At 70.8% G+C, this 56,738-nt stretch carries 51 protein-coding genes and 1 pseudogene (2 of these 52 only partly in view); 28 read left to right on the top strand and 24 right to left on the bottom strand.

The genetic code is table 11. The annotated features are described in order from the left end of the window. Positions 1-90: the start of a MarR family transcriptional regulator gene (locus tag QT196_RS01070; protein WP_168476502.1), read on the bottom strand. It extends 420 nt beyond the left edge of the window; only the first 90 of its 510 coding nucleotides appear in the window; it begins with the start codon at positions 88-90; its stop codon lies off the left edge, out of view. A gap of 288 nt (positions 91-378) precedes the next feature. Here QT196_RS01070 and QT196_RS01065 point away from each other — a divergent pair, with 288 nt between their 5' ends. Then, complete coding sequence (locus QT196_RS01065; protein ID WP_168476501.1) at positions 379-1,086, top strand: alpha/beta hydrolase; 708 nt, start codon at positions 379-381, stop codon at positions 1,084-1,086. A gap of 84 nt (positions 1,087-1,170) precedes the next feature. Here the strand turns inward: QT196_RS01065 and QT196_RS01060 are convergent, their stop codons facing one another. Then, positions 1,171-2,085 (bottom strand): CAP domain-containing protein, encoded by a 915-nt coding sequence (locus QT196_RS01060; protein ID WP_168476500.1) that lies wholly within the window; start codon positions 2,083-2,085, stop codon positions 1,171-1,173. 317 nt (positions 2,086-2,402) lie between these two features. Between QT196_RS01060 and QT196_RS01055 the strand changes: the two genes are divergently transcribed. Beyond that, entirely contained in the window at positions 2,403-3,923 is a 1,521-nt protein-coding gene (locus QT196_RS01055) for a sigma-70 family RNA polymerase sigma factor (RefSeq protein ID WP_290354131.1), read from the top strand. 165 nt (positions 3,924-4,088) lie between these two features. Then, positions 4,089-5,096, top strand: coding sequence for an NADP-dependent oxidoreductase (locus QT196_RS01050; protein ID WP_290354130.1), 1,008 nt, complete (start codon positions 4,089-4,091; stop codon positions 5,094-5,096). 229 nt (positions 5,097-5,325) lie between these two features. On the opposite strand, the gene QT196_RS01045 is transcribed toward QT196_RS01050, so the two are convergent. Beyond that, on the bottom strand, positions 5,326-6,627 hold the full coding sequence (locus QT196_RS01045; protein ID WP_290354129.1) for a M64 family metallopeptidase: 1,302 nt from the start codon (positions 6,625-6,627) through the stop codon (positions 5,326-5,328). Between the two features lie 548 nt (positions 6,628-7,175). On the opposite strand from QT196_RS01045, the gene QT196_RS01040 reads away from it, so the two are divergent. Next, the gene (locus tag QT196_RS01040; RefSeq protein ID WP_290354128.1) at positions 7,176-7,649 is read left to right on the top strand and encodes a lamin tail domain-containing protein; all 474 of its coding nucleotides are present in this window, start codon (positions 7,176-7,178) and stop codon (positions 7,647-7,649) included. Between the two features lie 139 nt (positions 7,650-7,788). On the opposite strand, the gene QT196_RS01035 is transcribed toward QT196_RS01040, so the two are convergent. From QT196_RS01035 to QT196_RS01025, 3 genes are all read right to left on the bottom strand, one after another. Further along, positions 7,789-8,883: an amino acid permease gene (locus QT196_RS01035; RefSeq protein ID WP_290356593.1), complete on the bottom strand. Its 1,095-nt coding sequence runs from the start codon at positions 8,881-8,883 to the stop codon at positions 7,789-7,791. Between the two features lie 81 nt (positions 8,884-8,964). After that, complete coding sequence (gene alr, locus QT196_RS01030) at positions 8,965-10,242, bottom strand: alanine racemase (protein WP_290354127.1); 1,278 nt, start codon at positions 10,240-10,242, stop codon at positions 8,965-8,967. Between the two features lie 259 nt (positions 10,243-10,501). After that, complete coding sequence (locus QT196_RS01025; RefSeq protein WP_168476496.1) at positions 10,502-12,124, bottom strand: helix-turn-helix domain-containing protein; 1,623 nt, start codon at positions 12,122-12,124, stop codon at positions 10,502-10,504. A 174-nt stretch (positions 12,125-12,298) separates the two neighbouring features. On the opposite strand from QT196_RS01025, the gene QT196_RS01020 reads away from it, so the two are divergent. Further along, entirely contained in the window at positions 12,299-12,637 is a 339-nt protein-coding gene (locus QT196_RS01020) for a hypothetical protein (RefSeq protein WP_168476495.1), read from the top strand. A 165-nt stretch (positions 12,638-12,802) separates the two neighbouring features. On the opposite strand, the gene QT196_RS01015 is transcribed toward QT196_RS01020, so the two are convergent. Continuing rightward, positions 12,803-13,630: a MarR family transcriptional regulator gene (locus QT196_RS01015; protein WP_290354126.1), complete on the bottom strand. Its 828-nt coding sequence runs from the start codon at positions 13,628-13,630 to the stop codon at positions 12,803-12,805. A 248-nt stretch (positions 13,631-13,878) separates the two neighbouring features. Here QT196_RS01015 and QT196_RS01010 point away from each other — a divergent pair, with 248 nt between their 5' ends. Both QT196_RS01010 and QT196_RS01005 read left to right on the top strand, forming a co-directional pair. Then, the gene (locus QT196_RS01010) at positions 13,879-15,363 is read left to right on the top strand and encodes a cytochrome ubiquinol oxidase subunit I (RefSeq protein WP_266738826.1); all 1,485 of its coding nucleotides are present in this window, start codon (positions 13,879-13,881) and stop codon (positions 15,361-15,363) included. Further along, on the top strand, positions 15,360-16,412 hold the full coding sequence (locus QT196_RS01005) for a cytochrome d ubiquinol oxidase subunit II (protein ID WP_290354125.1): 1,053 nt from the start codon (positions 15,360-15,362) through the stop codon (positions 16,410-16,412). Before QT196_RS01010 ends, QT196_RS01005 begins: the two co-directional genes overlap by 4 nt. 83 nt (positions 16,413-16,495) lie before the next feature. Here QT196_RS01005 and QT196_RS01000 read toward each other — a convergent pair whose 3' ends face one another. The 3 genes from QT196_RS01000 to QT196_RS00990 form a co-directional block, all read right to left on the bottom strand. Next, on the bottom strand, positions 16,496-17,344 hold the full coding sequence (locus tag QT196_RS01000; RefSeq protein ID WP_266738824.1) for an endo alpha-1,4 polygalactosaminidase: 849 nt from the start codon (positions 17,342-17,344) through the stop codon (positions 16,496-16,498). 174 nt (positions 17,345-17,518) lie between these two features. Beyond that, positions 17,519-18,193, bottom strand: a complete 675-nt coding sequence (locus QT196_RS00995) for a hypothetical protein (protein ID WP_168476491.1) — start codon at positions 18,191-18,193, stop codon at positions 17,519-17,521. A gap of 167 nt (positions 18,194-18,360) precedes the next feature. Continuing rightward, a complete protein-coding gene (locus QT196_RS00990; RefSeq protein WP_168476490.1) occupies positions 18,361-18,951 on the bottom strand; it encodes a TetR/AcrR family transcriptional regulator in 591 nt (196 codons plus the stop codon). Between the two features lie 62 nt (positions 18,952-19,013). Here QT196_RS00990 and QT196_RS00985 point away from each other — a divergent pair, with 62 nt between their 5' ends. The 3 genes from QT196_RS00985 to QT196_RS00975 all read left to right on the top strand — a co-directional run bounded on the left by QT196_RS00985 (position 19,014) and on the right by QT196_RS00975 (position 21,413). Further along, entirely contained in the window at positions 19,014-19,769 is a 756-nt protein-coding gene (locus QT196_RS00985; RefSeq protein WP_290354124.1) for an alpha/beta fold hydrolase, read from the top strand. Further along, a complete protein-coding gene (locus QT196_RS00980) occupies positions 19,766-20,236 on the top strand; it encodes an SRPBCC family protein (protein ID WP_168476488.1) in 471 nt (156 codons plus the stop codon). Before QT196_RS00985 ends, QT196_RS00980 begins: the two co-directional genes overlap by 4 nt. Before the next feature lie 262 nt (positions 20,237-20,498). Beyond that, positions 20,499-21,413 carry an MBL fold metallo-hydrolase gene (locus tag QT196_RS00975; protein WP_290354123.1) on the top strand — a complete coding sequence of 305 codons (915 nt, stop codon included), beginning with the start codon at positions 20,499-20,501 and terminating at the stop codon, positions 21,411-21,413. A gap of 91 nt (positions 21,414-21,504) precedes the next feature. On the opposite strand, the gene QT196_RS00970 is transcribed toward QT196_RS00975, so the two are convergent. Continuing rightward, entirely contained in the window at positions 21,505-22,233 is a 729-nt protein-coding gene (locus tag QT196_RS00970) for a class I SAM-dependent methyltransferase (RefSeq protein ID WP_168476486.1), read from the bottom strand. 439 nt (positions 22,234-22,672) lie between these two features. On the opposite strand from QT196_RS00970, the pseudogene rho reads away from it, so the two are divergent. After that, positions 22,673-23,779: pseudogene (gene rho, locus QT196_RS00965) on the top strand (transcription termination factor Rho); the annotation flags it as partial. A 133-nt stretch (positions 23,780-23,912) separates the two neighbouring features. Here the strand turns inward: rho and QT196_RS00960 are convergent. Then, the gene (locus QT196_RS00960; protein WP_168476484.1) at positions 23,913-24,143 is read right to left on the bottom strand and encodes a chaplin; all 231 of its coding nucleotides are present in this window, start codon (positions 24,141-24,143) and stop codon (positions 23,913-23,915) included. 204 nt (positions 24,144-24,347) lie between these two features. Next, positions 24,348-26,069, bottom strand: coding sequence for an allantoin permease (locus QT196_RS00955; protein WP_248000924.1), 1,722 nt, complete (start codon positions 26,067-26,069; stop codon positions 24,348-24,350). A 210-nt stretch (positions 26,070-26,279) separates the two neighbouring features. Between QT196_RS00955 and QT196_RS00950 the strand changes: the two genes are divergently transcribed. Together QT196_RS00950 and QT196_RS00945 are read left to right on the top strand one after the other, a co-directional pair. Next, a complete protein-coding gene (locus QT196_RS00950; RefSeq protein WP_290354122.1) occupies positions 26,280-27,674 on the top strand; it encodes a tetratricopeptide repeat protein in 1,395 nt (464 codons plus the stop codon). Between the two features lie 161 nt (positions 27,675-27,835). After that, positions 27,836-29,197 (top strand): vanadium-dependent haloperoxidase, encoded by a 1,362-nt coding sequence (locus QT196_RS00945; RefSeq protein ID WP_290354121.1) that lies wholly within the window; start codon positions 27,836-27,838, stop codon positions 29,195-29,197. 96 nt (positions 29,198-29,293) lie between these two features. On the opposite strand, the gene QT196_RS00940 is transcribed toward QT196_RS00945, so the two are convergent. Beyond that, positions 29,294-30,094: an MFS transporter gene (locus QT196_RS00940; protein ID WP_290354120.1), complete on the bottom strand. Its 801-nt coding sequence runs from the start codon at positions 30,092-30,094 to the stop codon at positions 29,294-29,296. Positions 30,095-30,332: 238 nt separating this feature from the next. On the opposite strand from QT196_RS00940, the gene QT196_RS00935 reads away from it, so the two are divergent. From QT196_RS00935 to QT196_RS00920, 4 genes are all read left to right on the top strand, one after another. Then, positions 30,333-31,373 carry an NAD(P)-dependent alcohol dehydrogenase gene (locus tag QT196_RS00935; protein WP_266738817.1) on the top strand — a complete coding sequence of 347 codons (1,041 nt, stop codon included), beginning with the start codon at positions 30,333-30,335 and terminating at the stop codon, positions 31,371-31,373. 36 nt (positions 31,374-31,409) lie between these two features. Continuing rightward, on the top strand, positions 31,410-32,198 hold the full coding sequence (locus tag QT196_RS00930) for a DeoR/GlpR family DNA-binding transcription regulator (protein WP_290354118.1): 789 nt from the start codon (positions 31,410-31,412) through the stop codon (positions 32,196-32,198). A gap of 235 nt (positions 32,199-32,433) precedes the next feature. Next, complete coding sequence (locus QT196_RS00925) at positions 32,434-33,009, top strand: hypothetical protein (RefSeq protein WP_290354117.1); 576 nt, start codon at positions 32,434-32,436, stop codon at positions 33,007-33,009. Positions 33,010-33,226: 217 nt separating this feature from the next. After that, complete coding sequence (locus QT196_RS00920; RefSeq protein WP_266738815.1) at positions 33,227-35,488, top strand: DNA/RNA helicase domain-containing protein; 2,262 nt, start codon at positions 33,227-33,229, stop codon at positions 35,486-35,488. Positions 35,489-35,508: 20 nt separating this feature from the next. On the opposite strand, the gene QT196_RS00915 is transcribed toward QT196_RS00920, so the two are convergent. The 6 genes from QT196_RS00915 to QT196_RS00890 all read right to left on the bottom strand — a co-directional run bounded on the left by QT196_RS00915 (position 35,509) and on the right by QT196_RS00890 (position 43,190). Beyond that, on the bottom strand, positions 35,509-36,063 hold the full coding sequence (locus QT196_RS00915) for a GNAT family N-acetyltransferase (RefSeq protein WP_290354116.1): 555 nt from the start codon (positions 36,061-36,063) through the stop codon (positions 35,509-35,511). A 208-nt stretch (positions 36,064-36,271) separates the two neighbouring features. Beyond that, a complete protein-coding gene (locus QT196_RS00910; protein ID WP_248000922.1) occupies positions 36,272-37,153 on the bottom strand; it encodes a carbohydrate ABC transporter permease in 882 nt (293 codons plus the stop codon). Beyond that, entirely contained in the window at positions 37,150-38,553 is a 1,404-nt protein-coding gene (locus QT196_RS00905; RefSeq protein WP_290354115.1) for an ABC transporter permease subunit, read from the bottom strand. Before QT196_RS00905 ends, QT196_RS00910 begins: the two co-directional genes overlap by 4 nt. A gap of 19 nt (positions 38,554-38,572) precedes the next feature. After that, positions 38,573-39,907: an ABC transporter substrate-binding protein gene (locus tag QT196_RS00900; protein ID WP_290354114.1), complete on the bottom strand. Its 1,335-nt coding sequence runs from the start codon at positions 39,905-39,907 to the stop codon at positions 38,573-38,575. Between the two features lie 66 nt (positions 39,908-39,973). Beyond that, positions 39,974-41,713: a glycoside hydrolase family 13 protein gene (locus QT196_RS00895; protein WP_290354113.1), complete on the bottom strand. Its 1,740-nt coding sequence runs from the start codon at positions 41,711-41,713 to the stop codon at positions 39,974-39,976. Between the two features lie 205 nt (positions 41,714-41,918). Then, positions 41,919-43,190 carry an ABC transporter substrate-binding protein gene (locus tag QT196_RS00890; protein WP_290354112.1) on the bottom strand — a complete coding sequence of 424 codons (1,272 nt, stop codon included), beginning with the start codon at positions 43,188-43,190 and terminating at the stop codon, positions 41,919-41,921. A gap of 195 nt (positions 43,191-43,385) precedes the next feature. On the opposite strand from QT196_RS00890, the gene QT196_RS00885 reads away from it, so the two are divergent. The 3 genes from QT196_RS00885 to QT196_RS00875 are packed head-to-tail and all read left to right on the top strand — an operon-like array spanning position 43,386 to position 47,005. Beyond that, positions 43,386-43,892 carry a PadR family transcriptional regulator gene (locus QT196_RS00885; protein ID WP_042153336.1) on the top strand — a complete coding sequence of 169 codons (507 nt, stop codon included), beginning with the start codon at positions 43,386-43,388 and terminating at the stop codon, positions 43,890-43,892. Continuing rightward, on the top strand, positions 43,889-44,650 hold the full coding sequence (locus QT196_RS00880) for an ABC transporter ATP-binding protein (protein WP_168476472.1): 762 nt from the start codon (positions 43,889-43,891) through the stop codon (positions 44,648-44,650). Before QT196_RS00885 ends, QT196_RS00880 begins: the two co-directional genes overlap by 4 nt. Positions 44,651-44,653: 3 nt before the next feature. Then, positions 44,654-47,005, top strand: coding sequence for an FtsX-like permease family protein (locus QT196_RS00875; protein WP_168476471.1), 2,352 nt, complete (start codon positions 44,654-44,656; stop codon positions 47,003-47,005). A 108-nt stretch (positions 47,006-47,113) separates the two neighbouring features. Here the strand turns inward: QT196_RS00875 and QT196_RS00870 are convergent, their stop codons facing one another. After that, entirely contained in the window at positions 47,114-47,749 is a 636-nt protein-coding gene (locus QT196_RS00870; RefSeq protein ID WP_266738809.1) for a CAP domain-containing protein, read from the bottom strand. Positions 47,750-48,268: 519 nt separating this feature from the next. Here QT196_RS00870 and QT196_RS00865 point away from each other — a divergent pair. From QT196_RS00865 to QT196_RS00850, 4 genes are all read left to right on the top strand, one after another. Then, positions 48,269-48,892, top strand: coding sequence for a histidine phosphatase family protein (locus QT196_RS00865; protein WP_290354111.1), 624 nt, complete (start codon positions 48,269-48,271; stop codon positions 48,890-48,892). Between the two features lie 198 nt (positions 48,893-49,090). After that, entirely contained in the window at positions 49,091-49,333 is a 243-nt protein-coding gene (locus QT196_RS00860; RefSeq protein WP_085924193.1) for a hypothetical protein, read from the top strand. A 275-nt stretch (positions 49,334-49,608) separates the two neighbouring features. Next, complete coding sequence (locus QT196_RS00855; protein WP_085924112.1) at positions 49,609-49,812, top strand: DUF2180 family protein; 204 nt, start codon at positions 49,609-49,611, stop codon at positions 49,810-49,812. Between the two features lie 167 nt (positions 49,813-49,979). After that, a complete protein-coding gene (locus QT196_RS00850) occupies positions 49,980-50,291 on the top strand; it encodes an alpha/beta fold hydrolase (RefSeq protein ID WP_290354109.1) in 312 nt (103 codons plus the stop codon). Positions 50,292-50,410: 119 nt separating this feature from the next. On the opposite strand, the gene QT196_RS00845 is transcribed toward QT196_RS00850, so the two are convergent. After that, the gene (locus tag QT196_RS00845) at positions 50,411-51,079 is read right to left on the bottom strand and encodes a hypothetical protein (RefSeq protein ID WP_248000921.1); all 669 of its coding nucleotides are present in this window, start codon (positions 51,077-51,079) and stop codon (positions 50,411-50,413) included. Positions 51,080-51,329: 250 nt separating this feature from the next. Here QT196_RS00845 and QT196_RS00840 point away from each other — a divergent pair, with 250 nt between their 5' ends. Further along, complete coding sequence (locus tag QT196_RS00840; RefSeq protein ID WP_290354108.1) at positions 51,330-52,595, top strand: MFS transporter; 1,266 nt, start codon at positions 51,330-51,332, stop codon at positions 52,593-52,595. Positions 52,596-53,150: 555 nt separating this feature from the next. Beyond that, positions 53,151-53,792: a DUF2238 domain-containing protein gene (locus QT196_RS00835; RefSeq protein WP_290354107.1), complete on the top strand. Its 642-nt coding sequence runs from the start codon at positions 53,151-53,153 to the stop codon at positions 53,790-53,792. 151 nt (positions 53,793-53,943) lie between these two features. On the opposite strand, the gene gntA is transcribed toward QT196_RS00835, so the two are convergent. Beyond that, entirely contained in the window at positions 53,944-54,603 is a 660-nt protein-coding gene (gene gntA, locus QT196_RS00830) for a guanitoxin biosynthesis heme-dependent pre-guanitoxin N-hydroxylase GntA (RefSeq protein ID WP_168476464.1), read from the bottom strand. 481 nt (positions 54,604-55,084) lie between these two features. Beyond that, positions 55,085-55,690: a hypothetical protein gene (locus QT196_RS00825; RefSeq protein WP_266738805.1), complete on the bottom strand. Its 606-nt coding sequence runs from the start codon at positions 55,688-55,690 to the stop codon at positions 55,085-55,087. Between the two features lie 654 nt (positions 55,691-56,344). On the opposite strand from QT196_RS00825, the gene QT196_RS00820 reads away from it, so the two are divergent. Together QT196_RS00820 and QT196_RS00815 are read left to right on the top strand one after the other, a co-directional pair. Next, positions 56,345-56,554 carry a ferredoxin gene (locus QT196_RS00820; protein ID WP_168476462.1) on the top strand — a complete coding sequence of 70 codons (210 nt, stop codon included), beginning with the start codon at positions 56,345-56,347 and terminating at the stop codon, positions 56,552-56,554. Beyond that, on the top strand, positions 56,544-56,738 hold the 5' end (the start) of the coding sequence (locus QT196_RS00815; protein WP_266738804.1) for an FAD-dependent oxidoreductase. 1,170 nt of this gene lie beyond the right edge of the window; the window shows 195 of its 1,365 coding nt (coding positions 1-195); it begins with the start codon at positions 56,544-56,546; its stop codon lies off the right edge, out of view. The genes QT196_RS00820 and QT196_RS00815 overlap by 11 nt, the downstream gene beginning before the upstream one ends.

Raw genomic sequence — 56,738 nt, 5'->3', positions numbered from 1 at the left:
CCTTTTGGCCAGTTCCAGGGGGAGACCGGCGATTTCGGGCAGCTCGTGTCCCCATGCCGAGATGATCTCGTCTACGTGGTCAGGCTCCACTGTGAACCGCCTTCCCTCTACCCGATGCTCAGTACAAAGATATCCCACCCTCCGTACAGGCACGTTCTGACCTGGGGAGACTGTGTGGTTGCCAGATGTGGACACTGTGAAAAGCTTTCCATCTACCTTTAAATATAGCTTTTCTGAATGCTTTCTCTCTATGCTTCTCTCATGTTCACATGTGCGCCGAGACGTGCCCTGGCCATGACAGCGGTCCTGTTTCTGGCCCTGACCAGCGCCACCGCCTGCGCCGGCCGTGACGCGGAAAAGGCCCCACAGGGGAGCGCAATGGCGGAAAACCGTCGCCCCGCCGAGGGAGGAACCACCGAGAAGGGAACCATCGCCGTGCGAGAGTTCAGCGCCACACCGGACCGGCTGCCGTCGTGCTTCCACGGCGTGAAAGGCGCCACCGCCTACCGCCCGGCCGGCTCCTCACAGGACGGCCGCCTGGTCACCCTGGGCACCGGCCCGCGCGGGGTGGTCTTCGCCCCCATCTCCTGGGGCGACGCCTGCGAATGGGCGGCCGAGGCCAAGCGGCTCGCCGCCGACGGCTACCACGTGGTCACCCTCGACTGGGGTCCGGACCGTCGCCGGACCATCTCCGACGCGACCCGCCTGCTGCGCTCGCGCGGCGCCAAGGACGTGGCGTGGGTGGGCGGTTGTATGGGCGGCACGCTGATGCTCGGCATGCTCACGGACCGCACCGACCGCCCGGCCGGCGTCGCCGGGATCAGCCCCCTCGCCTCGCTGGGCGGCTACTCCGCCGGGAACGGCACCTCGTACAAGGGAGAACTGCTGCTCCTGGGCACCGCCGACGACCCGCTCTCCGACGAAAAGCGGCTGCGCGAGGTCGCCGACAGCTTCCCCGAGGCCGAGGTCACGGTCCTGCCCGGCAAGCGCCACGCCGCCGAGATCTTCGCCGGCCCACACGGCACGGCGGCCCGCCGCAGCCTCGACGGCTTCCTCGACCGGACCTTCGCCCCGGCGGACAGCTGAGTTTTCGGCGCGGCGGGACCCAGTGGCGCGGGGCCCAGGGGTGCGGGCCGGCTCCGGCCCGCACCCCTGGGAACGCTCACCGCGTCAGCGCTGGGTGCCGAAGTCCTGTGTCCACCAGGGACCGTTGCCGCTCATATTGACACCCACTCCGGTGTCCTTGTAGGAGCAGTTGAGGATGTTGGCGCGGTGCCCAGGGCTCTTCATCCAGCCGTCCACCGCCGTGGCCGGGTCCTTGGGGCTCTTGAAGATGTTCTCGGCATAACTGCCCCACGAGTACCCGGCCTTGGTCATCCGGGTGCCGGGGTCGACGCCTTCCGGGGTGACGTGATCGTAGAAGTTGCGGGCGGCCATGTCGTCCGAGTGGGCCTGCGCCGCGCGCTGTATTCGGGCATCGACGGTGAGCGGGCCACAACCGTGCTGCGCGCGCTGGGCGTTGACCAGCTCGACGACCTTCTGCGCGAATTGCGCGGCGGTGCCCGTCGCGGCCTGCCCGCCGCTCGGCGTGTTGGCGCCCGCTCCGGAATCGACGTGCGGCGTACGGGGCGCCGTGCGCTTGGTGCTCTCCGTACCGCTTGCGGTACGGCTGGCCTTCGGCCGGGGTGCGGTGTGCTTCTTGGCGTGCTTCTTGGCCTTGGACGGGGAGGCCGAGGGCTTGTGCGGCTTGGGCGAGGGCGAGGTTTCCGGTGTCGAGGAAGCGGAGACCTTCGCGGTGGGCGCCGACGGCTCGGACGCGTCCGCCGCGAGTGCCCGGTCGGCACCGGAGTCGGGGCGCATCAGCACCGCGGACGCGCCGCCCACGGTGACCACGGCCGCCACCGCCAGCAGGGTGGCCTTGCGCCGGGGAGTGTTCCCGGCGCGGTGCGAACCGCCGGTCCGCCCGTGCCGGCCGCCCGTCCCGGCTCCGCCGGAACGCCGGTGCATACCGGACTCGCTCGTCCCGCGGCCGCTCCCGGCCGGAGTCTCGTCGTGGCGCTCCGTCTGAAGGTGGTCGTAGTTCATGGTTCCGTTTCCTGTGGGGGACAGCGATCCGTCGGCCCGCGGAGCCCGGGGGGACCCGTTGGTTTCGCGGCCGACACAGGGGAGACCACGGGGCCGGGGCCCGATAACGAAAACCGCGAAAACTTTTTTCGCGGGCCGTCGGCGGGCCCGATTCCACGCGGTGTGAGCGGTCCGGGACACCGGGAGCGGGCCACGGGCGCGGGCCGGGGAACGGGGCTCTTCCGGACCCACGTAGGTTTTCGTTATCGCGGCCGGCGCGCGGGGTCTCCGGTGTGCGGGGGCCACGGGTACGCACGAAGGAACAGGAACGAGTGGGCGTGAAGCAGGAAAACGGGACGGCGGCCGTCGAAGCGGCCAAGGCCGGGGACGAAGAGGCCCAGGAGCAGTTGGTCGCCGCCTACCTGCCACTGATCTACAACGTCGTGGGACGGGCGCTGGACGGCCATGCGGACGTCGACGACGTGGTGCAGGAGACCATGCTGCGCGTCCTGGAGTCGCTGGCCGATCTGCGGGAGCCGGCGTCCTTCCGCTCCTGGCTGGTGGCGATCGCCATGAACCAGGTACGGCGCCGGTGGGCCTCCGCCCGTAAGGCCCCCGTCGTGGGCCTGGACCAGGCGCCGGAACGGGCCGACCGCTCGGCCGATTTCGTGGACCTGACCATCCTGAAGCTGGGACTGTCCGGCCAGCGCCGGGAGGTGGCCGCGGCCACCCGCTGGCTGGACGAGCGGGACCGGTCGCTGCTGTCCCTGTGGTGGCTGGAGGCCGCCGGCGAGATCACCCGGCCGGAACTGGTCGCCGCCGTCGGGATCGACTCCCGCCAGACGGCGGTCCGGGTGCAGCGCATGAAGGAGCAGCTGGAGGCCGGCCGCGTCGTGGTCCGCGCGCTCTCCGCGACGCCGCTGTGCCCCGAACTGTCCCAGCTCACGGCAGCCTGGGACCAGGAGCCCTGCGCCCTGTGGCGCAAGCGAATAGCCCGCCATGCGCGGCAGTGCACGGACTGCTCCGGGCACTGGGACGGCCTGCTGCCCGCCGAGGGCCTGCTGGCCGGTCTCGCGCTGCTGCCCCTGCCCTCGCACCTCACTCCGCCGCACGTCCTGCCGGCCCCGACCGCCGCGACCGTACAGGCGACCTCGGCACCCACGCCGCACCACGCCTCCGGTACGTCGGGCGCACACCCCGTGCCGCCGCGGCCACCCCGGGGGAAGACCGGCCCGGTCGTCGCGGGCACCGCCACCCTCGTGGTCGCCGTCAGCGCCGCCGTGTGGTGGTCAACCGACACCTCCCCGGAGAAGCAGAAGGCCGAGCCGAAGGCGACCCACACCGTGGCCTCGCGCACCCCGTCGCCGACCCCCACCCCCACCCCCACCCCCACGCCCACCCCGTCCCCGTCGCGCTCCAAGACCGCACCCCCCACCGGGTCCGCCACCCCGACCCCCACCCCCTCGGCCACCCCGCCCGACCTCGAAGAGCAGGCCACCGCACTCATCAACCAGCGGCGGGCGCAGGCCGGCTGCGGGCCGCTGCGCATCGACCCGCGACTGCACACCGCGGCACAGCGGCACTCCGCCGATATGGCGGCCCGCCAGTACTACGAGCACCAGGCCCCGGACGGCACCGGCCCCGACGACCGGATCACCGCCACCGGCTACCGGTGGAGCAGCTGGGGCGAGAACCTCGACCGCGGCCCGCGGACCGCCGCCGGGGCGGTGAACGACTGGATGGGCGACCGTATGCACCGCGACAACCTGCTCAACTGCGCCTACACGGAAGTCGGCATCGGCGTCGTCCAGGGCGCGGGCGGTCCCTGGTGGACCCAGGACATGGCGGCACCGCGCTGATTTACCCGGCCGGGAGGGCAACGGCCGCCCGGAGTCGGTCAGTTGGCGCCGGACGAACCGCGGGCACCTGACACCGGACGAACCGCTGGCACCGGAATGCGATGTGGGCCGGCAGCGCTGCACCCTTACGGAGAAGCATTCCGTCGCACACAAGGAGAGCAGCGCATGACCGACACCGTGCAGGAGTGGCAGCTGGCCGCACGTCCCGTGGGGCGCCCGGTGCCGGGAGACTTCCGGCTCGTGGAGCGGGAGTTGCCGGCCCCGGCCGACGGGGAGGTGTGGGTCCGCAACACCTTTCTGTCGGTGGACCCGTATATGCGGGCCCTGATGAGCGCCGAGGAGACGGGGAGCCTGGCCTACGCGTTAGACCGGCCGATGACGGGCGGAGCGGTCGGCGAAGTGGTCGTCTCGCGGGTGGCCGCTCTGTCGCCGGGGGACCTGGTCCTCAGTGACCTCGGGTGGCGCACCGCCGCGGTCGCGCCGGCCGGCCGGTTCACCAGGCTGCGGCGCGTCGAGGGGGTCCCGGACTCCGCGTTCCTCGGCGTACTGGGAATGCCCGGACTGAGCGCCTACGTCGGGCTGACCGAGATCGCGCAAATGCGCCCGGGGGACACGGTGTTCGTTTCCGGCGCGGCCGGGGCGGTGGGCAGCCTGGCCGGGCAGATCGCGCGGCTGCGCGGGGCGAAGGCGGTGATCGGCAGCGCCGGTTCCGCGGCGAAGGTGGAGTATCTGACCGGCGAACTCGGCTTCACCGCCGCCTTCAACTACAAGACCGGCCCGGTGCGCGAACTCCTCGCCGAGGCCGCCCCGGACGGTATCGATGTGTACTTCGACAACGTCGGAGGCGACCACTTGGAGGCCGCCATCGACGTCCTGAAGCCGAACGGCCGGGCCGCGCTGTGCGGCGCGATTTCCGGGTACCACGACACCGAGCCCGCGCCGGGGCCGCGCAACATGATCGAGCTGGTGAAGAAGCGGATCACGCTGCGCGGTTTCGAGGTCGGGGACCATGCGTACCTCCAGCCGCGCTTCGCCGAGGAGATGGGCGGCTGGCTGGCCGAACGGAAGATCACTTTCCGTGAAACGGTCGAGGACGGCATCGGGCACGCGGTGGAGGCTTTCCTCGGGCTGATGAATGGCCGGAACACGGGGAAGATGGTGGTGCGCATCTGACCCACCTGGGATGCACTGACCGGTGGTGAGACCCGCGCGGTCGGCTCCGTGCCCGCCTCGGCCAGCGGCGCGAGCAGCCGGTCGTAACCTGCCGCGAACTCCTCCGCGGGGATGACCGCTGGTGCGCTGACCACGCCGCCGCACAACGAGCCGGCCCCGGCCGCCGGGCGGGCGCGTGGACCGGCCCGCCCGGCGACCGGGGCGATGTGCGAGGAGCTGGAAAGGCGTACTAAGGCGCGATGTGCCAGCTCAGGGAGCGGGAGAGCAGCTTGCGCAGCGCCGGGTCACGGACCGCCTTCGTACGGTCGGTGGCGCGTGCCGTGACCGTGTGGGGGCGGCCGTCGGCCGGGACGCCGAGGGTGCGCGGGATGACCGATGACTTGCCGCGCGCGGCCTTGCGTTCGCGGCCGTCGACGGACCATGTCAGCTCCGCAGAGGCGGGTGCGGTGACCCGGATACGGGTCCCGCGGGACACCGCGTGGTGGGTGGAGACCGGGCTGCTCAGCACGCTCGCATAGCGGTAGAAGCCCGCGATCATCCCTTCGCGGCCGGGGAGGTTGAACTCCTGGCCCAGGGTCCGCATGATCGAGTTCTCGGTGGGGCGGTTGAGCCCGTACTGGTAGTAGCCGCCGCCCTCGAACGCGCCCACCGCGCCGCCGTCCGGCGACTGCTGGCCGATCCAGCGGTACCACTTCTGCTGCTGAGCGGTCATCTGGTCGGCCGAGAGCTTGCTGAGGTTGGCCTGGGCGGGCTCGGGTCCGGAGTAGGTCCCGGACTGGCCGTAGTCGTACTCGTCGGCGAGCTTGCCCAGCGAATGACCGGTTTCGTGCACCGCGATCTGGTCCGACTGGTCGTTGTCGGAGGAGGCGGTGGCGATCCCGTCGTAACCGACCTGCGAGGAGACGTCGTTGTAGCCCGCACCGCCGTACTTGCTGGAGTTGGAGAGGACCACGACGAGGTCGGCGGCCGGGGCCTTGGGGGCGTACGACTCGACCTTGCCGGTGTCGACGCACAGCAGCCGCTCGGTGCCGTCGCAGAAGAACGCCGAGTCCAGGGCGGTGTCGCGGACCACGTCCTTGGTCGGGTCGCCGGAGACGCCGGACTCGTTGGAGACGGCGTCGACGGCCCAGACGTTGAACAGGCCGCGGTAGGTGGCGTACGGCTCCACGGCGGAGATCTTGGCCCACTTGGTGCGGACGTCGGCGTGGAAGTCCTCCTGCTGGGCGGCGGTGTAGCCGTCACCGATGAAGACGACATCGAGCTTGCTGCCGACCGGGCCGCTCTGCACGATCGAGGTGACATCGCCGTCGCCGGCGGCGATCGCGGCCTTCTCGGACGGCGCGAGCGGCTTCGGGGCCGGGACGGTGGTCTGCCGTGGGTGGCCGTCCGCGCCGCTGAAGTACTCGACGTGCTGGGTGCGTGTGGTGGATGGGGGCGGGGTGGCGGTTTCTGCGGTGGCCGCGGCGGCCGTCGCGGCCACCGCCACCGCGGCGATGCCGACGGACACCGCGGTGCGTATGCGTGGGGACATGCGTCTGCGGTGATGTCCGGAAGTGCTTCTGCGCATGGGGGGTTCCTCCCGAAGCCCGTCGCAACGCGGCGGGTTGAGCCGAAATCAGGCGCGCTCAACGTAGAGGCTCCGGGGGCTCCAGGCAACGGATGGTGCGCAAGTGGCACACCGGACAGTTGAGTTCGGGCTAGGGGAGGAGGCGTGAGCAGATGTTTGGCAGAGCAATGTCTGCTCCCGGCAGGCGACTTGTGTGACCGGCGCCAACTCCGGCCAAGCACCCTGCCCGACCCCGCCCCGGCACCCGCCTGCCGTCCCGTCGGCCCCCGCTGACCCGTGTCCCGCAAGGGACGCACGGCAATACGTGTAGGGGGCGTCGTTGGCGGTGGGACGAGCGCGGGGGCGTACGCGCCTGGCGTGGTGCGGTTGTGTATATGTCCGTGTTTTGTAACACCAACTTGGATTTCTTCCGCCAAGGCGTGACGGGCCGTCACTCTGTGGGAGCCCGGTCAAACCGGCCGGGTGTCCGGTTTTTGGGCGCCCTGAACGTGGCGCCTTTCACAGGAGGTTCGATGTTCCGTAACGCTTCGCGTGTCGCCATGGTGGTACTGGGCTCCGCCGCCCTGGCAGCCACCGCCGCCCTCCCGGCCAGCGCGGATGGCCACCACCGCCACGCTCCGCAGCGCTGGCGGTCCGCTGTGGTCCTGGGACAGATCCAGTACGACAGCCCGGGACGCGACGACCGCTCCAACCGCAGCCTCAACGCGGAGTGGGTGACGGTGCGGAACACCGGCCGCACACCGATCAACCTCAAGGGCTGGAGCCTGTCCGACAAGAGCGGACACGACTACCGCTTCGGCAACCTGCGACTGGCCGGCCACAGCCAGGTCCGTGTCCACACCGGCCACGGTCAGGACAACCGCTGGGAGGTCTACCAGGACCGGCGCAACTACGTCTGGGACAACGACCATGACCACGCGACCCTGCGCAACGACCACCGCCGGGTCGTCGACCAGGTGCGCTGGGGGCACGGTCACCGTCGCTGACCCCGTGCGGCGCTGACCGGTGCGGGAGGGGGCGCCCGTCTCTCCCGCACCGGCCAGCGCTCCCATATTGGTGCGCCACAGGCAGCCAGCCTGTGGCGCACCGCCATTTTTTGGCCCGGGCTACGGCCCCGGCCCTTGGCTACCTGCTCCGCGACGCCTCCGGAGTCTCCTCGTCGGGCGGTGTCCCCTGGGGTCCGGCGGCCCGGCCGCGACGGGCGAAGAAGTAGCCCGCCACCAGGATCGCCGCCCATGCCGGAGCCACGTACAGCGCGATACGGGTCTCGGCGTCGAAGGCCAGCAGGACGACCACCAGGCAGAGAAAGGCGAGGACGAAGTAGTTCGACACCGGCGCCAGCGGCATACGGAAGGCGACCGGCCGGAGCCGCCCGGCCCGGACCGCCGCCCGGAAGCGCAGATGTGCCGAGGAGATGATCGCCCAGGTGAACACCGCGGCGACGGTCGCCACGCTCGTGACATACGCGAAGGCCTTCTCCGGGACGAAGTAGTTCGCGGCCACCCCCAGCAGCATGACGGCCATGGAGGCGAGGATGCCCGCGGCGGGCACGCCCTGCCGGCTGACCTTCCCGAACGCGGCCGGTGCGTGCCGGTCCCGGGCCAGGGTGTGCAGCATCCGGCCGGTGGAGAACACCCCGCTGTTGCAGGACGACAGGGCCGCGGTGAGCACGACCATGTTCACCACAGCGGCCGTCGCGGGAATCCCGACCTTCGCGAAGACCAGCACGAACGGGCTGACGTGCGGATCGAGTTGGTTCCACGGGACGAGCGCCATGACCGCGGTGAGGGCACCCAGGTAGAACAGCCCGATCCGCCAGATCACCCGGCGTACGGCGGTCGGCAGGGTCTTCTCGGGGTCCTTGCTCTCACCGGCGGTCACCCCGAGCAGTTCGACTCCGACGAAGGCGAACACCACTACTTGGAGGGCGAGCAGTGGCCCGGCGATACCGTGCGGGAAGACCCCACCGTGGGACCAGATATTGCTCAGTGACGCGGTCTCCCCCAGGGGACCGAAGCCGAAGATCAGGATCGCGGCGGCCATGACCAGCAGGACGACGATGGTCAGCACCTTGATGATGGCGAACCAGAACTCGAACTCGCCGAACAGCCGGACCGCCGCGAGATTGACCACGCCGAGGATCGCCAGGGCGATGAGGCCGGGCAGCCACTGGGGCACCGCGGGCCACCAGTAGCGGACGTAGATCCCGGCCGCGGTCAGCTCGTCATGTGAAGACTCTCTTCGTCAGGGGGCGGTCTTCGTCGGGGGCGGTGGTGCTCCGAAGGGGTGGGGGAGTGGGCGTCAGTGGTCGCGGGAGGCCGAGCCGCCCGTGTAGGCGCGCGGTACGCGGGCGCCGATACGGGTGACGATTTCGTGGGAGATGGTGTGGGCGGCCCGCGCCCAGTCCGCCGCACCGGGCTCCCCGCGCTCGCCGGGCCCGAAGAGCACCACCTCGTCCCCGGGCGCGGCGGAGGCGTCGCCGAGATCGACGACGAACTGGTCCATGCACACGGTGCCCGCCACCGTGTGCTGCCGCCCGGCGACGAGGACGGGGCCGGCCTGCGAGGCGTGTCGGGGAACACCGTCGGCATAGCCGAGCGGCACCAACCCGAGGGTCGTCTCACAGGCCGTGCGATAACGGTGGCTGTACGAGACGCCCTGCCCGGCGGGGACCCGCTTGACGGAGGCCAGGCGGGCGGTGAGCGTCATCGCCGGCCGCAGCCCCAGCTCCGAAGGCCCGGCCAGGTCCGGCACCGGGCTCAGTCCGTAGACGGCGAGCCCGGGACGGACGAGGTCGAAGTGCGCCTCCGGAAGCGTCAGGGTGGCGGCCGAGTTGGACAGATGCAGGACATCGGGAGCGAGCCCGGCCCGACGGGCGATCCCGGCCGCGTCGCGAAAAGTCGCCAACTGCCCTTCACAAGAGGGGTGTCCCGGCTCATCGGCCCGCGCCAGATGCGACCACACGCCGACCACCCGGAGGTACCCGGCCGCCTCGGCGGACGCCGCGCTGTCCACCAGCGTCCGCCAGTCGCCCGCGGCTGCGCCGCCGCGCCCGAGCCCGGTCTCCGCTTCGAGGTGGAGCAGCGCGGGACGGTCCACGGCCTGCGCCGCCCGGACCGCTGCCCGCACCGCCCACGGGGCACCGGCCGACAGCTCGACACCCGTGGCCACCGCGGCACTCCAGTCGTCACCGGGGGTCAGCAGCCATGCCAGCAGCCGGCCGGTGACACCGGCCGCGCGCAGCGCCAGTGCCTCCCGCATCCCGGCGACGCCGAGCCAGGTGGCACCGCCCGCGAGCGCCGCACGGGCGACCGGGACCGCACCGTGCCCGTAGGCGTCGGCCTTGACCACGGCCATCACCTCGGCGGGCCCCGCCGTGTCACACAACCGGCTGACGTTGGCGCGGATCGCGGCGAGGTCAATACGGGCCTGGGCGTGCGGTGTTCCGGCCTGCTGGTCGTCCGCGGACGGGACCGGCCCGCCGGACACCCCCAGAGGGCGCCCGTCCACGACCGCGGTCACCGCCGCTCCGTATCCGGCTTCGACGTTCTCGGCCTCGCGGGCCATGCCGAACGACATGCCACCGTCCTTCCATGAAATCCATTGCTGCCCGGTGAGCTGCGGGTGGAGCCATGGTTTCGGCGGGGGGACGGCCCGTCATCGTTCGCTCGGCACCGTCCCGGGCCGCTCGGCAGTGGGGCCGGGACAACGGGAGGGGGCGGCGGGGCGGGAGGCCGCGTACAGGAGGAGGGCATACGGGAGGACGGCATACGGAAATCCCGCCATACGGAGACGCCGGACCGTCACAGCGACATACCGGGCAGCGGCCCGGGTTCCCTCACCCGGAAGTACCCACCGGTTCGTCCGGGCCGCCTTCCGCGCCGTATTGGCGGGCGGTGAGCTGGAGCAGCAGAGCGGTACGGACCTCCGGGTCGTCCAGCGGCAGCGCCACGACCTCCTGGAGGCGGCGCATCCGGTGCCGGAGCGTGTTGGGGTGGATGTGCAGCCGGGCGGCGGCGGCCCGTGGATCGCCCCGCTCCTGGAGCCAGGCGTACAGCGTCGGCACACAGTGCGTACCGTGCGCCCGGTCGTGGTCCACCAGCTGCTGGAGCGGCCCGACGCCCGCAATCCGTGTCGCCGCGGCGGACCGCGCGACATGGCGCAGCACGACCGTCGCCCACACCTCGTCGTGCACCGCCTGGCGGCGCGCGATCAAGCCGGTCCGGAGCAGATCGAGCGTGTCATCGGCCTGCTCCCGCGAGCGCGCCAGCCCGGGGACCGACGCCGCGAGCCCGCCGACCGCGATCAGTGGATCGGGCTTCCCGGTGATGCCGCGAAGTGTCTCCAGCCATCCGGGCCCGTCGTCGGCGCCGGGGCCGACCATCTCCGCCGGGACGATCCCGTAGACCACGCCGCCGACGATCGCCGCGGGTGACCGCAGTCGACTGCCACGGAAGCGGGACATACGCTCCCATACGGTCAGCCGCTGTCGCTCCGCCTCCTCGTCGTCCGCGCAGCGCACCCCCACGGCGATCACCCGCCAGGGACCGGTGGTGAGCCCCAGCCGCCGCGCCGCGTCCGCCGCTCCCTCCTGGCCGTGCAGCACAGTGGCGACCATGTCGGTCAGCACCAGGCGCTCCACATCCGCACCGGCGCGCCGGCGCAGCAGATGCAGCGCCGCCGTCGCGGCCGTGTCCGCGAACGCCGCGGCCCGCTCGGCGGGCACCGGCCCCGGCACGATGGCCCAGATCGAGCCGAGCACATCCCCGCCGGCGTGCACCGGCATGACCAGCCGCGGCTTGGTGCCCTCGACCACCGCGGGGACGTAGATGGGTCCGGTGTCCTGGGCGATCCGGCGGAAGACGCCGTGCTGCCGGAATTGGGCGTTGACCTCGTCGGGGACGTGCCGCCCCATGATCGTGGCGACCCGTGCCTCGTCACCGCGCTCCTGCCGCGCCGAGTAGGCGAGGACCCGGGAGCTGCGGTCCTCGATGGTGACCGGTGCGTCGATCACGCGGGCGATCGCATCGGCCAGACCGAAGAGGTCCCCCGCCTCGGCACCGGCCGCCCCGCTGCCGGAGTCCGCGTAGCCCTCGCTGTCGAGCACCGCCCGCAGCAGCGAGACGACCTGCGCCCAGCCCGCCTGCTGCTCGACCTGCACCAGCGGGATTCCGGCCGCGCTCGCGGCGGTGACCACCGCTTCGTCGACCGCGACCGGGGCCTTGAGCAGCAGGGCGCCCGCCGACCGCTCGGCGCACCACGACAGCAGCCGCAGGGCCGGTGCCCGGTCCGTGAGATTCACTCCGAGGACGACATCGCCCGGACGCAGATCGAAGCCACCGTCCGGCTCGGCGATCACCACATCTCCCACCGGGACCGCGGTGCCTCCGGGGGCGCACACCCCCGACAGCACGGCCGGCCCGACGGAGCTGAGAAGCCGCTGGAGGCTCATCACTGGCATCACCCGTTCACCGTTCCACCCACCATCGTGCCGTACGGAATCCGCACCTCCGCCGGCCGGGGCCGCCCCGGTTCTCATTTCCGGCCGGCGGGAGGTGAACGGTCGCGGGAGTCCGTGCGTATCTCTCCATATCCGTGTCCCCTGAGGCACCGGTCCACGATGTGAGGAGGCAGCATGACTGACCCGGGTATCCCGCAGCTTCAGGCATTGCCGGACGGAGACGCCGAACTCGCGCTGGTGGTGCGCTTGCAATGGGAGGACGTCGCCGCCCTCGGCCAGGACGCCGCCCGGCTGGCTGCCCGGTTCAAACGCCCGGTGTCCCTGGACGAGGCCGCCGGCCATCGCCTGCGTATCCGGTCACCCGCGGCCCACGCCAAGGCCATGCCACAGGAGCGGGTCCAGCCCGCCGTGGCCTCCACGACGGTGTCGCCGCTGCCCGCCCGCTCCCCCCAGGAACAGGCCCGGCAGGCGATCGAGAAGATCAACGGCTCCAACGGGCATGAGACGGCGTAGCGCGACGTCGGGCTGAGAGCACGAGGGGGACCGGCGGGTCCCCCTCGCGGAGGGGTTCGGCGGTTGTGGGGCCGCCGGGCCCCTCAAGCGCGCTCGGGGTCCCGCGGCCCGGCCGCCGGGCCGCTCCTGAGAACTGGCCTCAGAACTCCCGTCCATCGCTTCCCGTCACCGCGACCCCGCGGCCACCAGCGTCGCGGTGAGGGGTTCGAGCTCGGCGACCAGCTCGTCGAGCTCGGCGGGAGACAGGGCGTCGTACGGCGGGGCGGCGAGCTCGTCGGTATGGGCCTCGATGCGTTGCTGGGTCTCGCGGCCGGCGTCGGTGAACCGGCCTTCGGCGTCGACGAGCCCGCGCTCGCGCAAGCCGTCCATGACCGCGGCCAGCCGCTTCTTCGGCAGGTGGTGGATGCGCCCGAACGACTCCGGCGGGTGGATGCCCTGCGCCAGCGCGGAGAGCACATGGGCCTCCGTGCCGCCGATGTGCGCGCCGAGGAGTGCGGCGATGTGCCCGTCGGCGCGGTGCTCGCGCAGCATGGTCGCGGAATGCCACAGCTGGGCGACCGGGTCGCTCGGCACCGGAAGGGTGCGCATCCCGGCGTACATCACCCGGCCTTCCGTGGGCGCGCTCGTCGCGGCTTTGGTGGTCAGGTCGGCGGCGCGCACCAGGCCAGGGGAGCCGGCCGGCTCGGCGCCGAGGATGCGCCGTACGGAGGCCGCGCTGCCCCGCTCGCGCGCGGCGACGGACGCCTCGGGCGGGATCGTCTCCCACGCGCTCGGGATGTGCCGCGCGGCCTCCCCGTCGGCGAAGCTGTAGAAGGCCGCGTGCACGACCTGCGCCGGCACCCGCCCCAGCGGCGCGGCGCGGCTGGCGAAGTAGCCGTCCCAGTAGGTGCGGTGGCCGAGCGCGGCCAGCTCCTCGTTGCACTCGTCGGCGAGGTAGGTGACCAGGCAGATCGGCTCCAGGAGCTCGAACATGCGACGGGCGGTGATGGTCATGGCCGCCATCAGACCAGGTCTCAGCGCGCCGGGCCATCAGCTGGGCCGACCGGGCGAAGTACATCGGCCCAACGGCGCAACCCGGGTGCACGGTGCGTGCTGCCCCGTGTCCGCCGGTGATTGTGTGACGAGCCGGCGCGACCGTCGCTGGGCCCGCAGGGCCGGGCCGTGCACCGAGGAGGCAGGCAAGCGTGGACGCCGAGGCCGGCGCTCTCCTGAACGTCCCGAGCAGCGAAGGCACGTAAGGCATGCACACCACGGTCACCCTGCTGGCGGACGCTCCGGCCCAACTGCTCCCGGCCCGGCAGCTGATGGCCTTCACCCTGGCCTCGCACATCATTCTGGTACCGCTCGGGGTGGCGCTCCCGCTGATCACCCTGGTGATGCACTACCGCGGTCTGCGCCGGAACGATCCCGTCGCCCTGCTCCTCGCCCGCCGCTGGTCGGCGGTGATGGCGGTGCAGTTCGCGGTCGGTGTGGTCACCGGCACCGTGCTGTCCTTCGAGTTCGGACTGCTCTGGCCGGGCCTGATGGGCAAGTGGGGCGGCGTCTTCGGTATCGGTTTCGGGGTGGAGGCCTGGGCCTTCTTCCTCGAAGCGGTCCTCATCGCCATCTACCTCTACGGCTGGCGGAGGCTGAAGCCCCGCACCCACTTCCTGCTGGGCCTGCCGCTGCCGGCCGCCGCCCTGCTCGGCGCGTTCGGCATCCTGGCGGCCAACGCATGGATGAACACCCCCCAGGGATTCACCCTCGACGCCGACGGCAAGCCCGTGGACGTCCACATCTGGTCGGCGATCTTCACCCCGATGTTCGGCCCCCAGTACTGGCACTTCGTGGTGGCGATGCTGATCACCGCGGGCTACACCGTCGCCGGGGTCTACGCCGTTGGCTGGCTGCGCGGCCGCCGCGACCGCTACCACCGCCTCGGCTTCACCGTGCCGTTCACCCTCGCCGCGGTGTTCACCCCGGTGCAGTTCCTGCTGGGCGACTCGATCGCCCGGTCGGTCTTCCACAAGCAGCCGGTGAAGTTCGCCGCTACGGAACTCGTCTGGCGGACCGACACCCACGTGCCTGAGTACATCTTCGGCCGACTGCACCCGGACGGCAGCATCTCCGGCGGCATCAAGATCCCCCAATTCGACTCCATCCTGGCCGGGTTCACCCCCGGGACCAAGGTGACCGGACTGACCTCCGTCCCGGCGGATGACCGGCCGACGCCCACTCAGGCCACCATCGCCCACTGGGCCTTCGACACCATGGTGGTGATCGGGTCCCTGCTGATCCTCCTCGCCCTCTGGTACGGCTGGTGCCGGCTGCGGCAACACCGGCTGCCCGCCTCACCGTGGTTCTTCCGCGGCGCGGCCTGCGCGGGCGTCGCCTCCGTCGTCGCCGTCGAATGCGGGTGGATCACCGCCGAAGTGGGACGCCAGCCCTGGATCGTCTACCGGCACATGCGCATCGCCGAGGCGGTGACCGCGACCCGGTCCACCAGCCTCTGGATCATGCTGGGCCTGGTCGTCGTGGTGTATGTGTTCATCTTCGGCTCGCTGCTCGCCGTGCTGCTCAAGATGCGTACGAACTGGCGGCTCGACGACGCGCGCCGGGCGGCGGGGGAGCGGACCGGGGAACCGGAGGCCGACACCCCGTACGGGCCCCGCGCGCGGGTACCGGCCGGTGACCCGCCACCCGACGGCGGCACCGGGCCCGGACCGGCCGAGGACGGCCGGCCGTGATCGCCGATGTCATCGCCGTGGTGCTGCTGCTCGCCGTCGCCGCCTACGCCTGCGCCGGCGGCACCGACTACGGAGCCGGGTTCTGGGACCTGACGGCCGGTGGCGCCAGGCGCGGCGCGCGCGCCAGGTGGCTGATCGACCACGCCATGGCCCCCGTATGGGAGGTCAACAACGTCTGGCTCGTCTTCGTCTTCGTCATCATGTGGACCGGCTTCCCGACCCTGTTCCAGACGGTGTTCTCCGCCATGTGGCTGCCGCTCGCCCTGGCCGCCATCGGCCTCGTGCTGCGCGGCGCCGGCTTCGCGCTGCGCAAACCCATCCGCCGGATCGCCGGGCGACGCCTCTACGGCGCCGTCTTCGCCATCGCTTCGCTGCTCACCCCGTTCTTCCTCGGCGCGGCCGTCGGCGGGATCGCCTCGGGCCGGGCGGTGCCGGGCACGGAGGCCTCGGCCCACGCCTGGGCCAACCCGACCTCCATCCTCTTCGGACTGATCGCCATCGTGGCGACGGCCTTCCTCGGCGCCGTGTTCCTCGCCGGTGACGCCGCCCGTTACGGAGCGCCCGATCTGGTCGGCTACTTCCGGCGGCGGGCTCTGGGCAGTGTCGTCGCCCTCGCCGTACTCGCGGCCGTCATGCTGACCGTCACCCGGAGCGATGCCCCGCATGTCTGGCACGGGCTCACTCATGGCGTCGGCCTCGGCCTCGTCATCCTGGCCGGGGTCTGTGCCGTCGCCACCGGATGGCTGCTGCGCCGGCCCGGCGGCTGGTCCCGGGTCACCGCCGTCGGCGTGGTCGCGGCGTCGGTCATCGCCTGGGGGGCCGCCCAACGCCCCTACCTCATCCCCACGTCCCTGACCGTGGCCGCGGGGGCCGGCGACCCCGGCAGCCTGCGCTGGACCGGCCTGGTCACCCTCGTCGCCGTAGTGCTCGTCTGCCCGGCCGTGGCTTTCCTGTACTGGCTGGACACCCACGGCGAACTCGAACCGCTCTCCGACACCGACCTGCGCCGCACCGAACCGGCTCGCGACGATCCGACCGAGCTGAACTGACCACGACGGGAAGGCTTCCGGCCGGTGGCACCCCGGCTCCCTGGAATGCTGCCCCCGCCGCTCCGGGCCGCGCAGGGCAGAGGTCAGCAGTACCGGCGCAGTGATCCCTTGGCACCGGCGGGGCGGACCTCGCGGTCGCGCAGGGTGAGGGAGAGCTTCTTGCCCCAGGCGCGGCAGGCGGCCGTGAAGTCCTGCTTCCGGTATTCGATGACGAAGACCCGGTTGGCGTAGGCCGCCGCGAAGTCGGTGCACTCCTTGTAGCGGGTGCACTCCTCGACGACGGCGAAGTCGAAGCCGATACGGCCGTGCTGCGGCAGCAGGTCGGTGGTGTTCTTCTGCGCGATGGCCAGCTGCCGCTGGTGGGCGCGGCGGGCCAGGAGCCGGGCGAAGGCCGCGGCGTGCCCGGCGGTGAGCTTGCCGTCGGAGCGCTCGTACGAGTCGAGGTTGTCCGGCTCCACGGCGTCATAACCGGCCTTGGCGCAGCCGTCGATCCATGGGCCGACGATCTCCATGAGGGCCGCCCGCTTGGCGCTGGTGGAGATGTCGAGCAGCGGCTCGTCCCAGTCCTCGTCGATGACGGGATCTCCGTGCTCGTCCCGCAGCAGCAGTTCGGGGTGGTCATCCTCCCAGGAGCCGTCGTCGGGCTGTGCCTGGAAGGCATTCACGTAGCAGACGTTGTAGCGGCCGGGCGCCGGCTTGGCCGTGCGGTCGCGGGAGACGGCCCGGACGCCGGCGGGCGGCGGATAGGCGCCGCCGAGCTGATAGTCGAAGACGGCGTTCGCGGTCGGTGGCCGCACCGCGGTGGGCGCGGCGGGGGAGGGCGCCGAGGTCCCGGATCCGGCGGCGTGCGGGGGACGTTCGGCGGAGCATGCCGTGCCGAGCGCCATGATCAGAACGAGGGCGCCGGCGGCGCGGGAGCGTGGAGAGTGCACGGGCGGAGCTTATGCGCGCACGCGCGTACAGCCGGCGGCGAGGCCGCAGGCAGGGCCCGAAGGTGCCTCCCGGTCCGTAGGAGCCGAGAGGCACTGTGGTCGGCGGCCGTTATGCGGTTCCGTGCCCGAGGGCGGGGACCGCGCCCCCGTTCAGCTGCGCGACGTCGCCCGTGGTCAGCGCTTGACCACGAACGCCTGACCCTTCTTCGTGTCGGACGAGCAGGAGCTCTTCTCCGCGGCGGTCATCTTGCGGGTCTTGACGGTCACCGCGTTGCTCTGGCCGTCCGTCCCGTTGGCCGCCGGCCCGGTGACGGTGTCCGGCACGTACCAGTAGTAGTGCCCCCACTTCGGGCTGTCGTAGTGGGTCTGCCAGGTGCCGGTGACGGTCTGCATCACCTGTGCGCGGGAGATCCAGCCCACCTCGCCGGGCTTCACCGTCATGTTCAGCGAGCTGTTCTCGGTGTGCGAGCTCGACCAGGTGTGGCTGTAGGTCGCGGTCACACTGAGGTCGATCAGATCGGCGATCTTGCCGCCGACCGTGACGGAGACCCCCACCGAGTCCGTGGAGCCCACGGTGTCGGCCCAGCCCATCGACTGGGTGGCGTCCGAGGTGCTGCAGTTGTACAGCGAGTTGGAGACCTGGCGGAAGTCTCCCAGGTACGCCTTGCCGAGGGTCGGCTCGTTGAAGCTGCACTTCCCTTCACCGGAAGAGCAGTCGGCTATGAGCTGGTCCCGGGTGGGCTGTTCCTCCGCGGCGGCCGGCATGGTCATCGCGGCGACCAGACCCAGTGACACCGTGGACAGCGCCATCAGCCGGCTGCCGTGGCGGGTCATTCTGCTTTTACTCATCGTGCTGTTACCTCTCGCCCAGCTTTGTGAAAGCGACGTGTCTGCGTGTGACGTTCGTCGCGTTACGTTTGAGACTGGTGTGAAATCTGTGCCAACTACACCAAGAATTGGCAAAGTTGTAGTTGATGCTGAAACAGACTCTCTAAGGGGCTGAAACGGAGGCAGCGTCAGGTCCGTACGCGTGCTCCGTTGAGCAGGGTGCCGACGGTGCGCGACACGAAGCCCTTCTCCAGCGGGAGTTGGCGCAGGACGACCCGGACCCAGGCGGCCCCGGCCAGCAGGTCCATCAGCAACGTGGTGTCGGTGTCCGCCGCGAGCTCGCCGCGGGCGATGGCGCGGTCGAAGACGGGTCGCTCCAGCGCGATCCGGTCGGCGAAGAAGTCCCTTACGTGGACGGCCAGTTCGGGGCTCTGGGTGGCGGCGCCCAGCACGGAGACGGCGATATCGGAGGCCGGGCGTGTGGTGAGGAGGGTTACCACCGTGTGCAGCAGGGTCTCCAGGTCCCCGGCGAGACTCCCGGTGTCGGGAGGTGTGAAGTCGAGTTGGCGCGCGCCGATGAGTGCGGCACCCAGGAGTGCCCCCTTGGACGGCCACCAGCGGTAGATCGTGGTCTTGTTGACGCCGGACCGCTGGGCGACCCCCTCGATGGTCAGCCCCTCGTAGCCCTTCTCCGCCAGCAGGTCCAGCGTGGCATCGAAGATCTCCTGCGCCTTCCGTGGGCCGCCGCTGCGCCGTGTTCCGTGCCGCTCCTCGCTCATGAGGGGAGATTAGCATCGAGAACAACGCAACGTTGCGTTGCATTTGGGGTACGGTGCCGGACATGGAGTCCAATGAAGCCGGGCTGCCCATCGTCTTCGTGCACGGCATGCGCGTGAGCGGCACGATGTGGCGACCCGTGATCCAAGCCCTCGGCGAGCGTCATCCCATAGCCGCGCCCGACCTGCCCGGCCACGGCACGCGGCGCGGGGAACCGTTCACCATGCCCGGAGCCGTGGAGGCGGTCGTCGACGCCGTGGACCAACTCGGCGGCCGCGCAATGGTGGTGGGGTTGTCCCTGGGCGGCTATGTCGCCGTTGCCACCGCCGCCGCCCACCCGGATCGTGTCCTCGGTCTGATGGCCATGGGGTGTACGGCGTTGCCGCGCGGGGTGTTCGGGGCCGTCTACCGGGGAGCGGGGCGGCTGGCGGCCAGGCGCCCCGAGGAGTTCAACCGGCTCAGCGCCTTCGCGTTCCGCCGCGCACTGCCCCGGCCCCAGGCGGACGCCATGGTCGCGGGCGGGCTGAGCTCCGAGGCCGTGCCGAACATCGTCGAGGCGGTGCGGGAGATGAACCCCCTGGCCTCGCTCGCCGCGTATCCGGGCCCGGTCTGGCTGGTGAACGGCGAACGCGACCACTTCCGCCGCCATGAACGCCGCTTCCTCAACGCCTGTCGCGACGGCCGCCTCACCATCCGCGCAAGGTGCGGACACATCACCAGCCTCACCGATACGGCAGGTCTCACGCGGCAGGTGCGGGATGCCGCCGCGGTCGTCACGGCCCGGACGTACGGGGCGGCGCCCCAGGGGAGGACGCGATGACCGGGCGGGTGTGGAGTGTGGAGGAATCCCTGGAGATTCCGGCCCCGCCGCAGGCCGTCTACGCGGCGCTCGCCGACGTCCGGCGGATGGCGCAGTGGAGCCCGGAAGTCATCTGGGTGTGGCCCCGCGGAGACCGTTTCGTGGGGATCAACCGCAAGGCCTGCTGGGTGTGGTTCGCCACCTGCCGGATCGTCACCGCCGACCCCGGCCGCGAATTCGCCTTCGACAACATCACGTTCGGGCTGCCCGTGGCGCGCTGGGGCTACCGGCTGACCCCGACCGAGCGGGGCACCCTGGTCACCGAGTACTGGATCGACCGCCGCCGCCATGGCTGGCGTCGCCGGCTCGCCGAGCTGCTGGGCCTGGTCTTCACCGGCACCCCGGCCGTCCGGCGCGCCGCCCAGAACCGCGCGGGTATGCGCATGACGCTCCGTCGGCTGAGTGCCGCGTGCGAACGGGCCGACTGAATCGGCGGCTTCCTCGGCGCGTTGGAGGGGCGGGGGCAGGTCCCCCGTTCCGTCCGGGCAGGGAGCCGCCAACGGATAGGGTAAATGGGTGCATATCGCCCAGCCCCCGACGTCCGTTTCCCCACCGGAAGAGACGTTCCAGCCGCAAAGCGCAAGGTCCGTCCCCTCTTCCGCTTTTGCCGCACGGCGGGGTACTTCTGGGAGCAGTGCGCACTGACGGCTCATTCCGACACCTACCCTGACCAGGAAGGGCGGACCTGTCATGAGTAACGACCTCGGACCCGCGGCGGCATCGGAGGAGGGGACCGGCGAGGGCTGGTACGTCGATGCGCGCTGCACCAACTGTGACGTGGCCCGGCAACTGGCCCCCGACGTCATCCGGGAGCAGGACGGACGGGCGGAAGTGATCCGGCAGCCCCGAAACGAGGCCGAGCAACAGCAGTTGTACGCGGCCGCCTTCGCCTGCCACACCCGGTCCATCCGCCACCCCGCGCACCGCCTCACCCCCGACGTCGACCCCTTCCCCCTCGCCCTCGACGACACCGTCCATCTCTGTGGCCACAACTCCCCTCACACGGCAGGAGCGAACGCCTACCTGCTGTGCCGCCCCAACGGCAGCACGATGATGATCGACACCCCACGATGGAGTGCCGAACTCGCCGCCCGCTACGAGGCGTTGGGGCCGGTTACCGACGTACTGCTCACCCACCGGGACCATGCGGCGCACGGCCGCCGCTACGCCGACCGGTTCGGGGCCCGGCTCTGGATCCACGAGGGCGATCTCGACGCCGCTCCCGACGCGGACCACGTCATCGGGGGCACCGACCCGGTCGAGATCGGCGCGGGAGTCACCGCCTATCCGCTTTCCGGCCATACCCGTGGCAGCGTGCTCTACCTCGCCGATGGGAGGTACTGCTTCAGCGGCGACAGTTTCTACTGGTCGCGCACCACATCCGACCTGGAGGTGGCCGCCAGTGTCACTTGGTACTCGATCACGGAGCTGGCCGCTTCCCTGGCCCGGACGGCGCCTCGGCTGCGCTTCGAGTGGGTGCTGCCCGGCCACGGCGACCGCAAGCGGCTCCCGACCGAGGAGATGACCCGCCGCCTGGAGCAGTTGGCGGCCCGCACCCGCACCCTTCAGCCGCAGCCCATCGACTTCACCGCTGTGCGCTGGTGAAGGGCCCCGGGCCCGGGGGAACCCGACGCGGGCGGGCCGCCGAGGCGCACGCACCAGGCCCGGCGACCCGCCCGTACGGCGCCCCCGTTCATCAGGCCCGGGTGGCCACGACCAGCCGGCACCGGGGGCTGCCGTCGGGGCGTCGGCCGAGCTCCGGGAGAGCCTGAAGCCGTACATCGAAACCGGCCTGGGTCAGCTCCGCGCGCACCTCGGCGAGCGGGAACGTCCGGTAGTACATGACGAATTCAGGGCGCCACAGCGCGTTGCGCACCCGCATCACCGCGTCGAAGGCCAGCAGCGTCCAGTAGCCGGCCGACCCGGGCCGGGCGGGGGCCCCGATCGGGAAGACGAACCGGCCGCCGGGGCGCAGCACCGAGTGGACCTGCGCGAACAGCTCAGGCCGCTCCCGGGGCAAGAAGTGACCGAACGCGCCGAAGCTCACCGCGAGGTCGAAGACCGGCTCGAAGGGGAGCGCCCGGGCGTCCGCACGCACCCACTCGACCCGGGGTGCGGTCGCGGTCACCCGTTCCCGGGTCCGGGCCACGGAGAGCATCCCCGCGCTGATGTCGACACCGGTGACCCGCTCCCGGCAGACCTGCCGCAGGACATCCATGCCCGCGCCCGTTCCGCAGCACAGATCGAGACCGCTGTCGAAGGGTCCGAGCCCGTGCAGCGCCCGTGACACCGGCGTCAGCACCCGGTCCGGGGTCCGGAACGGAGTGTGGTCGAATTTCGGGGCGAGCAGGTCATAGCCGCGCTCGACGGAGGACAGCGCCTGGACGGCGAGTTCACGGAAAGTGGGTCCCTGGGGTGCGAACATCGCCCCCAGCATAGATCCGGTGCGTACTTCACCGCATCGGCCGCGCCCCGTGGTGGTACTGTGCCGGAGAGGCGCACTTGTGCTCGCCGTATTTCCGGCGCCGGTGCCTCTTCTTTCTCCCTTGCGGAGTGCCTTTCCTTCGCCCTCGCGCCCGTCGTTTGCGGGCCGGCGAATCCAGCATCACTGTGCGGCACGCGGTCCAGCGATGCCGCAGCTTCTCTCTCCGGCCGCGGGCCGTCCGGCCCGCCCGTGGGGCGTGATCTCACCGCCCACCCTTGCCGGTTCCCTCCCTTCTGCCGTGTACCGACGTCCCGAGAGGACTCCCGTGACCAGGAGCACTCAACTCCACACCCCCACCACTGCCCCGTCTCCCACCACCGCCCCATCTCTCACGACCGCCACGTCCCGCACCACCGCACAGCCTGCTCCCGCGCCCACGCAACCCCTCGTCACGGCGTCCGGGATCCTGGACATGGGCAACGAACGCCAGGACGGCTTTCTCCGCGCGGAGGGCTACCGTGCCTCGTCCCACGATGTCCGGGTGCCCGCCGCGCTGATCCGTGCGGCGGGCCTGCGCACCGGCGACTTCGTCGTCGGGGTCTGCGACCGGCCACGCTTGCTCGCCCGGGTCGAAACGGTCAACGGGCACCGACCGGGCGCGGTGCGCGGCCGGCCGCACTTCCGTGACCTCACACCGCTGCACCCCCGGCACCGCATCCGCCTGGAAAGCCCCACCGGCGGACCGGCCCCGCGCATCGTCGACCTGCTGACGCCGATCGGGAAGGGGCAGCGCGGGCTGATCGTGGCACCACCGAAGACCGGGAAAACCGTGCTGCTGCAACAACTCGCGGCCGCCGTCGCCGAGAACCACCCGGAGTGCCGGCTGATGGTCGTGCTGATCGACGAACGGCCGGAAGAAGTCACCGAGATGCGTCGCTCGGTACGCGGTGAGGTGCTCGCCTCCACCTTCGACCGTCCGGCCAAGGAACATATCGCTCTCGCCGAACTGGCCGTGGAACGCGCCAAACGACTCGTCGAGCACGGCCAGGACGTGGTCATCCTCCTCGACTCCCTCACCCGGCTGTGCCGGGCCCACAACAACGCCGCCGCGTCCGGTGGCCGCACGCTGAGCGGAGGCGTCGACGCCGCCGCGCTGCACGGCCCCAAGCGGCTCTTCGGTGCGGCGCGGCTCGCCGAGGAGGGCGGTTCGCTGACCCTGCTCGCCACCGCCCTGGTGGAGACCGGCTCCCGCGCCGACGACTACTTCTTCGAGGAGTTGAAGAGCACCGGAAACATGGAGCTGCGGCTGGACCGGGTGCTCGCGGGCAAGCGGGTCTATCCGGCGGTCGATGCCGTCGCCTCCGGCACCCGCCGGGAGGAACTGCTGCTCACCCCGGACGAGTTGGCGGCGACCCGCCGTCTGCGCCGCGCCCTGCGGACCGGCGACGGACCGGCTCATATGCAGTCCCTGCTGGAGAAGGTCCGGCGTACGCCCGACAACGCGACGCTCCTGCGGCAGCTACAGCACACCGCCCCCGGTGTCTGACCGCCGCATCTCACCTCCGTTCCGCCCATGGAAGTGGCCCCCGGAGAGATGTCCGGGGGCCACTTCGGGGCCGGCACCGGCTGAGCCGGTTGCGCGTCCGGAACGGCCGTGTGCCGACCCGGGCGTCAGTCGGTCAGCAGGGGGTGCCGAAGGCGGGGTTGAACGCCCCGATGACGGTGATGGTGTTGCCGCAGACGTGGACCGGAATCTGTACGGGGATCTGGATGTTGTTGCCGGACACCACTCCTGGTGAGTCGAGAGCGGCACCCCCGGCGCCGCTGTCGGCGCCGGCGACACCCGCCCCGCCGAGAACGACGGCGCAGGCGCCCGCGGTGACCAGAGCACTCTTGATCCGGTGAGCCATCGGTCGGTCTCCTAACTGGTGGAGGAACTGCGGCTCATGGCGATCCGGTCCCGTTGACCGCACTGCGCCACGGCTGTGAGCCGCCCGTACACAAGGCTGTCGTTCCCCACCGGCTTCCGCTCCAGAGATACCGGGCCTGAAGAGCAGACTTTTAGGTGATATGGCTTCCCGTGTTGACGTACCGACGGCCGGCCCGGCGCCGTGCTAGATGCGCTCCGCGGGAAGCAGATGGACGCCGGACCGGTCGGTGCTCAGGCACAGGGAGCAGACCATCGCCCCATGGCGGTGGCAGGCGGCGAGATCCGGGCGCTCGAAGTCCTGTCGGCACACATGGCACGGGAACGTCGCCGCGCTGGGATTGCCGTCCTGATCCAGCAGCGGCTCGTCGATCCCGTCGGAAGTGCGCCGTAGGTAGAACCTGCCCCGGGTCAGGACCGCCATCAGCGGAGTCACGACGAAGGCGATCACCGCGGCCGCGACAGGGGAGTACGGCTGAAGCGTGTCACCCAGGGCATGGAAGTACAGGGCGATCGACAGCCCCGACGCGGCGACGAAGGCCACCACGCCCACGGGGTTGACCGCGTAGAGCATGCCGCGGCGGAACTCGGGGGCGTGCGGGGAGAGTTTCAGCAGGTACTTGTTGACGATGATGTCGGTGGCCACGGTCACGATCCAGGCGATGGCGCAGTTGGAATAGAACCCGAGAATGGTGTTGAGGAAGCTGAACATGTCCGCTTCCATCAGGATCAGCGCGAAGGCCAGATTGGCGAGCACGAACACCATCCGGCCCGGGTACCGCTTGGTGACCCGGGTGAACGAGTTCGTCCAGGCCAGCGAACCGGAGTAGGCGTTGGTCACGTTGATTTTGATCTGGCTGATCACGACCAGCACCACGGCCAGCGGGATGACCAGCCAGGACGGCATCATGGCAGCGAAGGCGCCGGTGAACTGCTGAATGGGTTCGGTGGCCGAGCCCGCGCCCACCTCGGCGAGGATGTAGACAGCCAGGAAGACCCCGATCGCCTGCTTGAGGGCGCCGAGCACCACCCACCCGGGGCCGGCCATCACCACGGCCGTCCACCAGGCGCGCTTGTTCCGCTCGGTCTTGGGCGGCATGAAGCGCAGATAGTCGACCTGCTCACCGATCTGTGCGATCAGCGACAGACACACGCCCGCGCCCAGCAGCACCGAGGCCGTATTGACGCCACCACCGCCGTGCGCGCCCGTATACGCGAGGAAGGTGTGCACCGTCCCGGGGTCGGTGACGACCAGGTACACCAGCGGGCCCACCATCAGCAGCAGCCAGATCGGGGTCGTCCAGACCTGGAGCTTGCTGAGTGCCTTCATCCCGTAGATGACCAGTGGGATCACCATGAACGTCGAGAGCACATAGCCCAACCACAGGGGCAGACCGAAGCCCAGCTTCAGGCCCTGGGCCATGATCGAGCCTTCGAGGGCGAAGAAGATGAAGGTGAAGCTGGCGAAGATGACGCTCGTCAGCACCGACCCGTAGTAGCCGAAGCCGGAGCCCCTGGTGATCAGGTCCAGGTCGATGTTGTAGCGCGCCCCGTAGTAGGCGAGCGGGAAGCCGGTGACGAAGATGACCACCGCGGCGACGAGGATCGCGGCCAGCGCGTTCCCGGTGCCGTGGGTGAGCCCGATGCCCGCACCGATCGAGAAGTCGGCCATGTACGCGATACCGCCGAGCGCCGTCGTCGCCACCACCATCGGCGTCCAGCGACGGTAACTGCGCGGGGCGAAGCGGAGGGTGTAGTCCTCCAGGGTCTCGTTCGCCGCTCCGTCGGCGGGGGCAGCCACCTCGGCAGGCGCGGCGGCCTCGGCGGACGCGGGGGCCTCGCCGGGCGCCTCCGCGTGCGGGGAGCGCCGACCGCGGTCAGGGACTGTCACACGTGGCTCGGCACTCATACCGGACCTCCTGAAGGTGCGTGGGGAATGCGGTGCCCTGCCTCGGAGCGTGCTGCGGCGTGGGCACGCGCGCCGACGGGCTCAGGGCAGGGACATTAGGCAGCACGTGTTTCCCGCAGCGACTTCCCAGATGAACCAGACGTTTCCGCCGTGGCTCCGGTCGCGAAGCGGGTAAGGATGAAGACCCGCACTCAGCCCGCAGGAGCCACCATGACAGCGGACCGCCACGGACATCTGATGAGCGACACCGGCCCCGAGGCCCTGGCCCCTTACGAACAGGCCCTGGACGACCTGCTGTTCTTCCGGCCGCGCGTCGCCGAGTCCGCGCAGTCGGTACTGTCCGCAGCGCCGCAGTCGGTGATGGGGCAGACGCTGGCCGCGTATCTGGGCGTACTGGGGACCGAGGAGAAGGACGCGGCGGCGGCACGCGACAGCTTCACCCGCTTCCGCTCCGGTCTGGACACGACGGGCGTGACGCCTCGGGAGCGGATGCATCTCGCGGCCGCGACCGCCTGGCTGGACGGCGATCTGTACGGCGCCGGACGGATCCTCGGCGACCTCACCGTCGCCTACCCGCGCGATGCGCTGGCCCTCTTCACCGGGCATCAGCACGACTTCCTCACCGGGGACGCCGCGCGCCTGCGGGACCGCGTCGGCGGCGCCCTGGACGCCTGGGACGAGGACGATCCCCATCATGGGCCGCTGCTCGGCATGTACGCGTTCGGCCTGGAGGAGTCGGGCCATTACGAACGCGCCGAGGAGGTCGGCCTGGCAGCCCTGGAGCGGCATCCGGGCGATGTGTGGGGCATCCACGGTGTGGTGCACACCTACGAAATGCGCGGCCGTTTCACGGACGGCATCCGTTTTCTCGACGCCCGGACCGACGACTGGTCACAGGGCAGTCTGCTCACGGTCCACAACTGGTGGCACTACGCCCTCTTCACCCTGGAGGCCGGCGACACCGCCCGGGTACTGGAGATCTATGACGCCGCGTTGCACCACGACGGGTCGGTGGGGGTGGCGATGGAACTGCTCGACGCCGCCGCGCTGTTGTGGCGGCTGTATCTGGCAGAGGACGAACAGAGCGCGCGGTGGGCCCGGCTCGCCGGCGCCTGGGAGAGCCGCCACGACGGCCCGCACTACGCCTTCAACGACGCACACGCGGTGATGGCCTATGTGGGAGCGGGACGCATCGCCCAGGCGCAGCGCCTCGTCCAGGACCGGGAACAGTGGGTGGCGGCGGAGCCCGGCGGGTCGAACCGCGCCATGACGGCCGAGATCGGACTGCCCGTCTGCCGCGCCCTGATCGCCTACGGGCAGCGCGACTACGGCCGGGTCACGGATCTGCTGCTGCCCGTCCGCCACCGGCTGCACCAGTTCGGCGGCAGCCACGCCCAGCGGGACGCGATCCAGCGGACCCTCGTCGAGGCGGCCCTCCGTGACCGCCGTACGGAGCTGGCCCGGACACTGCTCAGCGAACGTATCCAACTGCGCCCGATCTGCCCGTACAACTGGTCGGCGAAGGCCCGGCTGGCGGAGCAGCTCGGCGACCCGGCACGCGCCGCGGCCGCCCGCGAGCGCGCCGCCGCACAGGCGGCGACCTGAGCTGCGGCGGACGACAACGGGCGCACCGCGCGCAGCGATGCGCCCTGGACGATCCGGGCCCGCGCCGCCTGTGCCCAGGAGCGGTGCGACCGTGCGCGGGCGTACGCGCGCCCGGCGCTGCCGAGGCGTGACCCGCTGCCCGTTCGGCTGTTAAGTCGGGTATGGATACTTCTCGTTCGGTCAGACGAGCAGTCATCGGCGCGGTCACCGCACTGCTGGTCCTCGCCCTCACGGCCCTGACGGGCCCCACCGCCACCGCCGACAATCACCGGATGCCCGCCGCGGACCCCGCCGCGATCCGCGACTGGAACGTCATCGCCACCGACACCATCAGCGCCAACCTCGGCCCCACCCGCCCCTCCGGACAGGTCGTCATCTGGCACGGGTTCGTCTCGGCCGCCGTCTACAACGCCGTGGTCGGCATCCAGCGCACCTACGCCCCGTACAAGTGGCGGGCGCGCGGACCCGTCACGGCCTCCCCCGAGGCGGCGGCGGTGACCGCCGCACACCGCGTACTGGTCACCTACTTCCCGGCCTCCCGGGCCTCGCTCGATGCCGCGTACGCCGGTTCGCTCGCGAAGATCCCCGACGGCCGGGCGAAGCGGCAGGGCGTGGCCTTCGGGGAGCGTGCCGCCGACCACCTCATCGCGCTGCGGGAGGACGACGGCCGGTTCACACCGGTGGAGTTCACCGCGGCGCCCGCGCCCGGTGTCTGGCGGCCCACCCCGCCGGCCCACCAGCCCTTCATCGACCCCTGGCTCGCCGTACTACGCCCCCTGCTGCTCACCTCCCCGACCCAGTTCCGTCCGAGCGGGCCGCCCGCGCTGTCCTCCGCCCGTTACGCCCGGGACGTGAACGAGGTGAAGACGATGGGGGCGAAGACCGGTTCGGCGCGCACCCCGCAGCAGACCGACACCGCCCTGTTCTTCGGGGGCAATCTGGCGGTGCAGTTCCAGGCGGCGTTCCGGGACCACACGGCCCGGCACCACCTGGACATCGCGGACACGGCGCGGCTGTTCGCCGCGGCGAACGCGTCGGCGACCGACGCCGTCGTCACCGCGTGGGACGCCAAACTCCACTACGGATTCTGGCGCCCGATCACCGCCATCCAGCTGGCCGACACCGACGGCAACCCCGCGACCGACGCCGACCCGCAGTGGCAGCCGTTGCTCGTCACACCACCGCACCCCGACTACCTCAGCGGCCACACCACGGTCGCCGGTGCCGTGACCCGGACCCTGACCGGAATCCTCGGCACCACCCACCTCGACCTCAACGTCCCCTCCGAGATCACCGGCACCACCCGCCACTACGACGAGGCCGCCCAGTTCAACCAGGACATGATCAACGCCCGTGTCTGGGCCGGGATCCACTTCCGCACCGCGGACGTCGTCGGATGCCGCGCCGGCAGCCGCATCGGCGTCTGGGCCCTCACCCACTACTTCCGCCCGCTGAGCGCGGCGGGGATGCATGCCGTGCCACCGGCCGTCCGCTCGAACTGTCCACGCAGTAACGGGAGTTGACCCTATCGTCATCACTCGCCGATCTCCGGCCGTACGGGCCGCGGCTGACCGCCCGTACGCGACCGGCTGGTCGGCGAGCGATGCAGCGGAGGCCCGTCAGTGACGGCCCACGGGAACCCCCGTACCGTCGACTGCCGCCACGGTGGACGATTCGGCGGTCGGCGCGGTGAACTCCGGGTCGGGTTCGAGGAATCGGATCGCGACCGCGGTCGCGAGGTGCAGCACGGCGAAGATCCAGGCGATGCCCTGCACGCCGACCGGACCCAGGGCGACGGCGACGACGGCGGGTCCGGCGAAGGTGCTCGCGCCGGCCCCCAGATTGAGCGCCGACATGGCCTGGCCCTTGTGGCGCGGGGCCAGGGCGGGGATCAGTGCCGAGATCGGTACGTAACCGGCGAGGGCGATGCCGTAGAGGGCGGCGGCGATCGCGCAGGCGAGGAAGTGCGGGCCGGCCAGGACCGGGACGTAGTACAGCCCCAGACAGGTCACCGCGCAGGCCACGGCGCCGAACCAGGTCATGGTGCGCTGCCAGCCGAGCCGGTCGCCGACGGCTCCGAAGAACAGGTTGGCGAAGATGTTCGCGGCGAACATCACGCTGAGCAGACGCAGCCAGGCCGAGGTGCTGAAGCCGACCGTCTCGGTGAAGAAGAACGGCAGACAGACCAGGAAGCCGAACTGTGAGCCGGTGCTGAAGACGCGGACCGCGGCGCCGACCGCCACCCGCGGGCGGCGCCGCATGATCGAGACGCTGCCCGCCAGCGTCCGCAGCGGATTCCCGCCGTCCGGGGCGAGTCGGGGAGGTATGCCCAGGCGTGCGGAGAGCGAGCGACTGCGGCCGGTCGGCGGGGGGCCGGTGTGCGGTGTCCGTATCGGCTGGCGACGGACGGAGCTGCTCATGGGCTCTCCAAGGGGGTGGATCTTTGCCAGGGGAGGGGGGAGGGCGCACCGATGCGCCGTGCAGACGGTGGGGCCGGCGCAAGTCTTCTCGTATTTTGTGAGAAATCAAGGCTGCTCTGATAGAAAAAGAAGCGGTACCGTGCTGAAGCCAAGGGGCGACGCGGCACCCGCCGGTCCAGCACCGGATCGCGCGACGTCCCCTCCACATCGCCACACCCGAGGGAGCCGTGAGCCCGTCATGACCGCCACATCCGGGATTCCCGCCACCATGCGCGCCGCCGTCCTCCACGGACCCGGGCAGCTGAGCCTCGCCGAACGCCCCGTCCCCGAGCCCGGCCCGGGAGAGGTCCTGGTCCGTGTCGAGGCGGTCGGCACCTGCGGCTCGGATGTGCACTACTACCGGCACGGACGCATCGGCGACTTCGTCGTACGCGAGCCGCTCGTCCTCGGGCACGAGGCGGCCGGCACGGTCGTCGCCTGCGGTCCGGGCGCCGACACCCGCCGGATGGGCCGGCGGGTCTCCATCGAGCCCGGCACCCCCTGCGGCCGCTGCGGTGAATGCCGTCCGGGCCGCTACAACCTCTGCCCGGACATGCGCTTCCTCGCCACCCCGCCGGTCGACGGCGCCTTCTGCGAATACCTGGCCGTCCACCAGGACTTCGCGCACGAGGTCCCCGACTGCCTGACCATCGAGGACGCCGCACTGCTGGAGCCGCTGTCGGTGGCCGTATGGGCCTGCCGCAAGGCCCGCGTCGCCCCCGGCGACCGCGTCCTGATCACCGGTGCGGGACCCATCGGCCTGGTGACCGCCCAGACGGCACGCGCCTTCGGCGCACGGGAGGTCATGGTCACCGACGTCCTTCCGCGCCGCCTCGCCCTCGCCTGCGCCACCGGTGCCACCGCTCTGGACGTCTCGGCCACCCCGCTGCGCGAAGCCGGGTACACCCCCACCGTCCTCCTGGAGTGCTCCGGCGTCCCCGCGGTGAGCGGCGAGGCGATCCGTACGGTGGGCCGGGCCGGCCGGGTGGTCCTCGTCGGCATGGGCGGGGACGAGATCCCGCTCCCGCTGAGCCGGGTGCAGAGCCACGAACTCGAACTGACCGGCACCTTCCGCTACGCCCACACCTGGCCCACCGCAACGGCCCTGGTGGCGTCGGGTGCGGTCCGGCTCGACTCGCTGGTCTCACACGGTTACGGTCTTGCCGAGGCCGAGAGCGCACTGACCGTCGCCACCCACGACGCGAGCGCCGTGAAGGCCGTCATCTACCCGCAGCGGTAGCCGCTGCCGCTGTCCGACCGGAAAGGGGCGGCCCCGATGGCTTCCACACGGTCGTCGCTGGCCGAGGTCGACCGGCGACGGCAGGGCGTGCTTGCCCATGTCGTCGGGCACGGCGAAGTCCGCATCGACGAACTGGCCAGGCACTTCGGGGTCAGCCTCGCGACCATGCACCGCGATCTGGACCAGCTCGCCGAACGCCGGCTGCTGCGCAAGGAACGCGGCCGGGCCGCGCCTTTTCCGAGCCTCACCATGGAGACCGCCACCCGCTTCCGCGTCGGCGTCAATCACCCGGTGAAGGAGGCGCTGTGCGCCGCCGTCGCCGACGAGATCCGGCCCGGCAGCACCGTCGTGCTGGACGACTCGACCACGGTCTTCCCGCTCGCGGCCCGGATCGCCCGGACCGAAGCGGTCACCGTGGTCACCAACTCCCTAGGTGTGGCCCGGCTGTTCGACGAGACGCCGGGCACCGATGTGACGCTTCTGGGTGGTCGCTACCGCGGCGAATTCGGCTCCTGTGTCGGCCCGGACGTCCTGCGCGGCCTCGGCCGGATCCGCGCCGATCTCGCAGTGATGTCGGCGGTGTCCGTGCTCGGCGGCCGCCTCTTCCACCCGATCCGTGAGTACGCCGAGATCAAGGAGGCCATGCTGGAGTGCGCGCAGCGGTCGCTGCTCCTGGTGGACCACAGCAAGTTCGGCAAGACCGCGACGCACGCGTACGGCGACATCGGCGCCTACGACCGGGTCGTCACCGATCGCGGCACCCCGGCCGAGGAGTTGACCGCTTTGCATGGCGGCGGGGTGACCGTGGACGTGGTCGACGTCTGACGCAGCCCGGGGCGGGACGGCACCTCAGCGGTCGGCTGGCCCCGTGGTCGACGGGCACCCCCTCCGTAGCGACGGCGCCGCAGACCACCCCGGCGGGCGCCTGGTGTCCATACCTCCGCTTTCGCGACAACATGGCGCTTTCATCGGCCAAAAGCGGACCGGCGCACAACGCTGTCGCCCCCGCGCCCGTCCTACCGCAGGCATCTGTACACAGGCTCTTCTCAGGAGGTAAGTGATGCGACGGTTGGGGACAGTGGCCGCGGCGTGCGTGCTGGCGGGCGTCGGGGTGGCGGGCACGGCCGGGGTGGCCGGGGCCGCGACCGGCCCGGTGGGTGAAACCGCCCCGGCCACGGCCTGTTCGACCGTCTGGGGCAGTGGCAACAAGTCCGCCACGGACGCGAACGCGACGCCGCTGAAGAACGTCAAGACCAGCCGGAACGCGTGCTACGACCGCATGGTCTTCGACATCGGCGGAACGGGCGGCAAGGTCGGCTACCACGTCGGGTATGTCGACGTGTTCCACCAGGACGGCTCGGGCGAGAAGATACCGGTCAACGGCGGCGCCATCCTCCAGATCTTTGTGTCGGCGCCCAGCCACGACCCGGCGACCGGCAAGCAGACCTACGCCGGGACGGCCGGCAAGCCGCTGCCGGGGGTGAACCTCGCCGGATACCGCACGTTCAAGGACACCAAGTTCGGGGCGAGCTTCGAGGGGCAGACCCAGGTCGGTCTGGGCGTGCGCGCCAAGCTGCCGTTCCGGGTGCAGCAGTCCGGTCACGACCTGATCGTGGACGTGGCACACACCTGGTGATCCGGCGCACCACGAAGGGCTGTCCGGTGTCGCCGCGCTGAAAAGCGTGAGCTGACACCGGCGGTCCCGTGGGCAGCTTCCGCCGGACAAAAGGAAATACCCCGGACCGAGTTGACGGCCGGGGTATTTCTCTGGGTATATTGAGGGCTTCTGTGTTTTGAGAAATTCACAACACAAAATCACCCTGCATACCGAACTGTATCCGAGCGGAGTTGAATTGTCAAACGAGGAATGGCAGCACGAGCAGGAATTCATCGATCTGCTCTATGACCGCCTCACCGCACTACGGGACCTGGCCGAGACGGCGGTGCACACCGCCGTTCAGTCGCCGGAGGGCAACCACGCCCAGATGCGGCTGGAGCGCAATGTCCTGGTGGCCGAACAGTCCGGTCTGCTGGCCGCCTTCAATGCCGGGGAAAACGGCCTGTGTTTCGGTCGGCTGGTATTCCGCGACGGCCGCGATCACCACATCGGCCGGATCGGTATCCGGCGCGACGACCCGGACCGTACCCCGCTCGTCATCGACTGGCGGGCCGACGTCGCCCGCCCGTTCTACCTCGCCACCGGGCACACCCCGATGGGGTTGCGCCGCCGTCGGCACATCACGACCGACCGCCGGCGGGTCACCGGGCTGCACGACGAGATCCTGGACCTCGCCGACGCCGTACGGACCGGGCACGAGGGCACCGACGGGGACGCGGTGCTGCTGGCCGCACTGGACGCGGCGCGCACCGGGCGGATGCACGACATCGTGCAGACCATCCAGGCCGAGCAGGACGCCATCATCCGCGCACCGCACCACGGCATCCTCGTCGTGGAGGGCGGCCCCGGCACCGGCAAGACCGTCGTCGCCCTGCACCGCGCCGCCTATCTGCTCTACGCGCACCGGGAACAGCTGGCCCGCCGTGCCGTGCTGATCGTCGGGCCGAACTCCGCGTTCCTCAGCTATATCGCGGAGGTGCTGCCCTCGCTCGGCGAGACCGGAGTGCTGCTCGCCACGCCCGGCGAGCTCTTCCCGGGTGTCACCGCGACCGGAACCGACACCCCCGAAGCCGCCGAGGTCAAGGGCCGTGCGGCGATGGCCGACGCGCTCGCCGCGGCCGTCCGCGACCGGCAGGCCCTGCCCGACTCCGTGATCGTGATCGACCACGAGGACGGCGAACTGCGGCTGGACGCGGAGATGGCACAGGAGGCGCGGCGCCGGGCACGGGAGACCAGGCTGCCGCACAACCTCGCCCGCCCGCACTTCGCCTTCCGCGTCATCGACGCGCTCACCGGGCAACTGGCCGACCGGATCGGCGCGGACCCCTTCGGCGGGCCGAATTTCCTCGGCCCGGACGACATCGCCCAGCTGGGCAAGGCCATCGCCACCAGCGCCGAAGTGCACGGCGCCATCGACGAGTTGTGGCCGGAGCTCACCCCTGAAGAGCTGGTCACCGACTTTCTCGCCGAGCCCGTTCATCTCCCGGACGCCGATGCGGACGCCATCCGGCGGGTGGAGGGGGAGTGGACCCCGGCGGATGTGCCACTGCTCGACGAGGCGGCCGAACTTCTCGGCGAGGACTCCGCGGCCGCCCGCGCCGCCGCGGAGGCGGAGCGCCAGGAGCTGATCGACTACGCCCAGGGCGTGCTCGACCTCTCCTACGGCTCCCGCACCCAGGAGTTCGAGGACCGCGACGACGAGGAGTCGGAGGTGCTCGCCGCGCACGACCTGGTGGACGCGGAGTTGCTCGCCGACCGGCACGAAGAGGCCGACCACCGTAGCGCCGCCGAACGCGCCGCCGCCGACCGGACCTGGGCGTTCGGCCACATCATCGTGGACGAGGCACAGGAGCTGTCCGTGATGATGTGGCGGCTGCTGATGCGCCGTTGCCCGACCCGTTCGATGACGCTGGTCGGCGATCCGGCGCAGACCGCCGAGCCCGGCGGCTGCGGCTCCTGGGAGGCGATCCTCGCGCCGTACGCGGGCGACCGCTGGGAGCACGTCCGGCTCGGTGTCAACTACCGCACGCCGACCGAGATCATGGAGGTCGCGGCGCAGGTGCCCCGGTCCGCCGATCCGTCCTTCGCGCCGCCGCGCTCGATCCGCTCCACCGGGGTACGCCCGTGGGCGCACCGTACGGACGACCTCGCGCGCATGGTTGAGGAGGCGGTCGCACGGGAGAGCCGCCAGGGCGGCCGAGTTGCGGTGATCGCCCCGCTCGCCCACCACGAGGCGCTGGCAGCGGCCCTCCCCGACGCCTCCGCCGGACCTTCCCCGGACCTGACCCGACCGGTGGTGCTGCTCGGACCCCGGCAGGCCAAGGGCCTGGAATTCGACTCGGTGATCGTGGTCGAACCGGCGGAACTCGGTGCCAGCGATCTGTACGTCGCGCTCACCCGGGCGACCCAGCGACTGGGCGTGATCCACACCGGGGCACTCCCGGCCGGGCTGGAGTCACTGGCCGCAACCGGCTCCCCGACCCCGTCGCTTCCCTGACGGCGCTGGCCGGGTCGGTTTCACCCCCGCCCGGCGGCCCGCCAGTCCCCGGCGGAGAGCCGGTACAGCACGCTCCGGCGCAGCGGGCCGTCGGGGACATCGGGGTCGTCGAAGTCGTCGGCGGGGTTGCGGGTCATGCCGAGGCGGCGCATCACCGCCTGTGAGCGGAGGTTGGTGGTCGTCGTCACCGCGAGGATCTCCGGCAGGCCGAGGGCGGTGAAGCCGTACGCCAGGGCGGCCGCGCCGGCCTCGGTGGCGTACCCGTGCCCCCAGGCCGAACGGGCCAGCCGCCAGCCGGCCTCCACTCCGGTGAACGGCATCTCGTCATCCACCGGGTCCAGACCGGTGAACCCGATGAACTCCCCGGTGGCGCGCACTTCGAGGGCCCACCATCCCCAGCCGCGTTCCGCGAGATCGGCCTGGAAACGGGCGACGGAAGCCGCGCTCTGCTCCGGCGTGAGCACCTCCGGGAAGTGCGCCCGTACCTCGGGATCGGCGTTCATCGCAGCCCAGGGGCCGAGATCGGACTCCCGCCACGGGCGGAGCAGCAGGCGCTCGGTGCGCAGTTCGGACATCGCGCCAACCTAGCCCGGACGTGTCCCGGTGACGAGCGAATAGTGGGCCACCCCCGTACGGCACAACCAGGTCGGGCCCGCCACTCGCCGGCTCGCCGTGCCCCGCCACAAACGGCCCGGCGCGCGACACGATGCTGATACGTGTCGCGCGCCGTCCCCTCCTGGACCGGTCCACCGACTCACTGGACCGGTTAGGAAACCGGACCGGTTATTTGACCGAGCCGGCCATGATGCCCTGAACGAAATGCCGTTGGAACACGAAGAACACAATCAGCGGCACGATCAAGGACAGAAATGCACCGGGCGCCAGGACCCCGATGTTGCTGCCGAACTGCCTCATCTGCGACTGGAGGGCCACGGTCAGTGGCTGTGACTCGTTGTCGGCGAAGAGCAGGGCGACCAGCATGTCGTTCCAGACCCACAGGAACTGGAAGATGGCGAGGCTGGCGATGGCGGGCCGGCCCAGCGGAAGTACCAGCTGGGAGAAGATCCGCCATTCCCCGCCGCCGTCCATCCGGGCGGCCTCCAGCATCTCCTTGGGGATTTCCGCGAAGTAATTTCGCAGCAGGAAGATGGCGAACGGCAGACCGTAGGCGGTGTGGAAGAGCACCACACCGGGAATCGAGCCGAACAGCCCCAGCGCGCCGAACAGCTTGGCCACCGGCAGCAGTCCGATCTGGACCGGCACCACCAGCATGGCGACGACCACCAGGAAGATCCAGTCCCGGCCGGGGAAGTCCATCCAGGCGAAGGCGTATCCGGCCAGCGCGGCGATCGCCACGACGGCCAGGGTGGTGGGCACCGAGATCAGCACCGTGTTCCAGAAGGCCTGGACGATGCCGGAATCCTTCAGCAGCGACGTGTAGTTGTCGAGCGACAGCTGGCCGGGTGTGGTGAGCGCGGTCCACCAGCCGCTGCTCGCGTTCGCCTCCTCCGTACGCAGCGAGGAGAGGAAGAGTCCGGCGGCGGGGGTGAGCCAGATCAGACCGACGACGAGCAGGAACACCTGGATCACGCCGCGGCTGAGCCACTTCGCCGGCCGGGCGGCCGCCCGCCTGCGGGGGGCCGCGGTTCCTTGAGCGGTGGTCATGACTGGCTCCTGCGGAAACGTCGGATGTTGAGGGCCATGGCCGGGACCACCAGGAGGAGCAGCAGCACGCCGAGGGCGCTGCCGAGTCCCTGGTTGTTGCCGCCGCCGAAGGAGACCAGCCACATCTGTAGGGCCAGGACATTGGCGTCCTGCTGTACGGGGCCGGGGGCGATGATGTAGACGAGGTCGAAGACCTTCATCACATTGATCACCATCGTCACGAACACCACGCCCAGGACGGGCCCGAGCAACGGCACGGTGATCCGGCGGAAGACCTGCCATTCATTGGCGCCGTCCATCCGGGCGGCCTCCAGCACGTCCCGCGGCATCGCGGAGAGCCCGGCGCCGATGAGGACGAGCGCGAAGCCGGTCCAGATCCACATGTAGGCGCCGATGATGGCGGGGGTGATGAGGGCCGGACCGAGCCAGGAGATGCCCTCGTACGGCGGGGCGAAGTCCTTCGCGGGGAGCTGGACGGCGTAGGAGCCCGGGGCCAGATGGGCCAGGCGGTAGGAGCCGTCCGCTGCGGTGGTCGCCGTGGCCACCACCTTGCCGTGGGAGTCGACCGCCTCGACCGAGAGCGCGGGCAGCCCGCGTTCGCCGCGGTCCACCGTGCCGGGCTTGCCGCCACCGCCGGGGGTGAAGTCGAGGTAGACCACACCGCGCAGTTCGCCGTCGGCGGCATGTGACGTGGCGGCCGGTGCGGCGGGCCGCGCCTGGGACGGCATGTCCTTCGGCGCGACGCCGACCAGACCGAGGTTGACGGTGTTTCCGGGGCCGGTGCGGTGTGCCGTCCGGTAGGAGCCGTCATGGCCCTTGGTCAGCTGCTTGTCGCCGAGACGCACCTTGGCGGTCGGGAACGAAGTGGACTTCCCCTGGGTGCTGTCGTGGATGCCGACGGTGACCGCGTTGAGCACACCGCGCTGCGGATCCTGCTCGTAGGCGAGCCGGAAGATGATGCCGGCGGCGAGGAAGGAGATCGCCATCGGCATGAACATCAGCAGCTTGAACGCCGTCTTCCAGCGGATCTTCTCGGTCAGGACGGCGAGGACCAGACCGAGGCCGGTCAGCAGCGCGGGGGCGAAGACCACCCAGATCGCACTGTTGCGGATGGCCCGGAGCGTGGCGGGATCCTGGAACATCGCGGTGTAGTTGTCGGCGCCGACGAAGCTGTCGCCCGAGGCGTCGTACATGCTGCGGATGACCGAGAACACGATGGGGTACGCGACGAGGGCGCCCAGCAGCAACAGCGCGGGAAACAGGAACAGCGCGGCGATCCGCCGACGGCGCCGGACCGCGCGCCGTGCGGGGGAGCTCGCCCCGCCGGGGGCGTCGCCCGGGGGGTGGGACGCGGTGGCGCGCGACGAAGCGGGCGCCACCGCGGGAGTCGTGACAGGCATGGGATCGGGCCCTCGGTCCTTACTTTCCGTACGCCTTGGCAGCGGCGGCCTCGAGCTTGTGCGCCGTGGCCTCGGGGTCCGAGGGGTCGCGCAGGAAGTCCTGGAGCAGCTTCCACTCGCCCGCGCCCTGGGTGCCGCCGAAGGCCGCGGGGGCCTGGTCGGACATGTCGAAGCGGACGGAGTTCCCGGCGTCGGTCAGCGACTGGGCGGCCTTGCGGGTGACCTCGTCGTGGTAAGCGCCCGCGGGCACCTTCTTGTTGGGCGAGATATAGCCGCCGGCCTTGGCCCACACGCCGGACGCCTCGGGCGTGGCCAGGTACTTCACCAGTTCCATGGCGGCCTTCTTGTGCTTCCCGGCCTTGAGCACCACGGCGGCGTCACCGCCGCTGACCACCGGCGCCTTGCCCTTGTCGACCGCGGGGAAGGGGAAGAACTTGGCGTCCTTGCCGACCTGCTTGTGCAGCTCATCGGTGACCAGGGCGCTGACGAAGTCACCCTCGTAGACCATGGCCGCGCCCGGCTCCGGGCCGAAGACCTGCTGGACGGACTCGGGGAAGTCGGTGCGCAGCGCGCCCGAACCGCCGCCGGCCACCAGGTTCTTGTCGCCGAAGAGCTTGCCCAGCGTGGTGAGCGCCTTGACCACGGTGGGGTCGGTCCACGGGATCTTGTGGGCGGCGAGCTTGTCGTAGTTCTCCTGCCCGGCCTGGGAGAGGTAGATGTTCTCGAACCAGTCGGTGAGCGGCCAGCCGGCCTCGCCTGCGACGGAGAAGCCCGGCACCCCCGAGTCGGAGAGCGTACGGCCGGTCTTCAGCAGCTCCTGGTACGTCTTCGCGGGCTTGACCCCGGCCTGTGCGAACGCCTCCGGGCTGTACCAGACCGTCGACTTGTGCGAGGCCTTGAAGTACAGGCCGTAGTAGGTCTTGTCGACCGTGCCGTAGTCCTTCCACACCTGCGCGAAGTTCTTCTCGGCCTCGGCGGAGACTTCGGAGGAGAGCGGAGCCAGCCAGCCCTTCTTGGCGAACTGCTGGAGCACACCGACCTGGGGCACCATCACCACATCGGGGGCGTTGCCGCCCTCGACCTGGCTGCCGATCACCGTGGAGACGTTGTCGCCGGTGGAGGAGAAGGTGACCTTCGCGCCGGTCTTCTCGGAGAACGCGTCGAGGACCTTCTTGAAGTTCTGCTGTTCCACACCGGTCCAGACACCGGCGACGGTGATGTTCTCACCGCTCAGTTCCTGCTTGCCGCCCCCGGCGGAGGCCCCGCCGCCGCAGGCGGTGGCGGAGAGCGCCAGGCCGAGCACGGCCGCGCCGGACAGGGCGGCTCGGGTGTGTCGTACTGCGGGTCGTCTCATCGTGGGATTCCCTTCGGGAGAACTGCGGAAGAGTGGGGAGGCGTGCGGAGGTTGGGCTGTCGGGGGCTAGCGGGATTCGGGGGTGCCCATCCACCAGGCGGCGGTGGAACCGGGGAGCGTTCCCGCGGGGCAGTCGCCGCTCGCCAGCAGGGGGACGCCCGGTACGGGAGCCGGCACCGGCTCGGTGCCGAAGTTGACGGCGCAGACCAGGCCGTCGCCCCGGACGAACGCCAGGACCTGGGGCGGGGTGTCCAGCCAGCGCAGAGTGCCTTCGCCGAGCTGCGGAAGGCTGCGGCGCAGCGCCAGCCCCTCGCGGTACAGGTGCCAGAAGGAGCGGGTGTCGGCCAGCGCCCGGTCCGTCGCGTGCTCGGCGAACCACTCGGGCTGCGGCAGCCAGGGCCGGGCCGCGTCGGTGCCGCTGGTGAAGCCGAACGGTGAGGCGTGCCCGGACCAGGGCAGCGGCACCCGGCAGCCGTCGCGGATCTTCTCGCGGCTGCCCGTGCGGTGGAAGATCGGGTCGGTGAGGACCTCGTCGGGCAGGTCGACGACCTCCGGCAGGCCCAGTTCCTCGCCCTGGTAGATGTACGCCGCGCCGGGCAGCGCCAGCATCAGCAGCGCAGCGGCCCGCGCCCGCGCCGGTCCGAGCCCGCCCGCGGACTCGGCCGGGCCGGCGCCCCCGGGCTCGGCCGCGTACCGGGTGACGGTGCGGACCTGGTCGTGGTTGTTGAGCACCCAGGTGACCGTGGAGCCGGTGCCCGCGATATCGGTGAGCGCCTCGGAGATGACCTTGCGGAAGGTGTCGATGTCCCAGCGGGCGGTCAGCAGATGGAAGAAGAACGCCTGGTGCAGCTCGTCGGGCCGGACGTAGGCGGCCTGCTCGCTCGGTGTGCGCACGGAGACCTCGCCGACCAGCAGCCGGTCGCGGCCGTCGTGCGCCGTGTACTCCTCGCACAGCGCGCGCCACTCGCGCCACACCTGGTGCACCTCGGGCTGGTTCCAGGCCAGCGGGTTGACCGAGTCGCGGGTCCGCTCGTCGGCCGCCGGGTCGGGGGAGTCGGGCAGTTCGGGGTGCTTGAACAGCCCGGCGGCCACGTCGATACGGAAGCCGTCGACGCCGCGGTCCAGCCAGAAGCGCAGCACGCTGTCGAAGTCGGCGCGCACGGCGGGGTTACGCCAGTTCAGATCGGGCTGCTCGGGCGTGAACATGTGGAGGTACCACTGGCCCGCACCGCCCGCCGCCTCCTCGACCCGAGACCAGGCGGGGCCGCCGAACATCGCCCGCCAGTTGTTGGGCGGCAGCTCACCGTGCTCCCCGCGCCCGTCGGCGAAGTGGAAGAGCGACCGTGCCGCGCTGTCCGGCCCGTCCGCCAGGGCGGCGCGGAACCACGGGTGCTCGCTGGAGCAGTGGTTGGGGACGATGTCCAGGAGCACCTTCAGGCCCAGCCGGTGGGCATCGGCCACCAGGCGGTCGAACTCGGCGAGATCGCCGTACACGGGGTCGACCTCGCGGTAGTCCGCGACGTCGTAGCCGTGGTCGTGCTGGGGGGAGGGGTAGAAGGGGCTGAGCCAGATGCCGTCCACCCCGAGCTTCTTGAGATACGGCAACCCCGTCCGCACACCGGCCAGATCGCCGATGCCGTCGCCGGTGCTGTCGAGGAAGCTGCGGACGTAGACCTGGTAGATCACCGCATCGCGCCACCAGCGCTGTGCCGTGTTCCGGGACGCGGCCCCGGTGGCCGGACCGGGGAGGGAGGGGGAGGGCGCGGAGTCGGTGGAGGAACCGTTCCCTGCCGTGGCTATGAGCATCTGCCGTGATCCCGTTCTTGCCTGGGCATGCCGTGCGGCTGCAATCGCTGTTATGCATGCATGTTAAGTAGGCATGTCTTTTCGGTGTCAACGAAATGGTCGAAAGTCGTTGTGAGATGCCCGAATTTGCGGGGAATTATCCAGCGAGCCTGTACTTAACAAGTAAGTAGAGCAGGGGTGGGGAAGGTGCGGAGAGGCTCCGAGATCAGCCGCGGCCGACGAGGGCTGTCAGCTCGCGCTTCAGCCGCGTGACGGTGGCATCCGTGCTCCGCCGGTGGAGCAGCGCGTCATGCATGACCGCCTGCACCGCCAGGCTCACCTGGTCGTACTGCGGGCTCTTGATCCGCGGCTTGGCCGCCAGCACGGCCCGCTGGAGCGTCGGAAGGTACGGGAAACGCCGCACCAGCTCCGGGTCCCGGTACAGATCGGCCCAGACCGGCGGCAGCGCGCCCTTGGTCAGCACCCGGCGCTGGACCGACTCGGTCGTCAGGTAGGAGATCAGCTCGGTGGCCGTCTTCTGGTGCCGCGACTGGGTGTTGACCGCCAGATTGGAGCCGCCCAGCGCGCTGGAGCCCGGCCCGTCGGGACCCGGCAGCGGCACCGCGCCGACCTTCCCCGCCACCTCGGAAGGGCGGGCATTGGCCAGCGCGTACGCATACGGCCAGTTCCGCAGGAACAGCAGCCGGCCCTCCTGGAAGGCCTTACGGGACTCCTCTTCCTTGTACGTCAGGGCCCGCCGCGGGATCCAGCCCTCGCGCACCCCGTCGAGCAGAAACGACAGCCCGCGACGGGCCGCGGGGGAGTCCACCGTCACCCGCGAGCCCTCGCCCGCGAGCACCGTGCCGCCGGCCGACTGAACGGCCTCGACCACATTCGCGGTCAGCCCCTCGTACGGCAGGAACTGGCCCGCGTAACCATCGAGCCCGTACTTGGGCGCGACCGTCTTCGCCAGCTGCGCCAACTCGGCCCAGGTGCGCGGCGGCCGCGCACCCTCCCGGGCGAGCACGTCCTTGCGGTAGTAGAGCAGCCCGGCATTGGTCACATAGGGGACCGCGTAGAGCCGCCCCCGGAAGGTGGCGGTGTCCACCACGGGAGGGAGGAAGCGCTTCAGCGGGAACTGCGCACCGTCCACGGGCTTGATCCACCCCGCGGCCGCGAACTCCGACGTCCACGCCACATCGATGTTCAGCACATCGAAGCGGTCGCTGTGCGCACGCAGCTCGGTGACCATCTGCGCCCGCACCTCGTCGGCCGCGTCCGGCAGCTCGACCAGGGTCACCTTCTCTTGCGGATGCCGGTCGTTCCAGCCGTCGAGGACACCCCGCAGATAACCCGTGAGGTCTCCGCCCGTCACCAGAGTGATCGGGCCCCGCCCGTCCGAACCGCCCGCCGGCTCCCCGGCCCGGGCGCCCGCATTGCCCGCGAACAGCAGCGCGCAGACCAGCAGAGCCCGGCTTGCGGCACGCTTCCACCGCATGGGCTCCTCCTTGAACAGGCGTCGACGGGACACTGGACCGACAGCCCGCCCCATGTATACCTGTTAGCCATGCGGGATACTAGATCCCGCAGGAAGATGTGACAGCGACCCGGCTCACAGCCGTATGGGGTCAGATGACCGGCAACTAGGGCGGTCCGAAAGAGCGCCCCCGGCGTGGGGAGGGAGAGGGAGAGCGTGCGGCTGCCACTCCTGGCGTTGTTGGTCAGCGGCCCCGCGCACGGTTACGAACTCAAACAGGGCCTTGAGAACCTCCTGGGCGCCGCATACCCTCAGCCGAACGTCGGCCAGATCTACGTCACCCTGGGCAGGCTGGAGAAGGCGGGCCTGATCGAGGGAGAGGACGTCGAGCAGTCGGACCGCCCGAACAAGCGCATCTACCGGATCACCGCGGCGGGCCGCGAGACGGTGGACGCCTGGTTCGAGGAACCCACCGCCGAACCACGGGTCCGGGACGAATTCTTCATGAAGCTCGCCCTGGCCCCCCACACCGGGACCGCAGACCAGATCGCCCTGATCAACAAGCAGCGCCGCCACTACCTCAACACCATGCGTGACCTGTCGAAACTCGCGGCGGGTGAGGACCGGGAGAACCGGGTGGCACAGCTGCTGATAGAGGGCGCGATGCTGCATCTCCAGGCGGATCTGGACTGGCTGGAGCGCTGTCAAGAGGAGTTGGAATGAACCGGGACGAGCCGTCCGGCCCGATAGTCCGGGCAGCCGGCCTGGTGAAGACCCACCGGCCGGAAGGCGCTGCCCCGGTCCACGCGGTACGTGGCGTCGACCTCAGCATCGAACGCGGAGAGTTCGTCGCCCTCACCGGCCCCTCCGGAGCCGGCAAATCCACCCTGCTGCATCTCCTCGGCGGCCTCGACCGTCCCGACAGCGGCTCCCTCTGGCTCGACGGCCGCCAGGTCGACGCTTACAGCGAGGCACGCTGGGCGATGCTGCGCCGCCACCACATCGGCGTCGTCTTCCAGTTCTTCAACCTCGTCTCCAACCTCACCGTCGCCGACAACGTCGAGCTCCCCGCCCTGCTGGCCGGCCGGTCCCCGCGGCAGGCCCGCACCGACCGGGCCGAGCTGCTCGACGAGCTGGGTCTGACCGGCAAGGAGAACAGCACCCCGGGCGAGCTGTCCGGCGGCGAACAGCAGCGCGTCGCCCTGGCCCGCGCCCTGGTCAACACCCCCAGCCTGCTGCTCGCCGACGAACCCGCCGGCAGCCTCGACAGCAAGGGCACCAAAGAGGTGCTGCGGCTGCTCGCCCGTTTCCACCAGCGCGGCCAGACGATCCTGCTGGTCACCCATGACGCCAGGATGGCCAGCGCCGCGGACCGGGTGATCAGCTTCTTCGACGGCCAGGTCGTCGACGACGCACACCTCGGCGACACCCCGAAGCGCCCCGCGGCCGGTGTGGCCGACGTACTCAAGCTCAAGGGCTGACCCGTGCGAGCAGCGGCGCGCTGGACCCAGGCGCATCTGACGGCACACCGCCCCGCGGCGGTGCTCACCGCGCTGGCCACTGCCGGGATCACCATCTCGCTGCTGCTGGCCACCGCACTGTTCGCCTACGCGGCCGACCCCTGGCAGCGGGCCTTCACCCAGTCCTCCGGCGCCCACGTATGGATCCACACCCAGGGCGGTGCCCCCGCCGGATCGCTCGCCGGCCTGGACGAGGTACGGGCCACCTCCGGCCCCTTCCGTACCGTCCGCACCACTGCGAGCCTCCAGCCCGGCGACGCCAGGGCGACCCTGGAACTACGCGGCGCGGCGAAGCGCCCCGCCACCGCCGCACCCCAGATCGTCGCGGGCCGCTGGCTGGACGCGCACACCGACGCGGGCACTGACGCGGGCGCCACCCAGGGCATCGTCCTGGAGAGTTCGGTGGCCCGCGCCATGTGGGCCAAACCTGGCGACACCATCGTGCTGAGCGGCTTCGCGGCACATCTGCGCGTGGTGGGCGTCGCGGACACCGCCGAGGTCACCTTCCGCGCGGGCGAGACGCCGGGCGTGGCCTGGGTGCTCCCTGCCACCCTCGACGCCTCCGACGCCGGCCGCGACCAGCACGGACGCACCATCGGCCTCCAGCTCGGCGACCCCGCGGACACCGACTACGTCGTCCAGCGGGCGGTCACCCGGCTCGGCGCCGACCAGATCACCGATGTCTCCACCTGGCGGCAGGCCAAGGCCGCGGCCGAAGGCGACAACCAGCTGCTCGGGCGGCTGCTCGGACTGTTCGGGCTCGGCGCGCTGCTCGCCGCCGCCCTGGCGGTGGGCGGCGCCATCAGCACCAGGATCCGCGGACATCTGCGGGACATCTCCATCCTCAAGGCCATCGGCTTCACCCCCGGCCAGGTGGTCCGGATGTTCGTCGCCCTCCACCTCGGCCTGGCGCTGCTCGGCGTCGCCCTCGGGGCGCTGCTCACACAGGTGGTCGGCACGCTGGTCCCCGGGCGGATCGGGGAGGCGATCGCCCTGTGGCGGCAGCTTCCCGGGCACGCCTGGCTGACGTTGGTGATCTCCGGCGGTGTGGTGACCTTCATCGGCGCGGCGACCTGCCTGGCGGCGTGGCGGGCCGGGCGGGTACCGCCGGTGCCCGTCGCCCGCGCCGCCACGGCCGCAGGTGGCCGGGCCTCCGCGCTCACCCGCCGGGCCCTCGGCCTCAGGGTCCCGCCGGCGCTGGTCCTCGGCTGGCGGGGGGCCTTCCACCGTCCGCTGCGCTCCTCGGCGGCCGTCGCACGGCTGGCCGTCCCGCTGCTGCTGATCACCATCGCACTGGGCGCCTGGACCACCCTGGACCGCTTCTCCTCGCACCCCGAGAACGTCGGGCTGCCCGCGGCCCTCACCGCCCGCTCCGACACCCTGGACGACCGGGAACTACGTCAACTCCTCGGCTCCCAACGGGAGATGACCGCCTACCCGGGCGCCGAGGTCCAGGCGCTCGTACCGGGCCAGACCGGGACGATTACCCTGCGCGGGCTCGGCACCGACGCCCGGCCGTACCCCGGCGCCGTGGTGGAAGGGCGCGCCGCCCACGGTTCCGACGAAGCAGTCGCCGGACAGGGCCTGCTCGATCTCCTGGACGCGCGGGTCGGCGACTGGGTCCGGATGACCGTCGCCGGCCAACCCCATGTCCTCCATATCGTGGGCCGCAGCATCGAGACCACCGACGGCGGCCGGGTCGTCTCCACCACCCTGGACACACTGCGCGAAGGCGACAGCGACGACCCGGCGCCCCGAGCCGACGCCCCACCTCGCCCGGATTTCTACCAGTTGGTCCTGCACCCCGGCGCCGACCCGGACTCCGCGCGGGAGGCCCTGTCCAAGGCGTCCGGCGGCCGCCTGGAGGTACGCGAGACCCCCAACCCCGCCGACCAGCTGTCCGCGGTCCGCGCCGTCAGCGTCGGACTGATCGCCGTACTGACCCTCATCGGGCTGGTGGAACTGGCGACGACGGTCGGCGCCGGTGTCCGTGACCGCAGCCGTGACCTGCTCGCCCTCCGGGCCGTCGGCCTCACGCCGCGTCAGATCACCGCCGTCATCGTCTCGGCCACCGCCTTCATCACGCTGGCCGCCGCGCTGGCCGGCACGACCCTGGGCGTCCTCGCCTCCCAGTGGCTGATCAACCTCCAGGGCCGCGCCAGCGGCTGGGGGGCCGGCATCGCCCAGCGCCCCGCCCCGGGCATCCTGCTGCTGGTCATCGTCGTCGCCGTCCTCATCGCCGCGACGGCCGCAGTCCTCCCCGCCGCCCGCGCGGCACGACGCCGGCTCGCGGACTCGGCCACGGATCTGCTCTAGGCACACGTGCGGGGGCCGCAGCGCCCCCGGCCGGACAGCGCGAGGTCCCCGACCGCAACCCGGTCGGGGACCCTCATACGCGTTGAGCCGATGCCCGCTAGACAGGGCCTAGCGCGCCGTACCGAAGTCCTGCGTCCAGTAGTCGTCGGGCTGGGCGTGGCCGACGCCGATCTCCTTGAAGGAGCAGTCGAGGATGTTGCGCTTGTGGCCGGGGCTGGACATCCAGCCCTTCATCACGCTCTCCGGCGAGGAGTAACCGTAGGCGACGTTCTCGCCGTAGGAGCTCCAGTTGTAGCCGGCCCGAGTGATCCGGTCCTCCGGGGACGAGCCATCGGAGCCCGTGTGCGACATATTCCGATGGTCCGCCATGTCCTTGCTGTGGTCCTGGGCGGCCTTTGTCAGCTTTGTGTTCACGGTCAGCGGCGAGCACCCGGCCTTGCGGCGCTCGCTGTTGACGAGGTCCACCACCTGGGCCGTGGCGCCGGATGCCGTGGTGGCGGCCTTCGAAGCGCTCGGGGACGCGGCGGGCGCCGGGGAGGTCTTCGCGGCCGGCTTCGATCCCTCATGGGATTTCGACCACCGGTGTTCGAAGGAGGCGTTCTTCCACTGTTCGTGATGCCGGCCGCCTGTATTCCCCGGCCCGTTCAGACAAGCCATGGCGGCAGAGGGCACGCCCACGGCGCCTATGGCGAGAGCAGCAATGGTTATCTGCCGGTAGCGCCGCGTCCTGCGATGTTTACTCATGCGTGACCTCACTCGGTAATTGCGGAGCGTCCACGGCGCGGCTGGCTCTGTGCAATCCCCGCGCCTGAGCTGCGAAGACGCCTTGCGATTCGTCATTCTTGGGGCCGCCGTAGGACAAGGCAACGCACCTCACTACTACTGCGCTTCGTAGTAAGGGAAGACCCTTGCCAGGGATGTCCGGGCGTGCTGGTCCACATTGCGGCCCATATGCGAAATCGCTGTTGCCCCGTCAGGTGCACTTATGGACTCAAGGCGTGGGCAAAAGCGCTGAGCGGGCCGTATGGCGACCAGGCCGGTGCGAGAAATTCCCCGCTCAAGACGGACAAGTCTCCTATGTCGCCAGGATGATTTCTACTATTGGCATTAGTAGGTGCCGCGAATCGCTATGACGGATGTCACGGTGCCGCGAATTTCGATGGTGGCGGGCGCCATGGCGGGCGCCGTGGCGGAACCGTGCGGCGCTGGTCGGCGTCCTTCCGGCCGTCCGAAGATCGCGAATGCCGACGGAGGATCTCGCACATGACCGGAACGGCTGCCCGCCACCTCTATCTCGCGCGGCACGGTGAGGCGTCACCGGACGAGACCGCGCTGACCGAGAACGGCCGCCGCCAGGCCGTACTGCTCGGTGAGCGGCTCCGGAGTGCCCCGCTCTCGGCCTGCTATCACGGGCCGCTCCCGCGAGCCGAGCAAACCGCCCGGCTGCTCTGCGACCGGCTCGACGGCGTTCCCCGGTATCCGTCGAAATGGGCCGGTGACTACATTCCCTACGTACCGCAGCGAAACGAATTACCGCCGGAATCAGCCGACGGCATGCTTCACCGCCTGGCCCGGTTCCCCGCGGAAGAACGCGAAAAAGGCCCGGAGTTGGCTCGGCAAGCCCTCGCCCGGTTCGCCGGACCCATTAAGGGTGACGAGCCGCGTCATGAACTCCTCGTCACCCACAATTTCCTTATCGGCTGGCTGGTCCGGGCCGCGCTCGACGCGCCCCCATGGCGCTGGATGGGACTCAACCATGCCAATGCCGCATTGACCGTCATCCGATACGCGCCGGACCGTCCCGCTTCCGTGCTCTTCTACAACGACATGGGCCACCTGCCACCAGAACTTCGCTGGACCGGTTTCCCGCCCGAGCTGCACGTCTGAGGGCCGCCTTTTCCGCGATTTCTCCGCCTCGGCACATGGCATTCCGAGCGGTAGTGGGGAGTTGTGCCGCCGGATTGTCGTCACGTGCCTGAGAAGAGGGCGGGTGGTATGGCTCTCATTCGGCGTCGAGCATGGCGCAGCGGAACCCGGGTACCGGGCCAGGACGTCACCGTACCCATGGAGGAGGCACGTCAACTGATGACCCGTCATGATGCGACCGGCGAGGACCGCACTCCACTGCCCCATGACCTGCCGAGCCACCAGGCCGATGTTTCCAGCCCGGTCCCCGACCCGTGGGACCCGGAGCTGTCCGAGGACGAGAGCGACGGGCCCGACGAGACGGTTCCCGACACCGACCAGGCCGGCACCGGGCGGACCGGCGGGCAGAAGGCCGCGGGGTTCCGCACCGACCAGCCCGTTCCGCACGAGCCGGTGGACTGAGCCGGCCGGACTGCCCGGCCGGCCGGCCAGGCCGGTCAGTCGGGCCGGTCAGTCGGCCAGGCCGGTCGGCCGGAGGCGCAAGCAGGGGGCGGCACTCGTCCGTGGTGGTCGGACGGGTGCCGCCTCCTCTGTCGTCCGGTGAGGAGTTGTCCTCCTTGGGGCGGCCAGGTGAGCCCGCCACGACCCGGCATGTGCTTCCGGCTTCCGTCACGCACCGCGACGTACATTGCCGTGGGGGCCCGTGCCGGACCGCCTCACGAGATCGGAATGTGCCAATGAACTGCTACGACTGCGCGCCGGACCACGCCACCACAGCCGCGGTGGCCATCTGCCGGAACTGCGGTGCCGCGCTGTGCCACCAGCACGCCCAGTCCGCCCCGCAGACGGTGGTCCGCGTCCAGGGCGTCGGCCAGAGCACGCTGCCGGAGATGGCCCGCCGCATCATGTGCACGATCTGCCGAGGCGCGCAGCCGGCCTGAGCCGTTCCGCGTGCAGGGTGTCGCCCGATTCCGTACGCGGTGATGGCGAGTTCTGTAGCGAACCTGACCTGATTCTGGAGCGAACCCGACCTGACAGCGATGCGGGCCACGACGGGCACGGCCATCCGTACCCGGGCCTGCGCCGGGTGGCCGACGGGAGGCCGACCGTGACGACGACCTTTGTGCTGATTCCCGGTGCCGCGTGCGACTCCTGGCACTGGCATCTGCTGGCGGCGGAGCTGCGGGCCCGGGGGCGTGCGGTGGTGAGTGTGGATCTGCCGTGCGAGGACGACGCGGCGGGGCTGGAGGAGTACGCGGACGCCGTTGCCGCCGCTGTTGCGGGGCGTGGCCGGCTGACGCTCGTGGCGCATTCGTTCGCCGGGTTCACGGCGCCGTTGGTCTGTGCGCGGGTGCCGGTGGATCTGCTGGTGCTGCTGGCGGCGATGGTGCCGTTGCCGGGCGAAGCCGACGGTCGGTAGCCGTAGCCGTAGCCGTAGCCGTAGCCGTGGTCAGGGAAGGTGACCGGGGCGCCGAGCCGGGGACGGAGAGCATCGGGAAGACGCTCCCGTCGCCGTCGCCGTCACACAGGCTTTCCCCCTCAACGCCCCTGAGAAGAAGCCGTGTTCGCCCTCGTACTCCCGTACGGCAGTTGAGAGAGGCCGGCAATCACCCGCACCGGCAGATACGCGGGCCACCCGGGCCGGGCCACCTGGTAGGAGAAGTATCCGAGGGAGCGGCCCACCTCGACCTCGTCCGTGGTCTCCGCCTCGTAGACCACTCGGCAGGAACCCGCGGCCTTTTTGGCGCGTTTCCAGAGGGCGGTGGCGGGCTTCCGTTCCGCCTCGGTGCGCGGGGTGAAGATCCGGTCGCCGAAGTCCGACCAGGCGAACGGGCGGCTGCCCGCCCAGTCCTTGTCGATCACCTTCTTCAACTCCGCCGCACGCTCCGCGTCGGTGGAGCCCCAGGAGGGCGGCACGTTGGTGATCAGGCCGACGGGAATGTGGCGGGCACGCAGCGCGCGCAGATATGCGGCGGCTCCCGGCGAGTAGTGCACGCTCTTGTCCTCGGCCGTGTGCACCAATGTCTCACCGAGGTCGAAATACACCACGACACAGCGGCCCGCACGGCCGCCGTCCGCTGCGGTGTGCGGTGCGGCCTCGGCGGGGCCCGCGCCCGGCACGGCTAACGCCGCCATACCGCCGAGCGCGAGCAGCATGCGCCAGGTGACTTTGCGGGCGGAGGTGTCCTTCGCGGATGGCTTCTTCATGGGGGGTGTCCTTCGCGTAGGGGGCAGTCGATCGTATACGCGCCATGTGCACGTCACTAGCGTGTTCGGCCCACCCGGGCTGGAAGCGGAGGGTGTTGGGCCATCAGGAGGCCGAATTGGCCCACTCCGACGGCCCGTAAGTGGACCTGCCCCCGAACCCGCCGGCTGTCTAACGTCATTGCGTCCATCGTCATTGCATCCACGCGTCATGGAAGACACCGGCCGTCCGGCCGTCGTACTCAGGAGACCTGTGTCCCTTCGGATCCTGCCGCCGGCCGGCGCACCACGCGTCCTCGCCGCGGCGCAGCTCAGCAACTCGGTCGGCGACGGCGCCTTTTACGTCTGCTCGGCGCTCTACTTCACCCGGGTCATCGGCCTCTCGCCCACCCAGATCGGCCTGGGGCTGACCCTGGCGTGGGCCGTCGGTTCGGTCGCGGGAGTGCCACTGGGCGCGCTCGCCGACCGCCGGGGGCCGCGCGGCACCGCGGTACTGCTCGCCCTCGGCACCAGCATCGCCGTCGCCTCGTTCCTGTTCATCCGCTCCTTCGTGCCGTTCCTCCTCGTCATGTGTCTCTACGCCACCGCGCAGTGCGGACTGGCCGCGGCCCGCCAGGCGCTGCTCGCGGGGCTCGTGGACCGCGCGGCCCGAACCGGCACCCTGGCCCACCTTCAGTCGACGCTCAACGCCGGGCTGGCCCTCGGCGCGGCCCTCGGCGGACTGGCCCTCCGGTACGACACCCGAGAGGCCTACCTCGCGGTCTTCGCCCTGGACGCGGTGGGCTTCCTGATCTGCACGGCGGTGCTGCTCCTGCTGCCCGCGGTGGCCCCGGTCCCGGGCCGTACGGGCGGTGAGCCGCGGTTCGCGGTGCTGCGGGACCGCCCGTACGCCGTGCTGACGTTCCTCAACGCGGTCCTGCTGCTGCGGATGCCGCTGCTCAGCCTCGCCCTCCCGCTCTGGATCGTGGCGCGTACGGACGCGCCGAGCTGGCTGGTCTCGGCACTGTTCGTCCTCAACACCCTTGGTGTCATGGCCTTCCAGGTCCGCACGGCCCGGTCGGTGACGGGACTGCGCACCGCCACCCGGGCCGTGCGGCACTCCGGCCTGATCATGCTCGCCTCGTGTCTGGTGTTCGCCTTGTCGGCCGTGGGCATGGCGCCGTGGGGAGCCGGTGTGGTCCTCGTCGTCGGCGCGGTGCTCCAGCTCGTCGGTGAGATGCTTCAGTCGGCCGGATCCTGGCAGATCAGCTTCGACCTCGCGGCTCCCCATCAAGTCGGCCAGTACCAGGGCTTCTTCGGCACCGGCGTCCCCTTGGCGCGCACGCTGGGCCCCCTGCTGCTCACCTCGCTGCTGGTCACGTGGGGGGTGCCGGGCTGGCTCCTGCTGGGGGCGCTGTTCCTGGTGACCGCGCTGGGGATGGGCGCGGTGGTGCGCTGGGCGGAACGGGACCTGGCACTGCGGCCCGGCCCGTCGGCGAACGGAGCGGAGACGGCACCGCTGACCGCCCAGGCGTCCTGACCATCAGCCCGTCGCCTCCTGCTCCCGAGCCGCGTCCCGGCCCGTCCTCCCGTTCTCCTCCCGCCCCCACCGCCTCCCGCCTGCCGACTACGGCGCCGATGACGACGACTTCCTCGGCGCGCACACGGTCCGGCGCGGCAGCGGCGTACTGGAGTTCACCGGGGACGACGCCCACTACAAGCTGTCCTACGCGGTGGAGTAGGAGCCGGGCAGACCCTGGACCTCCCGGCTGACTATGAGGCGGACCGGGACAGCTGACAACGGTGTGGGCCGGGCAGAGCAGAAGCCCGGCCCACACCGTGCTGTTCTCTGGCCGACGACCGGTGCGACGGCACCTGCCTCGCCGCCGCACCGGCACGAATCTGAGTAGAGCTACTCATGACAGCGCCCCGCGGCCGCCGCGACGCTGAAGCGGATGAACGAGCGCGGCGGAACACTCGTCCCGGTACGCGGCGGTGGTGCGCCGACGTCGGCCACACGCCGTACGCGGCGACCGTCCGACCGCCCCGTGACGCTGCCGCGCCGACCCGTACCCGACGTCTCCGAGGCTGACCCATGAAGGCCACGACCGCTCCCCGCATCCTGTCGTCGGTGCTGCTCGCCGCGGTGCTCCTCGCCCTGGCCCTCTCGGGCCTCCGGCCGCACGACCGCGCCACCTGGCTCATGGAGACCTGCTGGGTGATCGTCGGCCTGCCCGTGCTGGTCGCGACGCGGAAGCGCTTTCCGCTCAGCCCGCTTCTGTACTGTCTGCTCGCCGCGCACGCCCTGGTCCTGATCGTCGGCGGTCATTACACCTACGCCGAGGTCCCGGTGGGGCACTGGCTTCAGGACGCGCTGGACCTCTCCCGTAATCCCTACGACCGCTTCGGTCATCTCATGCAGGGCTTTGTGCCGGCCATCCTGGTCCGCGAACTCCTGGTCCGCACCTCACCGTTGCGCGGCAGCGCCTGGCTGGCTCCGCTGACCGTGTGTGCCTGCCTGGCCTTCAGCGCGTTCTTCGAGATGATCGAGTGGTGGGCGGCGCTGGCCGGCGGCCACGCGGCCGATGCGTTCCTCGCCACCCAGGGGGACCAGTGGGACACCCAGTGGGACATGGCCTGCGCTCTCCTCGGAGCGGTCGTGTCGCTGCTGCTCCTGAGCAGTCTCCACGACCGCCGGCTCGCACGGCTGGGCGCCGGGGAGGCCCGGACCGTCTGACGGCCTCCGGGGCACCGGTGAGGGCGCTTAGCCCCCGCCGAGGGCGAGGGCGATGCGGTCCGTCTTCGCGGCACCGCCGCCCGGTGCCAAGGACCGGGCGGGCGGCGGATACGCGCACCGGCCGCGCTGCTCCCGGCTGCGGGCGACGGGCTCAGTCCCGGGCGGAGAAGGGGCAGGCCCAGTCGGCCGGCTTGGGGCGGCCCGAGTAGCGCCGGGCCTCGGAGAGCTTCTCGTACTCCAGGAGATTGGGATTGATGGTGCCCTGAAGCTCGATGTCCTGCTTGCGGATCTTCTCGGCCAGCCGGTCCCAGAGCCCGGCGGCCTTTATCCGGTCGAACTGGTGGTGAGAGTTGAACGCGAGCATCGGGAACGGCGGGCGGCGGCCGACGCGGCTGTGCGTTTCGTGCAGTCCGATCACGAAGAACGGGTGCCCGGCGACGCTGTACGCGAAGGCACCGGACGACGGGTCGGGGTCATAGCCGTCGGCCCAGGAGTGCTTACGGCTGTCGTGGTCGTGCACCGCCTGGAGCTGCTGCCACAGCAGCTGCTCGAACTCGGTCTCCGACACGTTCAGCGGGCCCGAGAAGGTCGCCACGAAGCTCGTGAAGGGTTTCGCGGCCCAGTCCACCGACGCCACATAGGACTCCAGATCCGCCGCCATCTGCTCAGCCGCGGTGTCATCGCCGAACCACGTGTAATGGCGATGGGTGATGCCACCTTGTCGCCATGCTGAGCGGCCGGCCAGGCAAGCAAAGGAGTCGCCGAGCAGGAACTGCGCGACTTCAGTGGCGGCGGAGACATCAACCGTCATGTTGGTGACCTTCGGTGAGTGGGCCAATACCCCTGGTGGGGGCCCTGGCGGGTGGGACCCTGGCAGTCAAGATCGGGCGAGGCCGGTTCGTCAAGACTGGACCGATTCACCCACTGCGACTGCCCTCACCGACAGCGTCCGTACTGCGGCTGCGATGACCCGCGGCCCCTCGGGACACGACCACGCGCGGGCCCGCCGGACGGCTCGTTCCGGCTCGGCGAGTGCGGGTCGATCCGCTGCGTTTCCGCAGCTCGGGACCTTGATCGCCGTGGTGGACCAGGGCGCCCCGACTCTACAGGCGAGGGGGCCGATCGCAAGACTGCGGTGTGATTCCGCCCGCGGTGACCGGCCCTCGTGGCACGGCCGGCCCGCTCCTGCCGGGGACCTCGTCCGGGGACGGGGTCCGGCTCGGCGTACCGTCGGCGAGGCCCACCAAGGGGCAGGGGCCGACGGCGTCGCCGAGCACCGGACGACCTGCCCGTCAGGCAGGGGTGGACGCGGCCTCCTTCTTGGGGGCGGCCGCATCGGCCGCCTGAGCTTCGGCGCCGGCCGCGGGGCGCGAGTAGAAGACGGTCCTGCCCTGCTTGCTGCGGTGTGCGAGGCCCTTGGCGACCAGCGAGGTCTCCAGGGTGTTGCGTACGGCGGTCTCCGGTGCGGCCTGCTCCGGATGCGCCTGCGCCAGCAGCTTCGTCATCTCCGCGACCGTGCGCGGCTGCTCGTCAAGGAGTCCGAGGACGCGGTCGGCGCGGGTGGAACTCCGCCGTCCCGTGGTGGACCGGGCCGCCTTGACCTTCCGCGGCTTCTTCTTCGCGTTCGTGCTCTTCGCCGCCTTGGCCGGGGGCTTCGCCGCGGGCTTGGCCTTCGGTGCGGTGGCCTGTGCCCGCCGCGCCGGGGGGACCGTCGCCGGTTTCGTCACCGCGGGTTCGGGCTCTGCCGCCTGCGGTGCGACGGCCGCCTTCTTGGCGCCGGTTCCGAGGTGCTTCTGGAGGTCTTCCAGCTTCGTCTTGAGCTTCTGGAGCTCGTCCATCTCCTTCGCGATGCTCTCCAGTTTGGCAGCTACCTGCGCAGCGAATTCCGAGTCGGACATGACACAGCCTGCTCTCTATCGCCTGGTCGATCTACGGTTGGCTGGATGTTACTCATGTCTCTTGGCAATTAACCCAGAGTTGGGCTTCCTTTATCGTCGGGAACATGGCGCACAGGACGGGTTTCACCGTTCAACCGGTGTACTCCCATGGGGAGTTCGTGGCCCGAGCAGGTGCGATGGACCAGTCAAGAAATGAGCTATGAATGAGCCATACGGGACGCGTCCGTGGCCTCGTGGACCGTTCACCGGCGCGCTGAACTCTGTCCGCATGTCACTCCTTTGAGGCTTTCCTACGGTCAACTCATCGCGCTCCCCGGGAGTCGTCCGCCGGGGGAGGGGGAACCGCGTCTCAGATACCCGGTGACATACGGCTGTGACGACAGGCAACTTGTGTGTATGAAGTGAACTCTGCATGGCGGGCTATTGCTTTTGACGGCTCCGGAGGGACCAGCTCGGCCGCACTTGATGTCGTGGTCGTGCTGTGAAAACGGCAGTTCCAGGCCGCGCGGGCTGCCCAGTGCCCGGACCGGCCCGGCGCTGCCGCTCACCCCGCGTGAACCCTCGAACGGCCGAGCATGATCTGCGCCGCGCCGCCACCGGTAGTAGGACGGAGACGACCGATGTGGCGGTGGGCGGTGGGAGGAGTGGCTCGGGTTGAACGTCGTCGTGGATCTCAATCGCTGTCAGGGCTATGCGCAGTGCGCGTTCCTCGCTCCCGAGGTGTTCATGATGCATGGCGAGGAGTCCCTGCTGTACCACCCGGTCGTGCCGGACGGGCAACTGGAACAGGTGCGCCGGGCCGCCGTGGCGTGCCCGGTGCAGGCCATCGTCATGGGCGAGGAGGCGGGCGCCGGTGCACGGTGAACCACGCGACGGCCGGATCGTCATCGTCGGTGCGTCGCTCACAGGGCTGAGGGCTGCCGAGAAGCTGCGCGAGGAGGGCTTCACCGGCTCGCTGACTCTGGTGGGGGAGGAGCCGCAGCCCCCTTACGACCGGCCTCCGCTGTCCAAGCAGGTGCTGCTCGGGAAGGTTCCCGCGGGTCACACC

The sequence above is a fragment of the Streptomyces sp. P9-2B-2 genome (genome assembly GCF_030406865.1).
Lineage (GTDB): Bacteria > Actinomycetota > Actinomycetes > Streptomycetales > Streptomycetaceae > Streptomyces > Streptomyces platensis.
Note: the sequence above shows the minus strand (reverse complement) of the source record. Positions and strands in the feature narration are given on the sequence as shown.

What these genes read in the sequence shown, in the direction of transcription:
- QT196_RS01065 (WP_168476501.1), top strand. Translation starts at nt 379, where the DNA reads ATGGCGGAAAACCGTCGCCCCGCCGAGGGAGGAACCACCGAGAAGGGA.
- QT196_RS01060 (WP_168476500.1), bottom strand. Translation starts at nt 2,085, where the DNA reads ATGAACTACGACCACCTTCAGACGGAGCGCCACGACGAGACTCCGGCC.
- QT196_RS01050 (WP_290354130.1), top strand. Translation starts at nt 4,089, where the DNA reads ATGACCGACACCGTGCAGGAGTGGCAGCTGGCCGCACGTCCCGTGGGG.
- QT196_RS01045 (WP_290354129.1), bottom strand. Translation starts at nt 6,627, where the DNA reads ATGTCCCCACGCATACGCACCGCGGTGTCCGTCGGCATCGCCGCGGTG.
- QT196_RS01040 (WP_290354128.1), top strand. Translation starts at nt 7,176, where the DNA reads ATGTTCCGTAACGCTTCGCGTGTCGCCATGGTGGTACTGGGCTCCGCC.
- alr (WP_290354127.1), bottom strand. Translation starts at nt 10,242, where the DNA reads ATGTCGTTCGGCATGGCCCGCGAGGCCGAGAACGTCGAAGCCGGATAC.
- QT196_RS01025 (WP_168476496.1), bottom strand. Translation starts at nt 12,124, where the DNA reads ATGCCAGTGATGAGCCTCCAGCGGCTTCTCAGCTCCGTCGGGCCGGCC.
- QT196_RS01020 (WP_168476495.1), top strand. Translation starts at nt 12,299, where the DNA reads ATGACTGACCCGGGTATCCCGCAGCTTCAGGCATTGCCGGACGGAGAC.
- QT196_RS01015 (WP_290354126.1), bottom strand. Translation starts at nt 13,630, where the DNA reads ATGACCATCACCGCCCGTCGCATGTTCGAGCTCCTGGAGCCGATCTGC.
- QT196_RS01010 (WP_266738826.1), top strand. Translation starts at nt 13,879, where the DNA reads ATGCACACCACGGTCACCCTGCTGGCGGACGCTCCGGCCCAACTGCTC.
- QT196_RS00995 (WP_168476491.1), bottom strand. Translation starts at nt 18,193, where the DNA reads ATGAGTAAAAGCAGAATGACCCGCCACGGCAGCCGGCTGATGGCGCTG.
- QT196_RS00990 (WP_168476490.1), bottom strand. Translation starts at nt 18,951, where the DNA reads ATGAGCGAGGAGCGGCACGGAACACGGCGCAGCGGCGGCCCACGGAAG.
- QT196_RS00985 (WP_290354124.1), top strand. Translation starts at nt 19,014, where the DNA reads ATGGAGTCCAATGAAGCCGGGCTGCCCATCGTCTTCGTGCACGGCATG.
- QT196_RS00980 (WP_168476488.1), top strand. Translation starts at nt 19,766, where the DNA reads ATGACCGGGCGGGTGTGGAGTGTGGAGGAATCCCTGGAGATTCCGGCC.
- QT196_RS00975 (WP_290354123.1), top strand. Translation starts at nt 20,499, where the DNA reads ATGAGTAACGACCTCGGACCCGCGGCGGCATCGGAGGAGGGGACCGGC.
- QT196_RS00970 (WP_168476486.1), bottom strand. Translation starts at nt 22,233, where the DNA reads ATGTTCGCACCCCAGGGACCCACTTTCCGTGAACTCGCCGTCCAGGCG.
- QT196_RS00960 (WP_168476484.1), bottom strand. Translation starts at nt 24,143, where the DNA reads ATGGCTCACCGGATCAAGAGTGCTCTGGTCACCGCGGGCGCCTGCGCC.
- QT196_RS00955 (WP_248000924.1), bottom strand. Translation starts at nt 26,069, where the DNA reads ATGAGTGCCGAGCCACGTGTGACAGTCCCTGACCGCGGTCGGCGCTCC.
- QT196_RS00950 (WP_290354122.1), top strand. Translation starts at nt 26,280, where the DNA reads ATGACAGCGGACCGCCACGGACATCTGATGAGCGACACCGGCCCCGAG.
- QT196_RS00945 (WP_290354121.1), top strand. Translation starts at nt 27,836, where the DNA reads ATGGATACTTCTCGTTCGGTCAGACGAGCAGTCATCGGCGCGGTCACC.
- QT196_RS00940 (WP_290354120.1), bottom strand. Translation starts at nt 30,094, where the DNA reads ATGAGCAGCTCCGTCCGTCGCCAGCCGATACGGACACCGCACACCGGC.
- QT196_RS00935 (WP_266738817.1), top strand. Translation starts at nt 30,333, where the DNA reads ATGACCGCCACATCCGGGATTCCCGCCACCATGCGCGCCGCCGTCCTC.
- QT196_RS00930 (WP_290354118.1), top strand. Translation starts at nt 31,410, where the DNA reads ATGGCTTCCACACGGTCGTCGCTGGCCGAGGTCGACCGGCGACGGCAG.
- QT196_RS00925 (WP_290354117.1), top strand. Translation starts at nt 32,434, where the DNA reads ATGCGACGGTTGGGGACAGTGGCCGCGGCGTGCGTGCTGGCGGGCGTC.
- QT196_RS00915 (WP_290354116.1), bottom strand. Translation starts at nt 36,063, where the DNA reads ATGTCCGAACTGCGCACCGAGCGCCTGCTGCTCCGCCCGTGGCGGGAG.
- QT196_RS00910 (WP_248000922.1), bottom strand. Translation starts at nt 37,153, where the DNA reads ATGACCACCGCTCAAGGAACCGCGGCCCCCCGCAGGCGGGCGGCCGCC.
- QT196_RS00905 (WP_290354115.1), bottom strand. Translation starts at nt 38,553, where the DNA reads ATGCCTGTCACGACTCCCGCGGTGGCGCCCGCTTCGTCGCGCGCCACC.
- QT196_RS00900 (WP_290354114.1), bottom strand. Translation starts at nt 39,907, where the DNA reads ATGAGACGACCCGCAGTACGACACACCCGAGCCGCCCTGTCCGGCGCG.
- QT196_RS00895 (WP_290354113.1), bottom strand. Translation starts at nt 41,713, where the DNA reads ATGCTCATAGCCACGGCAGGGAACGGTTCCTCCACCGACTCCGCGCCC.
- QT196_RS00890 (WP_290354112.1), bottom strand. Translation starts at nt 43,190, where the DNA reads ATGCGGTGGAAGCGTGCCGCAAGCCGGGCTCTGCTGGTCTGCGCGCTG.
- QT196_RS00880 (WP_168476472.1), top strand. Translation starts at nt 43,889, where the DNA reads ATGAACCGGGACGAGCCGTCCGGCCCGATAGTCCGGGCAGCCGGCCTG.
- QT196_RS00870 (WP_266738809.1), bottom strand. Translation starts at nt 47,749, where the DNA reads ATGAGTAAACATCGCAGGACGCGGCGCTACCGGCAGATAACCATTGCT.
- QT196_RS00865 (WP_290354111.1), top strand. Translation starts at nt 48,269, where the DNA reads ATGACCGGAACGGCTGCCCGCCACCTCTATCTCGCGCGGCACGGTGAG.
- QT196_RS00860 (WP_085924193.1), top strand. Translation starts at nt 49,091, where the DNA reads ATGACCCGTCATGATGCGACCGGCGAGGACCGCACTCCACTGCCCCAT.
- QT196_RS00855 (WP_085924112.1), top strand. Translation starts at nt 49,609, where the DNA reads ATGAACTGCTACGACTGCGCGCCGGACCACGCCACCACAGCCGCGGTG.
- QT196_RS00845 (WP_248000921.1), bottom strand. Translation starts at nt 51,079, where the DNA reads ATGAAGAAGCCATCCGCGAAGGACACCTCCGCCCGCAAAGTCACCTGG.
- QT196_RS00835 (WP_290354107.1), top strand. Translation starts at nt 53,151, where the DNA reads ATGAAGGCCACGACCGCTCCCCGCATCCTGTCGTCGGTGCTGCTCGCC.
- gntA (WP_168476464.1), bottom strand. Translation starts at nt 54,603, where the DNA reads ATGACGGTTGATGTCTCCGCCGCCACTGAAGTCGCGCAGTTCCTGCTC.
- QT196_RS00825 (WP_266738805.1), bottom strand. Translation starts at nt 55,690, where the DNA reads ATGTCCGACTCGGAATTCGCTGCGCAGGTAGCTGCCAAACTGGAGAGC.